Below are 56641 nucleotides of genomic sequence, written 5' to 3'. Positions count from 1 at the left end.
CGGCTCCATGACCAAGGACCTGGCGCTGCTGGTCGGCGACACCCAAGGCTGGCTGACCACCGAGGGCTTCCTGGACAAGGTGGCGATCAATCTGGAAAAGGCGCTCGCGGCCTAGGGCCGCCCGCGCCCGGCTGCGACGGACGGAGAAGGACCATGAGCATCGGCTACGTCACCATCGGCGCCCTCGATTTGGAGGCGGCGCTGCCGTTGTATGACGCCCTGCTGGGCGCTGCGGGCTACAGCCGCGGGCCGGTCGAGGGCGGTTGGGCCTTCTATGGCAAGGTGGGCGCGCCGGGGGTCGGCGTGGGCAAGCCGTTCGACGGCCAGGCGGCGCGTGGCGGCAACGGCATGATGGTGGCCTTCAAGGTCGACAGCCAGGACGTCGTGAGAGCCGTCTATGACACGGCGCTGGCCAGCGGCGCGACCGACGAAGGCGCGCCGGGCTATCGGCCGGCCGAAGCGACCAGCGGCTTCTACGGCGCCTATTTCCGGGACCCGACAGGCAACAAGCTCTGCGTCTGCACCGGGATCTGAGGCCGCGGACACGCTCTCCGAATACGAAAAAGGCCGGGGTCGCCCCCGGCCTTTTCCATTCTTGGTCTTGGTCTTGGTCTTAGGCGACCGTGGCGACCGCGCGGCGGCGACGCAGGGCCGCGCCGGCCAGACCGAAGCCCGAGAGCATCAGCGCCCAGGTGGTCGGTTCCGGCACCGGGTCATGGTCCCAATCGAAGGTCGCCTGGACGACATAGCCGTCCCGCTCCCCACCGCGCGGGCCGAGGAGGCCGGTGTCGAACGAGCCGTTGCTCAGCGAGATGGTCATCAGGCCCGGATCGGGCAGACCGGGCGCGGTCCAGGTGAACTGCGCCGGGCCGCTCCAGCTCACGCTGCCGTTCTGGAAGAAGCCGTGCAGGATCAGGTTGCCCTGGGTCGTGCCGCCAACCTGAGCGGTGCCCGAGTTCGGGGCCGGCGCCGAGAAGTCGAAGTTCACGTCGATGTCCACCGGAACCTGGTCGTCCGAGTTCACGGACGTCTCAGGGGTGTAGATCTTGAAGAGGTCGAGCGTCTCGGACGTCGGGCTGCCGAGGTCGATGTTGAGACCGCCGCCCGGAATCGTCAGCAGGTTCAGGGTGTCAACCGTCAGGCCATGGTTGCTGTCAGCGTTGCCGATGTTGGCGACGACCGAATAGTCCTGAAGAACGAAATCGGTGGCGTGGGCCGAAGCGGCCGCCAGGGCAAGACCCGCCGCGGCGGCGCCTGCCAAAAGGATCTTACGCATGAGTACCCCCCAAAAAGGCATATGGACTGTAGCTAGACCATAGCATCCCCATAATCCCGGCCAACCGCATTCCCCCAGCGGTTGTAAACTTTTTCTTAATCATGGTTACCGGGCGAGCGCCGCCTTGACCGCCGCCAGGCCTTCGTCAGCCTTGGCGCCGTCCGGGGCGCCGCCCTGGGCGAAATCGGGGCGGCCGCCAGCGCCCTGACCGCCCATGGCCGCCACCGCCGCCTTGGCCAGGTCCACGGCGTTGAACCGCGATTGCGCCGCCCCGGTCACCGCCACGGTGACCGCCGCCTTGCCCTCGGCCGAGCCCACCAGGGCGATGACCCCGTCGGGAAGCTGCTTCTTATATTCCTCGGCGATCGGCCGCAGGTCCTTGCCGCCGACGCCTTCCATGACCCGGGCCAGCACCTGGACGCCGCCGATCTCCTCCGGGCCGCTCGCCGCGCCGCCACCGCCGCCGCCGCCCATGGCCAACTGACGCTTGGCTTCGGCCAGGTCTTTCTCCAGCTGGCGCCGCTGGGTCTCCAGCGCCGCCACCCGGACCGGGACCTCGGCCACCGGCACCTTGAACTGGTCGGCCAGGCCCTTGGAGACCGCCGCCTGGTCCAACAGCCAGCGCCGGGCGGCCTCGCCGGTCAGGGCCTCGATGCGGCGCACGCCGGCCGCCACGCCCTGCTCGGAGACCACCTTGAACAGGGCGATGTCGCCGGTCCGCGCCACGTGGGTGCCGCCGCAGAGCTCGACCGAATAGGCGCCCTGGCCGTTCAGCGCATCGCCCAGCGTCAGCACGCGGACGGTTTCGCCGTATTTCTCGCCGAACAGGGCCATGGCGCCGGCCGCCATGGCGTCCTTGGGCGCCATCAGCTCGGTTTCCGCCGGCAGGTTCTGGCGCACCACCGCGTTCACCTCGGCCTCGATGCGGTCGATCTCCTCCGGCGTCACCGGCGCGCCGTGGCTGAAGTCGAAGCGGATGCGCTCGCCATCGACCATCTGGCCCTTCTGGGTCACGTGCGCGCCCAGCACATTGCGCAGGGCCGCGTGCAGCAGGTGGGTCGCCGAGTGGTTGGAGCGGGTGGCGGCGCGGCGCTCGGCGTCGACCGCCAGGCGCGCGCGGACGCCGGACGTCAGCGTCCCCTCGAGGACTTCCAGCTCGTGGACGAAGAGGTCGCCGGCCTGTTTCTGAACGTCGGCGACGCGCGCCCGGCCGGCCTTGCCGCCATCCATGGGCCATTCCACCTCGCCCTGGTCGCCGGCCTGGCCGCCGCTCTCGGCGTAGAAGGGCGTGCGGTCGAACACCGCCTGCACGGTCGACCCGGTCAGGGCGCCGTCGATCTCGCGGCCGCCTTCCACCAGCGCCAGCAGCTCGCCAGTGGCCTCGATCTGCTCGTAGCCCAGGAACTGCGTCGGCCCCAGCCGGTCGCGGATGGCGAACCACTCGGCCGCCGCCGCCACCTGGCCCGAGCCGGTCCAGGCCTCGCGCGCCTGCTCGCGCTGGCGGGCCATGGCCGCATCGAAGCCCTCCAGATCGACGGTCAGCCCCTTGGCGCGGACGGCGTCCTGGGTGAGGTCGAGCGGGAAGCCGTAGGTGTCGTAGAGGCGGAAGGCGGTCTCGCCGGACAGCACCTCGCCCTGCTTCAGGCCCGCGGTCGCCTCGTCCAGCAGGCTCATGCCGCGGCCCAGCGTGCGGCGGAACCGCTCCTCCTCCTGGCGCAGGGTGTCGACGATGGCGGGCTCGGCGCGGCGCAGCTCCGGATAGGCCTCGCCCATCTCGGCCACCAGGGTGGGCGCCAGGCGGTGCATCAAGGGCTCGGCCGCGCCCAGCAGGTGGGCGTGGCGCATGGCCCGGCGCATGATCCGGCGCAGGACATAGCCGCGGCCTTCGTTCGACGGCGTCACCCCATCGGCGATCAGGAAGCTCGACGAGCGCAGGTGGTCGGCGATCACCCGATGCGAGGGGCCGTTGGAGGCCCCACCCTCGCCGCCCACCAGGTCGCGGCTGGCGGCGATGATCGTGCGGAACAGGTCGATGTCGTAGTTGTCATGCACACCCTGCAGCACCGCGGCGACGCGCTCCAGGCCCATGCCGGTGTCGATCGACGGCTTGGGCAGCGGCGTCCGATCGCCGTTCGCGTGCTGCTCGAACTGCATGAAGACCAGGTTCCAGATCTCCACGAAGCGGTCGCCGTCCTCGTCCGGGCTGCCGGGCGGGCCGCCGGGGATGTGGGCGCCGTGGTCGTAGAAGATCTCCGAGCACGGCCCACAGGGGCCGGTGTCGCCCATGGACCAGAAGTTGTCGGCGGTGGCGATGCGGATGATCTTCTCGTCCGGCAGGCCGGCGATCTTCTTCCAGAGGCCGTGCGCCTCGTCGTCCTCGGCGTAGACAGTGACCAGCAGCTTATCGACCGGGAGCTGGAACTCCTTGGTCAGCAGGTCCCAGGCGAGCGTGATCGCCTGGTCCTTGAAATAGTCGCCGAAGGAGAAGTTCCCCAGCATTTCGAAGAAGGTGTGGTGGCGCGCGGTGTAGCCGACATTGTCCAGGTCGTTGTGCTTGCCGCCGGCCCGCACCGACTTCTGCGACGAGGCGGCGCGAGGGAACGGCGGGGTCTCCGCGCCGGTGAAATAGTTCTTGAACGGCACCATGCCGGCATTGACGAACAGCAGCGTCGGATCGTTCTGCGGCACCAGCGGCGCCGAGGCGACGACGGCGTGATCCTTCCTCTGGAAGAAGTCCAGGAAGTGGCTGCGGATCTCGTTGACGCTCGGCATGGAGGCTTTTCTGGAACTCGTGCTGGTCGGAGCCCCTCAAGATGGGGCTGGCCGACCGTTTACGAAACTTGGCCTGAAGCGCAAAGGGAAAGCCCGGCGAATGCGCCGTCCCCCGACGGAAAAGGACGCCCGGGCGAACCCGGACGTCCTGCAAGTCTCCGCTGTCCATGCGCCCGCGCGGGGTGGCGGGCTGGGCCGGTTGGCGGGGAGGCCCGTCGCGGATGCGACGCCTGACCGCGGAAACCTGTCCCTCGAGACCTCTGGAGGCCCCTTCCCGGGCCTAGTCTTCCTGCGGGTCGGGGCCACCCACCAGCAGCTCTTCCTCGATGCTCGCCTTGGCGCCGCGCACCGCGCGCTCGATCTCGCCGGAGATGTCGGGATTGGCCTTCAGGAAGTCGCGGACGTTGTCGCGGCCCTGGCCGATCCGCTGGCTCGAATAGGAGAACCAGGAGCCGGACTTCTCGATCACGCCGGCCTTGACGCCGAGGTCGATGATCTCGCCCAGCTTTGAGATCCCCTCGCCGTACATGATGTCGAACTCGACCTCGCGGAACGGCGGGGCGACCTTGTTCTTGACCACCTTCACGCGGACGTTGTTGCCGATGATCTCGTCGCCGCGCTTCACCGAGCCGGTGCGGCGGATGTCCAGGCGCACCGAGGCGTAGAACTTCAGCGCGTTGCCGCCGGTGGTGGTCTCGGGGCTGCCGTACATCACCCCGATCTTCATGCGGATCTGGTTGATGAAGATCACCAGGGTCTGGGTCTTGCTGATCGAGGCCGTGAGCTTGCGCAGCGCCTGGCTCATCAGCCGCGCCTGCAGGCCCGGCAGGCTGTCGCCCATCTCGCCCTCGATCTCGGCCCGCGGCGTCAGCGCCGCCACCGAGTCGATGACGATCACGTCCACCGCGCCGGAGCGCACCAGGGTGTCGGTGATCTCCAGCGCCTGCTCGCCGGTGTCCGGCTGCGAGACCAGGAGCTCGTCCAGGTCGACGCCCAGCTTGTGGGCGTAGGACGGGTCCAGCGCATGTTCGGCGTCGACGAAGGCCGCCGTGCCGCCCGCCTTCTGGACCTCGGCCACCACATGCAGGGCCAATGTCGTCTTGCCCGAGCTTTCAGGCCCATAGATCTCGATGATGCGGCCCTTGGGCAGGCCGCCGATCCCCAGGGCGATGTCCAGGCCCAGCGAGCCCGTGGAGACGCTCTCGATCTCCACGATCTTGCCCTTGTCGCCCAGCTTCATCACCGAGCCCTTGCCGAAGGCCCGGTCGATCTGGCTCAGCGCCGCTTCCAGAGCGCGCTGCTTGTCACCGTCTTCACGTCCCACGAGTTTCAAAGCCGTCTGCGACATTCCATTCGCCCTCTATTCCACGATTCCGCCAACCGGGCCGTCAATGGCTCTCTCCCGGCCCAGACTCATTCGTACGCGCTTTGTTCTAGGTTGGCAATATGTTCTCGTTCGGCGATGATCGATCCGTGATGGGGCGGCTTTTTGAGACTGTCGCTGGCTAGCGGTCGGAGATTGTCGCCGCCGCACTGCGCGTCGTAAGCGATTTCAGATGGCATTGAGGACCTTGGCACCTCAACGGACAGGTCCTCAATATTGCGCCCACCAAATTCCGCAAAGAATCAAGGCGCGCGACAGAGGGGGTCCTCAATCAAACCGCTGTTTGGGGACCTTATTGGGGACCCGGCGGAGGGACGCTGATTAGCAGGTGGCTCTGGAGCACCTCCCGCTCGGTCTCCAATGAAGCGAGCAAGATCGCAAAATCAGCGTCGCTGTCGCAGGCAACTTTTCCGAGGACGGTGAGGTTCTTCGTAGAAGCGTGCAACATAAGTCGCAGCAACGCCTTCTCGCGAATTATAGCATCTTCTTGCAGATCACCCGTTGACCCGAAGTATGTAGCCGGCAGCAATGCAAGCGCGGCGCGCAGCCAATATCTGTGCCGTGCGTCCCCCAGAACCTCGTCGGCTGCTACCTGTTCAATTACACCAGCGACCTCGGAATCTGCGCGCTGCCGGACCAGAAAGCGGTACCGGCTCGGTACGCCCCGGCTGCGCCAATGGGCGATGGCTGACCGTTGGACGCCAAGCGTCGCCGCCAGCTCCATGTCGGTTCGCGCATCGAGCCTGGCTCTCAGCGCCTCTACGTCACCGTCCCCGGCTTTTCCCATGTTGACAGCTGTCACCATCATCGGTCATACAGTGTGACACGCGTCAACATTTGTGACGGATGTCACCATGCCCCTTATCACAGCGCAGCCCGGAAGCGACGACCTGCTTCGCGAGGTGCGGGCAGATTTCACCCGCCAGGGAAGCTCCCTTCTCGCCTGGTGCCGCACTCACGGGGTTGCGCACGCCCACGCTCATCGGGTGCTTCGCGGGATGACGAACGGCCCCCACGCGCAGGCCCTGAGATCGGAACTGATCTCGGCCAGCCGATCGCGAGCGGCCTAGCTGATGCCTTCGGGGGCATGGGTCAGCACGGCCGAATTTGCGGAGGCGACCGGCCTCGCGCGACGTGTCGCCACAAAGGCTCTAGCGCGCGCTGCTGGAGGGAAGACTTGGCGCGGCCACGGCCTTGAAGTCAGGCAGGTCACAGGTCGCGGCGGCCGTGGTGGGCTCGTATACGAAGTCTCTCTGAGCAGCCTTCAAACGGCGCTTGGGGGCGCTTCAGAGGAGCTTCAGCAGTCGGACTCACCACGGCCTACCGCGCGTCGTGACCAAGGTCCTCGCGTCGCCGAACGCTACCGGGCCATCGCGCCGGCGCTCCACCACCCCCATCGAACAGCCGCCCGCGCTGCTGCCCTCAAGGCTGAAGCTGCTCGCGGGCTCGCGGACCTTCGCACTCTCCAGCGCTGGCTTTACCAATACGAACGTCATGGCCTGTCGGGACTTGCGCGGAAGCGCCCCGCAGACGCCGGCGCCGCCCGAGTAGCGATCTCCTCCGTGTTCGATGCGGCGGCAACCTCCGCCGGGTTGAGTGCGCGGGGCCTCATCGACCTGAAGACCGCACTGGACGGGAAACTCAGATCCATCTGGCAGAGCCGCGCCGAGGAAGGCGGGTGGGCCAACGTGCGGCGGTTCGCCGAGTTCGAGCTGCTGAAGCTATGCGAGGCACAAGGCTTGGCCGTCCCGGCCGCCGCGCTCCGCCTATCCCGGCGCTACGTGGAGAGCTTCCGCGAGGAGCGGATCGTCAACGTCTGGCGGAACAATCGAAAGGTCTTCGACGACGGCAAGCCGAGGGTCAACAGAACCTGGACGGGCTTTGAGCCGATGGCGCGCGTCGTCGCCGACGTTAAGCATCTAGACGTGGTGCTGCACAGGCCGGACGGCTCTGAAGCGTGGCCGAAAGTCATCGGCTTTCAGGACGGGGGGACGGGCCGGGTCTTTTTGTATCCGGTGCTGCTGGCGAAGGGCGAAGGTGTGCGCCAGGAGCATGTGGTCGAGGCGTTCCTGGCCATGGTCGGCGAACCGCTTTGGGGGTTTCCTCAGGGTCTCTATCTCGACAACGGCAGTGAGTTCGCGATCTTCGAGCGCATCCGTCCGGCCTTGGACCTGGTGAGCGCCGAGGCAGGCCGCACCATCATCTACTCCAAGCCGTACAACGCCTCGGCCAAGACGATCGAGAACGCGTTCCGCCGCCTGGACCGCTATCTCTTCTCGATCATGCCTGGCTACGTCGGCGGCGACCGGATGAACAAGAAGGTTCAGACGGTGGGACGACCGCCGGCACCCTATCCCGGCAGTTGGGCGGACTTCTGCGCCACGCTTCGCGGCTTACTGATTAACTTCAACGCCCGGCCGGTGGGCGGCCAGTGGGGCGGCCGCTCAGCCGACGACTGGCTTCGCGAGAAACAGGAGGCGGGTTGGCGGCCGGTCTCGATTGACCCCTTGGTCTTAGACGCTGCGTTCTGCTCGCGCGAGCTGCGCAAGATCGACCGCGGCGCGCTTCGCATCGAGGGCGAGCGATTCTACCACCCAAGCCTGGACGGCCTGCCGCACGGATCGCCTGTCGAGGTCGCCCTACCCTGGCGACGTGGGGCGCCGCCATTGTTCCGACCGGCCGGAGGCGCATGGGCCTACGTCGATCGCGATCATGCCTACCCCGCCGACTGGAAGGACGGCGCTCGCGATGCTGGCCGCCGGCAAAGGGCCTACGCAAAGGCGGTCGCCGCCAGGGCGCGAGCCGTCGAACCGTTCGACCCCGTTGCCGCGGCCCTCGAACAGGCCGCCCGCTACGCACCGCCCACGCCGCTCGGCCGCGCCGATCGCCTCGATGCCGGCGGCGAACTCCGCGCGCTGGCCGATGGGAGCGCCAATGTCCCGCCAAGGGAGAGCGCGCCGTCCAGGGAGGAGGCAGAGCGCCGACGCCGCGAAGCGCAGACGGCTCGAATCCTGAGGAGCCAGAATGTCGCCTGAGGCTCTCGCCCCCGAGCTGATCGCGACGTCGATCAGCCGGACTTTCCTGCCGCGGCTGCGGCGAACGCACGATCGCCGGCGCATATCCGTTTTCGCTGGGCCGCCGGGCGTCGGAAAAAGCACCTCGCTCCGCGTCTTCCGGGCTGAGGCGCCGTGGTGCATCGGCATGGTCTCCGTACCGCCGGGGCCGAGAGGTGGCTTGAAGCCCGCCGCTGTGCTGCATCTGGCGATCGAGGCCCTCATGGACTTGACCAGGCCGAGCACGCTCCGCGACCGCCTTCCCTCCGGTTTCACCGAGCTGCGCCACCGGCTGTTTGGCTTGGTGTGCGAGTGGGCCGGACTGTCGACCTATGACGCCCGACGCGACGGGGTGGAGGTTGGCGAGTTCTCGCCCCTGACCCTGATCTTCGACGAGGCGCAGAACCTCTCGCCCGAGGCGATCGAGACGCTCCGCTTCCTGAACGACGCGGCCGGCGGGTTCTCCCCGCTGCCCTTGGGGCTGATCTTCGTCGGCAACAACGAGTTCGTTCTTAAGTCGGATCGCAGCGGCCATAGCGTCCTTTCATCAGCCGTCGCGGACCGCGCCCTCTACACCGAGACGTACTCCTATAGCGACGTCACCGACGACGACCTGGCGCTGTTCTTCGAGGCACGCGGGATAGTCGATCCCGCCGCGCTGCGTCAGGTGATCCGCTACTTCGGCGGCGGGCGCGCCGATCGGAGCTTCCGTCGCGCCGCCGACCTCGCAGCCGAGCTGCTGGAGGAGGCCGGCGATGGTCAAGTCACCGAGGCCGTGGCTCGCGAAATCCTATCCCTCGTTTAACCCCTGGAGATCAGACCCGATGAAGCCTAAAGCCTCCCAGCCGCCCGTGCATGTTCCCAGCGCCAGCGTCCAGATTCAGGACGCGGCCCTCAACGCCTGGCGCGTCGGCGTGATCGTCGATCTGGCCCGAAGCGAAGCCTGCGATCGCGCGCCCGTCGGCGGCGCCGTCCCCAGTCCGCGGGTCTGCGAGCACGTGGAGAGGATCGACGCCATCCTGGCCGGCGCGGCGGCGCTCCTCCGCGAACTGCACGGCGAGCTGGTCAGGGTCGACGACCGTTTGACGGGACGGACCTGATGATCGCCGCCCGCAAGGTCGCGCTGCTGCACGTGGCCAAGACCAAGCTCGCGCTCTCGGATGAAGCCTACCGGGACGAGCTGCAGCGCCATGGCGGCCGCAGTTCAGCCCGCGAGCTGGATGAGCATGGCTTCGAAGCCGTGCTTCAGCGCTTCCGCCAGTTGGGATTCGAGACCAACCGGCGGCGCGAGGGCTATGGCGAGCGCCTCAGCATGGCCACGGACGGCCAGCTCGCGCTTATCCGATCGCTCTGGTCGGACGTCAGCGGGGGCCTTCCTGAAGCGCGGCTCAACGTCTGGCTTCAGCACTTCGGCGTGTCGGCGCTGAGGTTCGCAACTAAGGACAAAGCTATCAAGGTGATCGCCGGGCTGAGAGCCTGGCAAGCGCGAAGGGCGGCGGATGCGCGACCCCACTGACAATCCGGAGATTCGACGCTTCCTGTGGGCGGATCCACCGCCGGCGACATTCACGGACCTTGCCGCCGCCCTTCGAGCACGCTTCAATCTGGATTTGAGCCCAGCTCAGGCCGCAGAACTTTGGCGGGGCGTAAGGCGACCACGACGCGGACGCGCCTCGGCCTTCGCGCACGATGACGGCTTGATGACCTTCATCGCTGATCACGCCGATCTGGTTTCGACGGACGTACTGCGGGTGAAAATCCGCCACGCCCTCGGTTGGGCCCGAACGCCCAGCCGGTCGCAGCTCTCGCGCCTTGTAAAGAGGGTCCGCGAAGACGACCGCAGGGCATACGCGCAGCTCGATGCCGCGGGCGGGCGACTCGAATAGCATGCCGGAGCGGCTTAAGAGCCGGAGGGGATCATTCCCATGGCGGCGGAGAAGGAGAGCTTCCTTAAGCGGGTCCATGCCTGGGTGATTTGGTTCCGCCTGGTGGGCCACGAGCTTGAGAAAGCGCCAGGGGGCCTGACTACAGAGGAGCTCGCGAAGGCGGCCCTCCTGGCGAAGGGCGCGAACCCAGATGACGGCGCCGCCGTCAGGGAACAGGCCAGCTCGATCGCAGGCCTTCTGCAGGGGTTGTCCCACTGGCGCTTGGTCGGCGCAGCCTTTGTTGAGCGCCCCCAGCGCGAACCGCCGCCGACACCACCGCCTCCGCCAGGGAGCAGAATCGTCCCGCCTCCGAGGATCACTCCTCCGCCAGCCTACGTGGCGATGCTTCGCCCACGCGGCGCCCGGCTCTTGAAGGTTCCGCTCTGGCGGCAACAGCTGTCCTTCGCAGCCCGCCTGATCGGCGATTTCAAGGTTTGGAGGCCTTTGCGAATGGCCATTGGAGTCGCCGGCATTCTCGCCTCCGTCCTAAAGATCGCCCTGCTCTGGCAGAGCAAGCACGTGGCGATAGCCGCCGCTTTCTGCGCCGCCTTCACCTTTCTTGCGGAGTGGCTGAGGGCTCGTGCGCCCTGAGACTGGAGGCACCCGCACATCCAAATGGGCCTTCGAACGCCGTCAAACGGGTCTACAGCCCCGCTAGCCGGCTTCGGGTAGGTTGGACGCCCGAGCGCCGGAGCCGCCCGTCAGCGTCAATTTCTACGGCGGGAGATCGAGGTGGCGGCCGGGGAATGTTCGCCAAAGGAGTGGTCGAGTCCGAAGAACCCGACTAGCGGCGCGCCTCTTCGGCCTCGTTGATCGGTCGGATGATGGGCTGGTCGCGATGCCGGGCGACGATGGGTCGCTCACCCTGCCGGACGTCGACGTGATCGCAGCTCATATGCTCACCGAGGAGTTCGCCCGCTTTGGCGAAGGCTCCCGCATCGTGCGGCAGGTCGTAGGCCTCGAACGAGGCAGATAGTCCACGCTCGTCGCAGAAATGAAACGTGTAGAGGGCCATGGTGACCTTCCGTCGCTGCGCAGCGTGAACGGGAGCACTGCTTCAGGCGTCTCTCTGCCGCTAGCGCCCGAGAGGTACAAGCCAGCGATAATGCCACCTTATACCCATCTTGTCGGGGATGAGTCTCGTTGTCGCGGCGCAGGGACGGAGCGCTCCCCTGACCGCCTTCCAATCGGGGCCGCCCCGGGCTAGCTTGGTCCCCGGCGGCTCAGTCAATCGCGTAGCCGGGCCACGCGGCGCAAGCCGTAGCCCGAACGGGAAGGTAGCGTCCCCGGGGCCGCCACTCTCTGCGAATTTCGATCCTGGGTCCCTGACATCTGTCAGGGGCGAAGGCGGGACAATTGTCCTGCAGCTTAGCCCCGTATGGGGCGAGAACACGACATTCATGACTACGCCGCCAGCAGCTTTCTGGCTGTCGTGGTGAAGCACTGTGGCGCCGACGCCGCCGCTCGACTTTGCGCGGCACACGGCGGTCTGGTCGTCGGCGTTCCGAAATATCCCCGTGCACACCACGCTCTTTGCGAGGTCTTAGGGGTGGACGGCGTCAAGCGCATTGTCGCCGAGTGGGGCTCGGGACGTGTGAGCGTTCTTCTCGGCCGGCGCCTCAGGGCTCAAATCCTTTTCGCGGATGGCAGGTCAGCCTCGGAGGTCGCTCGCGATCTGGGGGTCTCCTATCGCACCGCAAGCCGGTACCGGCGCGCCCTCCGCCCCTCGGACTCTAACCTGTGAAAGACTTGGACACCCATGGATCTGGACCTTTCTCCCGATACGTCGCCAGCGGCCTTTACGTCTCAGGCCCAGATGGTAGTGGCCGCGAGGCGGAACGAGCTTCACGGGATGCCATACGCCACGGGCGCCCCGCTGGTAGAGCTTCAGATGCTGGCCTGGCAGGAGCTTCAGATCACCCTCCTGAAGGCGATCCTGGACGAGTTGGTGAAGGCTCGGAAAGGCATCAGGACCTAACGGTCACGCCGCCCCAAATCCCCCCCAATTCCCGCTCCGGCCGGCCTGGCCAGGGGAGCGACATCAACCGACATTCATGCGCCCTTAGGGCGTCAACGCCGTGGGGGGGCCGCTTAGACTCGGGCGGTCAAAAACGGCGAATGGGCGTCAGCCAGGACACTATCCCCGACGACTTCCGCCGGCTGCGGATCATGGAGATCGCGGCCATGAACGCCTGGAGCCAGGCGGCATGAGCGGGGGCGGCGCGGCCCTCGTCGCCAAGCTGCGCATCGAAGGCGATGTGCAGGACGCGCTTGGCGGGCTCGGCAAGACGGAGAACGCCGTCGGCGACCTCGGCCACGCCGCCGAGGGCGCGAGCCACGGCATGGAGCTGCTCGAGCTGGGCATCGCCGGCCTCGGCCTCGAGGAGCTGGCCAAGGAGGCCACGACTGCGGCGACGGCGATGAACAGCCTGGAGATCGGGCTGGGCGCGGTGGCCGGCGGCGCGGCCGGCGCGCAGCAGTCGATCAGCTCCGTGCGGCAGGAGGCGGTGCGCCTGGGCCTCGACATCCGCCCGGCCATCCAGAGCTTCCAGGACCTGGCTGGCGCGACCCATGGGACTTACCTGGAGGGCGCCGCCACCCGCGACATCTGGGACGCCGTCACCGTCGCCGGCGTCGCCATGGGCCGCTCCAACGCCCAGATCGCCGAGGGCCTGAACGCGGTTACCCACATCGCCTCCACCGGCACGGTCAACATGGAGGAGCTGCGCCGGCAGATGTCGACGGCGATCCCGGGCGCGGTGAACATCGCCGCCGCGGCGCTGGGGGTCACCAACCAGAAGTTCGACGAGATGGTCCAGAAGGGCCAGGTCGTCGCCGACGACTTCCTGCCGAAGTTCGCTGCTCAGCTGAAGACCAATTTCGGGCCCGCCGTCGACCGCTACCTGACCAGCGACGTCGGCAAGGCTAACGTCGCCCTCGGCGATCTGAAGATCACCATCGACGACCTGCAGGTGGAAGCTGGCAAGGCCTTCCTGGGCGGCATCGCCCAAGGCATCGCCGGCGTCGACCAGGCGCTGACAAAGGACCAGGTGACCAACGAGGTCCGGGTCTTCGGCCAGGAGCTCGGCCAGCTGGCGAGCCTTGGCGCGCAGGGCCTGACCGTGCTGGCCAGCAATATCGGCGTCGTCGAGCTCGCCGTGGGCGGCCTGGTGGCCATCAAGGTCGGCGACTGGTTCAACGCCCACGTGGCCGGCGCCGTGAAGGCCGCCGCGGCCGAGGCCTCGCTGGCGAGCGCCACCAAGGCCGCGGCGCTGACCTCGGCCGAAGCCGCCGCCGCGCTCGCCGCCAACGACGCCGAGGTGGCGACCGCGACCCAGGCCTCGCTGGTGGTGGCGCGTGAGGAGGCGATCGCCCAGCTCGCCGCCGCCAACGCCAAGATCTCCGCCGGCCAGGCCGCCACGGCGCTGGCCGCCGAGACCGGAGTCCTGGAAGGCGCGCTGGCGGCCGAGACCACGGCCACCGAGGCGCTCACCGCCGCCGAGCTCGCCCGCTCGGCCGCGCTCACCGAGCTCGCGACCTTGGGCCGCCAGCAGATCGGCGTGCAGGAGGAGCTCGCCGCTGCGACCGTGGCGCAGGCCACGGCGCAAGAAGGCCTGGCCGCGGCGACCGCGCTCGCCGGCGGCGCCATGACCACCATGAAGGGCGTCGGGACCGGGCTGCTGGCCCTGGTCGGCGGACCGTGGGGCGCGGCGTTCCTGGCCGCCGGCGGCGCGGTCGCCTACATGGTCAGCCAAGTCGAGGCCGCGGCGGCCGCCGACGCCAAGGCCGATGAGGCCTCCAGGACCCTCGCTCAGGCAATGGCGGAGGCCGAGACCCTCGGCTTGTCGGCCGCGCAGGTCTACGCGGCGCACAAGGCTGGCGCGCTCGGCCTGGTCGATCCGCTCCGCAACCTGACCGGCGACGTGAGCGGGCTCACCACCCAGATGATCCTCCTCGCGGAGCAGAACAGGAACACCCACCTTACCAATCTCCAGAAGGAGATCGACGACACTGCGAAGAGCCTCGCAGCGCTAGAGAAGCTGGAGGCCCAGCAGTCACTGGCTGTCGCCGCCATGTCGGGCGAGGCCGGCGGGATCGGCGGCGCCACGATCCAGGCTGGAGAGGGCGCGAACCCGAAGATCAAGCAGCTGCAGGCCCAGCTCGCGCAAGCCAACGCCGACAAGGCCGCGCTCCTGGCCCGCTCTACGGCGTCCATCGCGGCCGGGCTCGGCGCGCCGCCAGCCAAGGAACAGCCGAAAGCCGACAAGGGCAAGACCGACCGGGGCGCCAACACCCTAGTCGACCTGCAGGCGCAGCTCGCCTCAGAGAACGCGCTCACGGCGGCCATCCAGTCGGGCGCTGCTGCCACGGATCAGTGGAAGGCGGAGGACTTCGCCCGCCAGGCGCTAGAGAAGTCCGGCCTCACCCACAAGAAGCAGCTGACCGACGCTGAGCAGGCCCTGGCGGACAAGATCACCGCGACGGCAAAGGCAGAGGAGCTGGTGAAGCTCGACAACCAGCGCGATCTAAGCGCCCAGAACATCTCCTTCCAGATGAAACAGGAGACCCAGGCGCTGGTCGACCAGGCCGCAGCGGCAGCGCAAGGTGGCACAGCCTTGGAGGATTGGCAGGTAAAGCAGGCCGGCCTCCAGGTCCTTCAGCAGCAGGGCGTCCGGAGCCTCGATCAACTACGCGACAAAACACTAGCAGACACCGAGGCGGCGATGGCGGATGCGGAGGCGCATGAGCGTCAGGCGATTGCCACTCAGAAGGCGCTGGCCGTCGCCGGTGTCCTGGAGAATCTCGACAAGCAGACCAAGGCGGAACAGGCACGCACCCTGGCCATCCAAGGTGGCATCCAGGCCGAGGCGAACTATACCATAGCCCAAGCGGAACAGCAGGCGATCGACGCTGCAGCCAAGAACCTGACCGACGAACAGATTGCGCAGATCAAGGCCAAGGTCGATGCGCAGATCGCATTGAAGGCCGCCAACGACGCCGCCGACGCGACGAAGCAGGAGCAGAAGGAGCTCGATCTCCTGAAGCTCGGCAACGACCAGCGGCTGATCCAGCAGCGGATCGACAAGGATCTCCTCTCTCAAGGCCTGCAAAAGGTCGCCCTGGCCAACCAGGAAGTCCAGGCCCGGGCGCGCATCACCGCCACCATGGCCCAGGCCGCGGCCGACGACGCCACGGCGATCGGCAACCTGAAGGACAGCCTGGAAAAGGCCTTCGTCGACACCGGCAAGCTCTCCTTCGACGACGTGGGCAAGTACGCCGAGCAGCAGCTGCGCAAGGCGATCTACAACGCCTTCCTGGCCAAGCCGATCGACATGCTGGTGAACCTGGTGGTGAACTCCATGGGGAGCACCGCCCAGCTTTCCGGGATCGGCGGGTCGCCGGCGACCGGCGGCGGCCTCAACCTCGCCGGCCTCACCAACAGCGCGGCGTCCTTCGCGCCGCTGCTGGTCTACGAAGCCGGCAACCTGCTGGGCTCGTCGCTGACCAGCCTGCTCGGCGGCGATTCCAGCCAGTCGAAGGTCGCCGGCCAGGCCGGCGGCATCATCGGCGGCATCCCCGGCGCGATCATCGGGCTGCTTTCCGGAAAGGCCTCCAACGACGCGGCGATCTCCACGCTCTCGGGGACGTCGAGCTTCGCGATCTCCGGCGACAAGAAGACCGACGACACCAGCACGGCCGTGACCACCGCGTCGAACGCGGTGCTGCAGGGCGAGCAGGCGCTGATCGCGGCCGGCGCGACGCTCAACACCACCGTCACCAGCCTCGACCTGGGCACGCGCGACCTGACCCACGTCTTCCTGTCGAGCGGCGAGGAGGTGAGGAGCGCCGTGGGCGACCCGGCGGCCGCCGCCGAGGCCGGCCTGGACGCGGTGCTGCGCGGGGCGACCTTCGTCAACGCCGCCGAGCAGCAGATGGTCAATTCCATGCTCGACGCCGGCAAGGGCTTCGACGACATCGAAACCGCGATCCAGGGCTTCAACGCCGCCCAGACCCTGGGCCAGTCGATCACCGACGCCATCCAGCAGATCACCGACCCCGAAGGCTTCGCGATCGGCCAGCTGAAGACCCAGGAGGCCGCCCGCGCCGCGCAGGTGCAGGCCGCCGCCGACGCCGGCTTCCTGACGGCCCAGCAGCTCAGCGACATCAACGCCCAGCTGACGACCCTGGACGGGCTGGAGCTCGACCAGACCATGAAGCAATTCGGCAACGCGGTCAGCGACGCCACCGACCGGCTGAACCAGGGCCAGGACCTGGAGCAGCAGGTCTCCGACGCGATCCTGCAGATCACCGATCCCAACGGCTACAAGATCCAGCAGATCCAGGAGGCGATCGACCAGCAGCGCGCCCAGGCCGCCGACCTGCTCTCCACCGGCTCGGTCAGCCCGGACATCATGTCCCAGCTCGACACCCTGGAGAACCTGCAGATCGGCCAGGCGCTGGAGGACCTCGCTGGCGGCGTGACCGACGCCTCCAAGGCCTTCGACGACGCGCGGCCGAAGATCCAGCAGTGGCTGGACCAGTTCACCGTCTCCTCGGCCGCCGAGCTGTCGCCGCAGGCCGCCCTCGTCCAGGCCAAGAGCGAGTACGAGCAGCAGCTGGCGCTGGCCCAGGGCGGCGACCCGACGGCGCTGGGCAATATCACCACCTACGCCGACCAGTTGGAGACCGCCGACCGCAGCGCCACCTCCTCGGCCTCGGCGCGCCTGGCGCTGGCCCAGCAGATCGAGGCCGACATGCTCGACCTCACCCGGCGGACCGGCGTCGACGTCACCTCGCCCGCGCAATCGACCACCCAGGCGCTCACGTCGCTGGTGGCGATCAACACCCAGGAGCTGCAGCTCGCCCAGACCCAGGCGGCCAGCGGCGGCCAGCCGGTGGTGCTGACCAACCTGCCAGCGCTCTCCGACCTGTTCAGCCGCGTGCTCACCGACCAGACTAACGCTCTGGTAGTTTCCAACGACCAAGCGCGCGACGCCGTGGTTGCGGCCGTCGATGCGGTCGCAAATGCTGTGGTGGGCCTACAGGACGGCCTTGCGAACGACATGGCCGCAGTCGGCGAGCGGCTCGACGCCGTCGTCGCCACCGGCCAGCAGCAGGTCAGCGCGACAGGCGACCTGGCCGACCAGACCCGCGTGCTGGCCGCCGTGGGAGCCGCGGCATGAGCACGGGACTCCTCGCGGAAATCGCGGTAGCTGGCCGGCGACACCTGCGTCAAATACGTGCTTTGGCGGCGGGCGGCACGAGTTAAACTGCTCGCATCAGCCGGCGGATCTCTTCAGGCTGAACCTTCGTCTTCTTCTGGACACCCTTTCTATACTCGGCGGTGGCGTCCCGCGGAATCCCGGCGAGGCCCGCCTAATCCCGCGATCAACGACAACCTCCGTCGCCAGCGACAATCTCTGTGATCCTCTCTAGTGACCGCCCCTCCGTCCGGCCCCTCCGAACCCATCGGCCCGCGCCACCCGATGCCAGCGCGGCCGGGGGCGCATGTGGCCTATGCACGGGGGCCGGACCTGGTGGTGGAGTGGTACGACTTTGGCGAGGCGGCGCCCTACGAGTCCGCCAACCTGCTGATCTTCGGGGCCGAGGCGCAGGCGGCGTTGGCGCGGCGGCTGGCGCTTGAGCCCCTGCCGTCGACGGACGCCCTGGCCCAGGCGGTCGCCGGGCGCTTCGGCTCCTATTTCGCGGTGCGCGCCTTCGCCGACGCCGAGGGGATCGCCTATCGCCACGCGGTGGACTTTTCGCCCTAGAGCGCGAACCCGCCGTCCTGGTGGGTGGTGATGAAGTCGCGCAGGTCGCGGTAGGCGTGGGCCTCCATGGCGCGCAGGGCGTCGACCTTGGCGGCCAGGTCGCCGGCGTCGAAGGCGGCGCGCGCCGCGGCGATCGCGGCGCGGAACCTGGCGTAGCGGCCGGCGTCGCCGTCCCCGGTCTTGCCGTGCCCCATCTTGTTCTGATCGGGTGGGGCGGTGTCGCCGATCTTGTGGCCGATGTAGACGATCTGGGTCTCGAAGCGCTGGGCGCGCAGCCGGCCCAGCAGCACGTCCAGCTCCGGCGAAGGCGGCGGCGGCGGCGACTGGGTCGCCCAGGCCGGCACGATCCAGACGTCCTGGTCCTCCAGGTCCTTGACCAGGTCGCGGATGCGGGCCGGCAGGTCGCGCGCCAGCGGCAAGGTCTCCAGCGCCTCGGCGCGGACCCGCTTCCAGGCGGAGAAGGCCCGGTCGTCGTTCATGGCCTGGGCGGCGAGGCCCAGGTTGTTGACCAGCACCTGGAAATAGAGGCCCCGGGCGCGCTCGGTCCAAAACCGGCTGCCCAGGGCGTGGGAGGTGCGCCCGCTCGCCCGCATCCGCCAGGCGACGAAGACGCCGATGGCCGCAGCCACGAGGACGCCGAACAGCGCCGGCAGGCGGATACCGCTCGGCAGCAGCAGGGTCAGCGGGGCCAGGACGAGGCCGCCCGCGGCGGGCAGGAACACCAGGCGGCCGCGGCGCCGGCCCGAAGTGGCTTCCTGCGTCGCCGGCGCCTCATAGTTGGCGAACAGGGTGCGCAGCTCCGGCCAGTCGAGCACGCGCAGGGCGCGCGGATGTTCGGCGGCCAGGCGCTCGCGCGCGGGCTTGGTCAAGAGGATGTCGTCGTTGGCCCAGCTGTCCAGCGGGCCGGCGAAGATCGAGAGCCTGGCCTCGCCCTTCCCGCCGGGCGGCGATGCGGCTGAAGGTTTTGCCATCGACCTGGACCCCCGACGACGCGGCGCCGACTCCTGAGCGGCGTCATCGCCAAGGTACAGCAAGCGCCACGGTCGGCCACTGCCTGGGAACCGTCATGACGCCGGCTTGCGCCTAGCCCGCCGCAGCGACCGCGGGCTGCGCCCGGCGCGCCGCCGGCAGATCGGTTCCGTCCGCGCGCCGAGCGTAGATCTGGGCGAGGACGAAGACGGACAGCGTCCCGGTCAGGGAGCCGAGGGTGATGTCGACCAGGCGGTCGGCCAAGGTCCGGTGAAACTGGTGGTGCAGCAGCCAGCCGGCCTGGGCCGAGACCAGGCCCGGCAACGCCAGGACGATCACCGTCAGCACCCAGGTCAGCCAGGCCGGCGCCATCAGCCGCACCGCGCGAACGGGCGACAGCGGCTTGTCCATCAGGACGGAGATCGGCCAAAGCGCCAGGGTCGCGAAGACGAGGTACAGAAAGGCCAGGCCGCCCTGCACGAGGAGGGTCCGCGCCAGGAGCTGCGACACCGGCGTGGTGGTCACCCGATCCAGTCGCAGCAGGGTCGCCTCGCCCACCAGCGTCAGGCGCGTCAGGCCGATCAGCAGCCCGTAGACCAGCAGGCCGAGGTCCAGGCGCAGGGCCTGGCGGCCGGGTCGCAAGAGCCAGCGGATCAGCAGGCCGGAGACGACGATCGTCCCGAGGCCGACCAGCACCGTCCATCGCGAGATTGCGTCGCCATAGGCGAGCCTCACCGGCTCCTGCCGCAACAGAAGCGAGACGGCCTCTAACGCCAGCCGCGCCGCCCAGGCGACGAGGAAGACGGCCGGGGCCGCTCGGATCGCGCGCCCGACGGCGGCGAGCGTCGCGCCAAAGCGCACCTCGGGATCCTGCTGACCTGCCATTGAACACCCCCGCTTGGCACGTGGAGGTTGCGCGGATCGCGACGATCCTGTCCAGCCCGGTCCGGGTCAATGGTGGAGAGGCTCAGCGCGCGGTCGCGTCGTGGACGAAGGCGGTGAAGTCGCGCTGCAGGGAAAGCCGCACGGCGCGATCGGTGTAGACCATGTGGCCGGCGGGGTAGCAGCTGGCCCGGACCCGGGCGCGCAGCGGCGCCGGACTGTCGGCGATCGCCTCGGCCCGTTCGGCGCAGGAGCCGTCATAGAGGCCCTCGACGCTCCAGACGAGCAGCTTCGGCTCGGCGGTCATGGCCGCGGCGAGCGGCGGCGGCTCCGGCGGGCCGGCGGCCGCGCCCGCCCCGCGTCCGCCGTTCAGGGCGGCGTGGTGGTCCCACATGGCCGCCATCCAGTCGTCCTTCAGCACCGGGCCGGTGGGCAGGTAGGGATCGGGGTGGAACGAGCCGCCCCAGGGGCCGCGGTAGAGCAGGTCGCTGTGATAGCCGAGGTCGCCGCGCAGATAGCGGATCAGCGCCGGCGAGGTCCCCTCCATCAGGTCGATCATCGGCAGCAGGCTGGGGTCCTCGCGCGGGCCCCACACCTGGCCCGGCGCGCGGTGCGGGATGGCCAGGCGCGCGTCATAGCGGCCGAGCTCCAGGCCCTTGTCGGCCAGCATGTTGTCCATCACCGCGTCCTTGCCGAGCCGCAGGGTCCTGGCGTCGACGACCTTGGAGTCGACGCCGGAGTAGCGCGCCAGCGCCGCCACTATGGCCGCGCGCTGCTCGGGCGAGAGCTGGTCCGGGTGCGCCAGGGCCGGGGCGTAGTCGCTGCGCGCCCAGGCCGCCGCGCGCGCCACCGCCTGGTCCTGCGGCAGGGCCTGCAAGTCGGCGGGCAGCCGGTGGTGATACCAGGCGGTCGCCGTGTAAAGCGTCACCTCCAGCGCCTGGCGGGTGGCGGCCGGGACCTTCTCGCCCACCTCGTAGGACCCGGAGATCAGGATCACGCCAGAGAGCGGCGTGCGCCGCCGCGCCAGCGCGCCGGCCACCTCCATCGCCCGCGTCGTGCCGTAGCTCTCGCCGCCGATGAACAGCGGCGCGTCGAAGGCGTCGAAACGGGTGCGGTAGACGCGGATCGCCTCGGCCACCGCCTCGGCGTCGCCGTGCTGGGTGTAGAGCCGCTCGCGCCAGGCCTCGCTGGTCGCGCGGCTGTAGCCGGTGCCGACCGGATCGACGAACACCAGGTCGCTGGCGGTGAGCCAGGTCTCCGGCCGGTCGGCCAGCTTGGCCGGCGGCGCCTTCCATTCCGGATAGGTGGCCGGCATGGAAAAGCCCTTGGGCCCGAAGCCCATGAGGTGGATCTGGGACGAACTGGAGCCCGGGCCGCCGTTCCACAGGAAGGTCAGGGGCCTGGGCGCGGCGCCGGGCGCGCGGTCGGCGGTGTAGGCGATGATGAATATCCGCGCGGCCAGCTGGCCGGTGTCATTGTCGTAGATCGGCAGGAGGCCCGCGTGGACGGTATAGCGCAGCGGCCTGCCGTCGACGGCCACCTGGCCGTGGGACACCACCATGTCGCCCTCGGGCGTCACCGGCGGGGCGACCGCCGCCGGCCCTCGGGCGGGCTCCGCGGGCTTCGGCGCGGCGGCGGCCAGCGCCAGGCCCATGGCCAGCGTCGCCACGCCCGCCGCCAGCCGTTTCCACCCCGTCCGCATGCTGCATCCCCCGTCCGTCGCCGACGCACAGATTAGCCGGGTCCGCCTGCATAGATCGCGCAAATCTCGCGCGGCTGGGCCGGGCCCGCGCATTGGCCTTGCGCGGCGGCGTCCTCAGCGTCGGGGCTCACCGGGCCGGCTTCAGGTCCTGGAGCCACCAGAGGAACTCGTCGATCCAGTGGTCGCTGGTCGAGCCCTGGACGTTCATGCCGAAGCCGTGGCCGCCGCGCTCGAAGATGTGCAGCTCGGCCGGGCGGCCCGCCGCCTTCCACTGCTGGAACATCGGCGCGGCGTAGGCGCGGACCAGGATGTCGTCGGCGGCCGTGGCGATGAAGGCCGGCGGGGCGTCCCTGGGCACGGGATTGCGCAGGGCGCCATAGATGATCCCCACGAAGTCCGGCCGCCCGGCAGGGTCGCCGGTGGCGATGTTGGCCGCGGTGATGGCGCCGGCGGAGAAGCCCACGAAGCCCACCCTGTGCGGGTCGACCTTCCAGGCCGCGGCGCGGCCGCGAACCAGCTTCACCGCCGCGGCGGCGTCGGCGGCGGCCAGCCCCTCGGTGGGGAACGGCGGGCCCAGGGGATCGCCGCGGGCGGCGCTGGCCCCCAGCTTGCCCATCTCGCTGCTGAAGTACTTCATGAATTCGGCCGGGTCGTTGGGGGTCGGGCCCAGGCGGTACTTGAGTACGAAGGCCGTGACCCCGGCGTCGGCCAGGCGGCGCGCCACCGCCATGCCCTCCTTGTCCCAGGCCAGCACCAGGAAGCCGCCGCCGGGGGCGATGATCACCGCCTGGCCGTTGGCTTTGCCTGGCGCGGGCAGCACCGGCGTCAAGCTGGGCTGGCTGACATTGTGCAAGAGGCCGTTGTCCATCCGCTCGGGCTGGGTCGCGGCCGGCAGGGCGCCCGGGGCGTAGAGCGGAATGGCCGGTGGATCGGCGGCCAGGGCCGGCGCGGCCGCGACCAAGAGAGCGGCCGCCGCCGCAATTCCGATCCAGTTGCGCATGTTCATCCCTCCCCGAGTCTCAAACGCCGCCCAGACAACCACCTGTCCGGGCCTGCGGCCAGCTTGACGCCACGTCCCCTCTCGCGACCGGCGCGGCGCTCGGCTAGGAAGGCTGCAAGAGCGGGCCTGGGGAACGAGCCGGCAAAAGGGGAAACGCGATGCACTACGCCGAACTGGAGAAGGCCTGGGGCGCGCTGACGGCGGCGGGCTCGGCGTTCGAGATCGCCGAGATCGAGGTGCGCGGCGTCACGCTGAAATCCTTCAAGAACGCGCCGCCCAACGTTCGGGCCCTGTGGCTGTCCACCGCCCAGTTCGCCGAGCGCGACTACCTGGTCTATGGCGACGAGCGGATCACCTATGCGCAAGCCCACCAGCAGGTGGCCGCCATCGCGAACTGGCTGCAGGCGCAGGGGGTCGTGAGCGGCGACCGGGTGGCGATCGCCATGCGCAACTATCCGGAATGGATGCTGATCTACTGGGCCTGCGCCTGCCTGGGCGTGGCCTGCGTGGGCATGAACGCCTGGTGGACGCCGGCGGAGATGGCCTATGGCCTGCAGGACGCCCAGCCCAAGGTGCTGTTCGCCGACGCCGAGCGGATTGGCCGGTTGCGCGAACAGCCGCGGATGCTGGGCGACACCCTGCTGGTGGGGGTGCGCACCGATGCTCTGCCCCCCGGGGCGGTCGCCTGGTCGCAGGTGATCGCCCAGGGCGGCGTCCTGCCCGAGACGACGGTCGATCCCGACGCCGACGTCTGCATCTTCTACACCTCGGGCACCACCGGCTTTCCGAAGGGCGCCCAGCTCACCCACCGGAGTTGCGTCACCAACCTGATGAACATGATGTTCATCGGCCAGGCCCAGGCCCTGGCGATCCAGCAGGCGACGGGCGTGGCGCCGCCGGCCGTCCTGCCGATCCCCTCCACCCTGATCACCACGCCCCTGTTCCACGTCACCGCCAACAACTGTGGCGCCTACGCCACCACCGCGGCGGGCGGGAAGCTGATCCTGATGTACCGCTGGGACGCGGGCGAGGCGCTGAAGCTGATCGAGGCGGAGCGCTGCACCTCAGCCGGCGGGGTGCCGGTGATGGCGCGCGAGCTGATCACCCACCCGGATTTCCACAAGACCGACACCTCCAGCCTGCTGGCGGTGGGCGGCGGCGGGGCGCAGCTGCAGCCCGACCTGGTGGGCAAGATCGACCAGGCGGTGGCCACGGCGCGGCCCAACACCGGCTATGGCATGACCGAGACCTCGGGGATCATCACCTCGGTCAGCGGCGACTTCTTCGTGGACAAGCCGGCGAGCTGCGGCCGCGCGATGCCCACCTTCGACGTCAAGGTTGTGGACGACGACGGCGCGGCCCTGCCGGTCGGCCAGGCGGGCGAGCTGTGGGTGAAGGGCGCGCCGGTGATCAAGGGCTACATCAACCGCCCTGAGGCGACGGCCGAGGCGATCACCGACGGCTGGCTGCACACCGGCGACGTGGCGAGCCTGGACGACGATGGCTTCATCTACATCGTCGACCGCAAGAAGGACATGGTGCTGCGCGGCGGCGAGAACATCTATTGCGCCGAGGTGGAGACCGCCCTGCACGCCCATCCCGGCGTGGCCGAGTGCTCGGTTTTCGGGGTGGCGGACCCACGATTGGGCGAGGAGGTGGGCGTGGCGATCCTGGCGCGCCCCGGCGAGACCCTGGAGGTCGGCGCCCTGCGCGAACACGTGGCCGGACTGATCGCCCGCCACAAGGTCCCGCGCTACATCTGGCTGGTCGACCGCCCCCTGCCGCGCAACGCCAGCGGCAAGTTCCTCAAGCGCGAGTTGCGCGACACGCTCAAGACCGAGGACGCCGTCTGAGGCGGCGCGGGGGCCTCAAATGACGGAATTCCGCTTCTGAGACGGGGCCTTAGGAACCTTGCCGGCGAGGCGGGGTTCCCTCTGCGAGCTTCGCGCCGCGAAGCACACCCCTGAAACCTGCAGAGGAGGCCTCCCCATGGGCGCCGAAAATCAGAACAACCAGAACCAGACCCGTCAGCCCGCGCAGCAGCAGGGCGACATGAACAAGCAGAACCCCTCGCAGCAGCAACAGCAGCAGGGCAAGATGGGCGACAAGTCTGGCCAGCGGATCGACACCGATGGCGACGGCCGCACCCGCGACCCGAACGACAAGCGTCCGAGCGATCAGGGCGGCAAGGCGCCGCCGGTCCAGCGCTAGACGCCCGACCGATCGCAGGATCAACGCCCCCGGCCCAAAGCCGGGGGCGTTTTGCATTCCGGCGAATCTCTTGCCGCGTCGCGCGACGGTCTTAGGACTAAAGTCGTAAGACTAAAGTCGTATACTGCCTAGGACTTTGGTCCTATATTGATTTTTGATTTGAATTGGAATGTATCCTGATAGGCGAATTTCAACATAATCCCGATAATATACTTGATAAATGCTTGAGACATTCCGCGACGTCGTGATAGCGCTGTTCCGCCAGAGGCCGCGCAGGGCGGGCCCGACGAGGCTGAAGAGACGGGGGTTCGGACGTGAACTGGAAGCTTCTCATCGCCGGCGCGGCGGCCGCGGCCGCCCTGGCCTCCCAGGCCCAGGCCCTGGACTTCACCTTCGTCTTCGACAGCGACCTGAACCTGGGCGATGCGACCATCGTGCCGGGCCAGGCGATCGGGACGATCATCGGCCTGCAGGACAACACCTTCGACCAGCAGGCGAGCGACGTGCAGGTGACCTTCGTCTCGCCGGGCGTCCTCGACCTGCCGCCGACGCCGTTCAGCCTGTTCGACTACGCCAGCTTCCTCGCCGTGGACCTCCACCAGCCGGACATCGACGTCCACCAGAACGATTTCGACGTCCAGAACGGCCAGATCGTCGGGGGCGTGTTCCAGATCTTCGGCGGCTATTTCGACCTCAATGTCGGGGGCCACTTCAACAGCATGGTCAGCCCCGACTCGCTGACCCGCATCCAGAACCTGGGCGGCCTGGGCGGGGTCGAGTTCTTCCCGGCGCCGGAGCCGGCGACCTGGAGCCTGATGCTGCTGGGCTTCGGTGGGCTGGGCGCGCTGCTGCGCACCCGCCGCCGCCGGACGGCGCTCGCCGCCTAGGGCCTGGCGTAGGCGGTGCGGGCCGCCTCCAGCATGGCCGGCGTGTCTTCGCGGAGCAGGAAGCCCTCGGCGACCAGCCGATCGAGGCTGGCGGAATAGCGGCGCACATAGGCGTCGGCGTCGGAGAGGCCGTGGGCGGCGCGGGCGGCCCGGTCGAAGGGCTGGAAGCCGCCCAGATTGCCGCAGGTGTTGTCGATGGAGGTGGTGTCCACCGGCGAGACCGATGGCGGGAACGGCCGGCCGAGCGGCGCGTCCGCCTCCGGGAACCGCACCCCGCCCTTGGGCCACCCGTCGGCGTCCAGCACCGGGGTCTTCACCGTCACCCCCGGCAACGGGTTGAACCAGGCGACGCCCTGCGGCGCCGGCCCGAGCGCGAAGACGCGGCTGGGCGGCAACGGGTGGGCGTCCCTGGCCGCGGCGACACCGATCGCCTGCTCCAGCCCCAGCACAAGGGCGCGCATGTAGGGCGCGTAGCGGACGGTGTTGAAGGTGAGCGGCTGGCCGCCGTTGCAGCGACCGGCCCGCTGCGGATTGCCCACCGCGTGCGGGCTGGGGAAGTCGTAGCGGCGGAAGCCCGGGGCCGAATAGTCCGTCGAGGTGAGGCCGGCGCGCAGGCGGTAGAAGTCGGTGAAGTTGGCGATGTCCACATAGACCGGATCGGTGTTCGGCCGCTTCAGCAGCTGCTGGCGGCTGAGCGGGACGCCATGGGGGTCCACATAGGGCCGGGGCTGCGCGCCACGGTCGGCGGCCAGGCGGTTGATCGCCAGCCACTCGCCCACGCCATCCACCGCGATGGCGGCGTCGAACACGCGGGTCTTGGTCGCCGGGTCGACGTTGAAGCCCTCGGCGATCACGTCGTCCACCAGCCAGGCGCTCTGCGAGATGCCGCCCAGGATCAGCTTGCGATAGGGCGCGAGCTTCCAGCCTTCCGCGTCCTTCGGGCCGCTCACCGCCGCGTCGGGCGTCCGCCCCGCCAGCCAGCGGGCGAAGTCGCGCATGACCACCAGGCCGACGCCCTGGGCGGCCGTCGGCACGCCCGGCGAAATCCCCGCCTGCCACTGCACGTGGGCGTAGGAGGTGGCGTGGGCCTGCAGGAAGCCCGAGAGCGCGGAGAGCGACACCGGTGAGCCGCGGTTCTCGGAGTCGACGTAGACCACCTCGTTGGCCGGCTGGCCGGCGGCGGGCGCAATCAGCTCGAAGGCCGAGGACCAGGCGTAGCGCCCGTCCGGCGCCTTCGGCAGGGCGGCCAGGCCGACCACGTCCTCGCCGGGCGCGACGGCGCCGTGGACCACGCCCTTGACGCGCACATAGCTCACGCCCTTGAACGCGCCGGCCGGCGCGACGTCCGAGATTTCGACGGCGGTGATCCGCGATCCGGGCGCGGCGGTCGCGCCGCCTGCGACAGCGACGGTCAGGCTGACGACCAGGCCGGCGAGCGCCGCCAGCGCTCCGCGAAGACCGCGCATGGCCTGCTCCCCGATTCCGTTGCGGCTAGTGGTGGTGGCCGCCCTCGCGGCCGCACATGTGGTGGGCGCCGTCGCCGTTCATCCACATGATCTGCACGCCGGGGCTCCAGGTGAGCGTGCGCTGGCCATCGCTCCAGGTGAGCTGCACCGGCCCGCCGGTCCAGGGCTTGATCGGCAGGGCGTGCGGCGGGCCCAGGCCGTCGTCGACGATGGCCACCAGGCGCGCGCCGCGGCTGTCGAAGCGGGCGATCAGCTCCCCGCCGTCCTGGCATTTGAAGCGGGTGCCGGGCGTCGCCTGGGCGTCGTCGCCCTGCAGCTGGGCGTACGCCAGGCCCGGCGCGGCCAGGCTGGCCACGACGGCGGCCGAAAGGACCATGGCTCGGATCTTCAAGACGCCCTCCATCCAGGCGCGCCTGCGCCTCAAGTCACCGGCTGGTTCGCCGAACAAGGAGATCATGCGCATCGCCGGGCGCTTTCGGCAACGCCGTTGGCGGCGGCGGAGCGTCACGTTAGGAGGAGGCTATGAGCGACCAGCCCCATATCCTCGTCACCGGCTCCACGCGCGGCATCGGCGCCGCCATCGCCGCCACCCTCGGCGACCGCGGCGTCCGCTTCACGGGCCACGGACGCGCCGACGGTCCCGGCGTGCTGGGCGCGGACCTGGCCCAGGCGGGCGCGGCCGACGCGCTGTGGGAGCGGGCGCTGGCGGCGCTGGACGGGCGGATCGACGTGCTGGTCAACAACGCCGGGGTCTTCGAGCCGATCGCCGACGACGCGCCCGCCGACGCCTGGCAGGCCGCCTGGGGGCGGACGATACAGATCAACCTGCAGGCTTCGGCCGACCTTAGCCGCCGCGCGATCCTGCACTGGCGTGAGCGTGGGGTGGGCGGGCGCATCGTCAACGTCGCCAGCCGCGCGGCCTATCGCGGGGATTCGCCGGCCCACTGGCACTATGCGGCGTCGAAGGCCGGCATGGTGGCCATGACCAAGTCCATCGCCCGGGGTTATGCCGGCAAGGGCGTGCTGGCCTTCGCCGTCTGCGCTGGCTTCACCATGACCGGCATGGCCGAGGACTATCTGGCCAGCCGCGGCGGCGACAAGCTGCTGGCCGACATCCCGCTGGGCAAGGTGGCCGACCCGCAGGAGGTGGCCAATGCGGTGGCCTATCTGGCGCTCGAGGCGCCGGCGTCGATGACCGGGGCGGTGATCGACATTAACGGGGCCAGCTTCGTGCGCTGAAGCGCGCAGGGCAAACCGCTGCTATAGGGGCGCGATGGACGCCGCTGCCGATCTCGGACCGTTCCTGACCACGCTCGCGCGCCTGGGCGCAGCCTTCGGGCTGGGCGCGCTCATCGGGCTGGAGCGGCAGGTGCGCCAGCGCACCGCGGGCCTGCGGACCATGGTGCTGGTCTCGGTGGGCACGGCGGCCTTCGTCCACCTGGGCGACCGGCTGACCCAGGCCGGCGGCGAGGCCAACATCGTGGCCTATGTGGTCAGCGGCATCGGCTTCCTGGGCGCGGGCGTGATCATGAAAGAGGGCGCCCAGGTACGCGGCCTCAACACCGCCGCCACCCTGTGGAGCACCGCGGCGGTCGGGGCCTTCGCCGGCGCGGGCTTGCTGGGCGAGGCGACGGCGGTGGCCGCCTTCGTCCTGGCCGGAAACACCCTGTTGCGGCCGCTGGTCGACTACGTGAACCGCCGCCCGATCAAGCCCGGCGAGACCGAGGCCCTCTACCAGGTGCACGTGACCTGCGCGCCGGCCGAGGCGCCCAGCGCCCGCGACCTGCTGCATGAGGCGTTGGAGCGCTACCAGTACCCGGTGCGCGAGGTGGAGGTGGTCTCCGAAGGCGACGAGATCGTCGAACTGGCCGCCACCCTCGTGCCGACCAGCGCCAGGGCCGAAGACCTCGACGCCATCACCACGGCCCTCAAGGCCCACGAGGAGATCGAGGACGCCACCTGGACGGTGAGCACGACGAGCTAGGGCCGGCGTTGACGCCGGGCTAGCCGCGGCGGGGATGGAAGGCCTCCCCTGACGCAAGCCGCGCCACCATCTCGGCGATCTTCGCGGCGCGGCGCTCCGACCCCTTTGCCTGGTGGACGCGATAAAGCACCGCGTAGCGGTTCGCGGCGTCGAGACTGTCGAAGAACCGGCGCGCCTCAGGCTGCGCATCGAGGGCGGCCAGAAGGTCCGGGTCCGGCTTCGCGCGGCCCTGGGGCGCGTAGGCCGCGTCCCAACGTCCGTCGGCCTTGGCGCGCGTCACCTCAGCCAGGCCTTCGGGCTTCATTCGACCATCGGCGATCAGGCGCTCCACGCGCTCCCGGTTCATCTGGGACCAGGCGCTGCGGGTCTTACGCGGCGTGAACCTGACCTTGTAATAGTGCTCGTCCACGCGCCCGAGCTGCCCGTCGATCCAGCCATAGGCGAGCGCGCTGTCGATCGCGTCCGACTTGCTGAGCGTCGCTTGCGGCGCGCCAGGCTTGCCGAACGCCAGCCAAGCGCCGGCGGCTGTTTCCGGCTGATCTGCGAGCCAGGACTCGAAGGCTTCGGCGTCTCCGAACGTAAGAACCGGAAGGTCTGGCGAAGGCACGCGAGCTCCAATTTGCGACCCAGGCCGGCCATTGGTCCATAGCGCGGGAGCTTCGTGCAAGAGCGCTCGGAACGACCGCTTCCCACCCCTTGCCGACGTTCGCCAGGTCGGTTTCCGGGTTGACCGCCCTAGCCGCCGGACCGCTTCAGGAGGTCCGCCAGGTCCTTCTGCCAGAACTTCGCCCAGGTGTGGGTGCCGTGGCCGTGGGTGTCGGGACCGGCGGGGATGACGATGAACTTGCCGAGCTTGATCTTCTTGGCGTCGGCCGCCGCCATCGGCATCTCCGGCGGGTTGATGAAGTCGTCGGCGGAATTGATCCAGGTCACCGGAACCTTGATCTTCGCCAGGTCCGGCTCCGGATCGTAGTTCCGCGAGGATTCAAGCTGGTAGATCAGGTCGTTGGCCTCGGCGTTCTTGAGCCGCTGGGGCAGCTGTTCGGCGTACCAGGCGTCCACCTGCTGGCGGGTGGGCAGTTGGAGCTGCAGCGGCCAGGGCGAGGCGCCGGCCAGGATCAGCATGTTCTCCGCCCCGCGCAGGCCGAGCTGCGGTTCGGCCTTGTACTCGCCGTTCTCCCATGCCGGGTCGGCCTTGATCGAGGTGATGGCGATCTCGCGCCAAAGCCGGTTGCGGCCGGCCAGCGCCATGGCCTGGCAGGCCAGCGGCAGGGCCGCCTTGGCGCCGTCGGGGAACATCTCGACGTACATGAAGCTGTGCATGCAGCCCATGGAGGTGCCCATCACCAGGCGCAGCCGCTCCACCCCCAGGGCCTTTTCGACGATGGCGTGCTCGGCCTCGACCATGTCGGTGTAGTCGTAGTGCGGGAAGCGCATGTGCATCCCGTCCGACGGCTTGGACGAGCCGCCATGGCCGATGTCGTCGGGGAAGATCAGGAAGTACTTCGCCGGGTCCAGCACCCCGCCCGGGACCAGCAGCACGTCGGCGAACTGCGGCGCCAGGAACTGGCGTCCCGAGCCGCCGGTGCCGTGCAGCACCATGACCGCGTTGGTGACATGGCCGGCCGCGTCCTTCGCCGGCTTGCCCAGGGTGTAGTAGTGCAGCTTGAGCTCCGGCAGGGTTTCGCCCGAGCGGAAGTGGAAGTCCTTGATCGTGTAGTCGTGCGGTTGGAAATCGGGCGCGGCCGCGGCGCTCCCGGCCAACGCCAAACCGGCCGCGACACCGGCCAAGAGTCCTCGAATCTTCCGCATGGATCGCTCCCCAAACACAGGCGGTGTGACCCTAGTCGCCCCCGCCGCCAAGCGGAACCTCCGTCCGTCGGCCAACGTTTCCGGCCCCGACACACCGAGGGACTGAGCCCCTCTGCGAGGAGAACATCATGCGTAAGAACATCCTGGCCGCCGGCGTCTGCGCCGTCGTGCTGATCCCGTCCCTGGCCATGGCCCAGGAAACCTGCCAGCAACGCAGCGCCGGCCGCGCCGCGGGCACCATCCTGGGCGCCATCGGCGGCGCCCTGCTTGGCAATGCGGTCGCCAGCCACGGCGGCAAGACCGGCGGCACGATCATCGGCGGCGTCGCCGGCGCGGCCGTGGGCTCGAACCTGGCCAAGGGCCCGCACGACTGCGTCCACGCCTACGGCTATTACGACAACAACGGCAACTGGCACGACAACCACGCCGACCGGGCGGTGGCCTATGGCTACTATGACCGCGAAGGCGCCTGGATCGACGGGCCGCCTCCGGGCGTCTCCGGCTACGCGGCCGACGCGGCCTACACCAGCCGCGCCAACACCATCTCGATCGACGATCGGATCGGGCGCATGCGCGACAGGATCGCCAGCGACCGCGACGCCGGCCGCCTGGACCGCCGCGACGCCCGCATGGCGATGAACACCCTGGACGACATCAAGCGCGAGGAAGGCGACCGCCGCCGTGACGGCCGCCTGAGCGACCGCGACGAGTCGGCTCTGCAGGCCCGCTTGGACACCCTGCGCGACCAGGTCCACATCGACCGCAGCTACTAGCGAAAACGTTCTCCCCACATGGGGAGGGTGGCGAGTGAAACGAGACGGGTGGGGAAGTATGGGCTGGCGTGCTGAATCAGCATCCTGACCCTCGCTTCCCCCCTGAATTGCTGCGCAATCTGTCCCTCCCCGTCAGGGGGGGTGTTTGCTTGGGTGTTCAGTACCGCTGCTCGACCGGCGCCACGCCCCACTTGGGCGGCGGGGGGACGTAGGCGCGGAAGGCGTCCAGGGCCTGGGCCGTGCCGTCGGCGTAGATCAGCATGTCCACGTACTGCTGGGCCAGGAAGCCCTTGTCGGCCATCTGCTGCACCGTGGCGCGCATGGGCTCGTAGTAGCCGTTCACATTGACGAAGCCGCAGGGCTTGGCGTGGAAGCCCAGCAAGGCCCAGGTCCACTGCTCGAAGATCTCCTCGAAGGTGCCAGGCCCGCCCGGCAGGCAAAGGAAGCCATCGGCCAGCTCGGCCATGCCCCGCTTGCGCTCGTGCATGGAATTCACGACCCGCAGCTCGGTCAGGCCCCGGTGGCCGATCTCCTGGTTCACCAGGTCGGCCGGCATGACGCCGATCACCTTGCCGCCGGCCGCCAGGGCCGCGTCGGCCACCGCCCCCATCAGGCCCACCTTGCCGCCGCCGTAGACCAGCGTCAGCCCCGCCCGGGCGATCAAGGTCCCGGCGTTGACGGCCTCGGCATGGAAGGCCGGATCGTTTCCCGGCGCCGAGCCGCAATAGATGCAGATGCTTTTCAACGGGGTGTTCCGGTGGTCTCGTGTGACACTTCGAAGGGGCGCTGAAATAGGCCGATTGCGCGCTTATGTCACGGCGCGGCTGGCCTACCGCGATTTCGCCAGCTACATAGCTTTCACGGTTCGCCAAAATCGGCGCCCGGGCGGTCCAATTCTGGGGCGCGAGACAACTTGATATCGGTTAGGTCAGGCGAATGGCGAGCGGCACGGTCAAGTGGTTTAACACCGCGAAAGGCTTTGGTTTTATTCAACCGGACGACGGCGGAAGCGACGTCTTCGTCCACATTTCAGCGGTCGAGCAGGCAGGCCTTCGCGGCCTGAACGAGGGCGACCTGGTCAGTTTCGAACTCGAGCAGGACCGACGGTCCGGCAAGCTTTCGGCGGGCCAGCTGGTCGTCACCGGTCACGGTGAAGCTCCGGCCCGCAGCGGCGGCGGCGGTGGCGGTTTCGACCGTCCGCGCGGCGGCGGCGGTGGCGGCTTCGACCGTCCGCGCGGTGGCGGCGGTGGTGGCTTCGGCGGCGGCGGTGGTCGTCCGGCGGGCGATCCGGCCGGCTCCGGCACCGGCACGGTGAAGTGGTTCAACCCCACCAAGGGTTTCGGCTTCATCCAGCCGGCGGACGGCGGACAGGACGTGTTCGTGCACATCTCGGCGGTGGAAGCCGCTGGCCTGCGCGGGCTGAACGAAGGCCAGCACGTGGCCTTCGACCTGGAAGCCGATCGTCGCAGCGGCAAGACCTCCGCGACGAACCTTCGCGTCGACGACTAGGACCTGGCGGAGGGGGTTTCGGCTCCCTCCCCTCTCCAGGCGTCAGAACAACCCCGCCGTCAGGTTGATGGTGAGGGCGACGATGATCGTATTGAAGGCGAAGGCGATCAGGCAGTGGACGGTGCTGAGCCGCCGCAGGCCCTTGGACGCGATATTGGCGTCCGCCGTGGCGCAGGCCACCCCGATCACCACCGAGAAATAGAAGAAATCCCAGTAGTCCGGGTCCTCGTGGCCTGGGAACTCGATGCCGCCGGCGTCGCGCGCGCCATCGTCCTCGTCCACCCCGTAGAACTCGTGGGCGTAGTGCAGGGCGAAGATCATCTGCACCATCAGCCAGGACACCACCACCGTCAGGAAGCCCAGCACGATGTGCGCGGCCTTCAGCGCCCCGTGCGCCTCCTTGGCGAGCGACAGCTCCAGGCTGATCGCCCAGACGCTGGCGGCGGCGGCGGCCAGCACCAGGGCCAGGATGACGCCGCGGCCCTCGTCGTCGATCGCCGCCTGCGCGCGGATGTCGGTGGGCGTGTGCCGGACCATGTTGAAGAACATCAGGCCCAGGAAGGTCCCCGAGAGCGCGTCCCAGCCCAGGATCAGCTGGGTGAACGCCTGCATCTGCGGCGCGACCCAGGTCAGGCCCACGCCCACGACCAGGCCCACCAGGATGCCGATGGAAAGCCGCGGCCGCGGCGCGAGCGGCCCGAGCAGCCTGCGCAAACCCAGGGGTTTCGTCTCCGCCATCCGTCACTCCCTCGTCCGACGGAGCATCGTGCGAGTCCCCCCGTGGTCCTAGCGTCCGGGGGGCCCGTCGGGCCGGATCGGGCCAAGCGGCGCCAGAACCTCCGCCGCGCCCCGGCGTTCCTGGGCCTCGTCGTTCCTGGAAGGAGCCCACCATGCGCAGGATACTGGCGAGCGGCCTGGCCGCGATGCTGCTGGCGCCCGCCGCCGCCCTGGCGCAGCCGCCCGCCGCAGCGCCGCCGCCCGTCGACGACCCGGCGCTGGATCAGCCCGCGCCGCCGCGTGACGCGCCGGACCGGCGTCCCGATGAAGCCCAGCGCCCCTCCGAGGACCGCGGACCCCAGCCCGGCGACCCTGCGCCGCCGCCCGCGCCCGCTGCGGACGACCATGGCGACAAGGCGAAGGCCAAGCCGAAGCTGGGTGAAGCCGCCGGCGGCGTAGCCGGCGGCCTCGCCGCCCAGGTGGCAGGCACGGCCGTGGCTGGCCCGGTGGGCGGCATCGCGGCCGGCGCCATCGGCGCGCCGATCGGATCGGCGGTGGTGCGCACCGGCAAGAAGCTGCTCGGCATGGACAAGAAGCCGGAGAAGACCGAACAGGCCGCCGCGGCCCCCGAAAACGCCGCGCCCGCCGCCGCCCGGACCGCCGAACGCGCAGCCCCCGATCGCCAGGCCGCGGATCAAAGGGACACCGACCGCAGGGACGCCGATCGCGACGCGTCCGGGCCCCGCCGCGATGGTCCCGTTCTCGGCGATCCGGTCCCGGGGTCCGCTGGCGCGGCGCGCCCTGACGAGGCCGCGCCGCCACGTGCGTCGCCCGGGCCGCCACCGGAGGATCCCAGGCGCTGAGGGACAGGTCCAAAGGCCGGAGCCGGCGTGCTATGGCTCGGGGCCTGTAAGGAGACCGATCCCGTGACCCCCGACGAACGCAGCATCCTGCAAAGCTTTCTCGCCGACCTCGCCCGCACGCCGAACGTGACCAAGGACGCCGAGGCCGACGGCATGATCCAGCAGACCGTCCGGGCGAACCCCGACGCCGTCTACCTGCTGGTCCAGCACGCCATCCTGGCCGACCAGGCCCTGCACGCCGCCCAGGCCCAGCTCTCCGGCCAGGGCTCGTCCTTCCTGCCGCAGCAGGCCCAACCGCAATATGCCTCGCCGCAGCCGCAGTACGCCTCGCCGTGGGCCGGCCAAGGCGGCGCGCCGGTGCAGTCCAGCCCCTTTGCGGCCAACAGCGGCCTGGGCGGCTTCCTGCGCAACGCCGGCCAGATGGCGGTGGGCGTGGCGGCCGGCGACTTCCTGTTCCAGGGCATCGAGAACATCTTCTCGCCCCGGTGGTGAGCCGCGAAACGGCAAGTTAAGGCCGCCGAGGTAGGATGACCCTTCACGCGAAGGGCCGCCCATTGTCGCTCAAGCCTCACAGGCTTCTGGGATTCGCCTTCGCCAGCGCCGATCTGCTGGTGGAGATCGGGCCCGACGGCGTCATCACCTTCGCCATGGGCGCCAGCGAGGCGCTGTCCGGCGCGGCGGAAACCGCGCTCACCGGCCGCGCCTGGCAGGATTTCATCGAGCCGATCGACCGGCGCATGCTGACCATGCTGCTGGAGGGCCTGGAGCCTGGCCGCCGCGCCGGCCCCGTGCTGGTGCGCCTGGCCGCGCCGGAGCGGGCCGTGACGCTCACCGCGCTCGCCCTGCCGCAGAACGCCGGCGCGGTCTCCTGTGCGCTGGCCCAAGCCCGCTACGAGCCTGCCCTGTTCGAGGGCCGCCTGGCCGACCGCGCCGCCTTCGAGGTCCTGACCCGCGACCTGCTGGGCGTCGCCAACGGCGCCGGCAAGGAGCTGGAGCTCAGCTTCGTCGAACTGACCGGCCTCTCCGCGGCGCGCGACAGCAGCACGCCGGGCGCGCGCGAAGAGCTGGAAAGCCAGCTCACCGCCCTGCTCCGCGCCCAGGCCTGGGGCGGAGCGGCGGCGACGGAGCTGGATCACGACCGTTTCGCCCTGGTCCGCACCAAGGGCGAGACGCCCGACGCCTTCGCCACGCGCCTGGGCCGGCTGATGGGCAAGGTCACCGAGGCGCCGATCGCGCCGGCCGCCAAGGCGATGGGGGTCGGCGGCATCGAGCGACCGCAGCAGGTGTTGCGCGCCCTGCGCTACGCCCTGGACGGCTATTCGCGCGACGGCGCCGACTTCAACATGCCGGCCAGCCTCAGTGAGGCGTTGAACCTGGCCCTGGAGAAGGCGCTCAGCGAGGCCGGCGCCCTGGGCGCGGCGATCAGCGACAAGACCTTCCGCCTGGCCTACCAGCCGGTGGTCGACCTCACGAGCCGCGCGGTGCACCACTTCGAGGTGCTGGTCCGCTTCGGCGAGGACGAGAGCCCCTTCCCGCAGATCCGCATGGCCGAGGAGCTGGACCTGATCGAGGCCCTGGACTTCGCGGTGCTGGAGCGCGCCGTGAACGTGATGGCGCCGCAGCCCGGCCTGAAGCTGGCGGTGAACATCTCCGGCCGCACGATCATCTCACCGGCCTACATCGAACGCGCGATCCGGCTGATCCAGGGCCATCCGGAGATCGAGGGCCGCCTGATGTTCGAGCTGACCGAGAGCGCGGCGATCGACGACCTGCAGCTCGCCGACAGCCACCTGCAGGTGCTGCGCGGGGCCGGCTGCGAGGTGTGTCTGGACGACTTCGGCGCAGGCGCGTCCTCGCTGGCCTATCTGCAGCAGATGCACCTGGACGTGCTGAAGATCGACGGCCGCTACATCCGCGACCTGCAGTTCGGCTCGCGCAACGCCACCTTCATCAAGCACATGGTCGACATGAGCCGCGAGCTGGGCATGAAGACGCTGGCCGAGATGGTCGAGACCTCGACGGTGGAGGATGCGGTGCGCCGCGCCGGCGTCGACTACGCCCAGGGCTGGCTCTACGGCCTGGCCGCCGACGAGCCGGTGGCGCCGGCGCCCAAGAACCAGTGGGCGGCCAAGGCCAGCTAGCTAGGGCGCCACTCGGTACTCAGGCTCCGACACCCAGGTGACCGTCATGTCCGGCCCCATCGGCTTGCCGTTGTCGGTGGCGTGGGCCGTGAAGTGGTCGCCGGCCGAAGTGAAGGTGGTGCAGGCTTCGTGACCGAACATCGGCGCCATCTGCTGGATCAAAACGGCGCGCAGCCGCTGGGCCTCCTCGGGCTTGGCCGGGGCGCCGTTGATCTTGAAGGCGGCGATCTCGATGTCGTGCTGGGTCATCGGCCCGCAGACCGCGCCGCCGGCCTTGAGCCTCACCGGCGTGTGGGTCTCCATCACGATCAGCGGCGACTTGGCGACCAGGACCACGGCCCGGTTGTCGATCGCGCCGTTTGGCCCGCGGGTGTAGCCGCCGATGGAGACGCAGGTCTTCCGGGCGGCGTCGGGCGCGTAGCACTGGACCTTGCCGGACCAGGCCGGGGCCAGGGGATCGGCGGCGTCGCCCGCAGCGAGCGCCAAGGTCAGGGCAAGACCGATCATGGGGAAGGCTCCGTTTGAGGTTCGACCGTTTGCGCCTCAGGCCCAACTGAGGGTCAAGGGCTCATCCGGATATCGCCCCATGGCGACGTCGGCCACAAGGCTCGGCAGCTCCTTGGGGTAGATCACCTCGGTGCAGGCGGCGAGATCCTCCGCCGTCCACCAGCGCAGGTCGTCGACCAGGGCCCGTTCCTGTGCATCCCAGCCGTCGCGGCTGGGCTCGCCGCCGGCGCAGCGGCCGACCAGATAGCGTTCGCGGAACATCATCGTCTCGCCGTCCGCCAGCGTCAGCGGCCCGCCGCGCGTCCAGACCACGGGCCCGAGCGCGACGCCGGCGAAGCCGGTCTCCTCGGCCAGCTCGCGCACCGCGGCCTGCTCCAGGCTCTCGCCGGGCTCCATCCCGCCGCCCACCGCGAACCAGTAGCCGGGGCCATCCGGGCGGCTGGGCAAGCGCCCGCGCATCAGCAGGATCCGCCCGTCGGGATCGAACAGCAGCACCCGCACGGTCGGCCGCTCGCGCAGCGGGCTCACTTGCCGACCAGCGCCAGCCATTCGTCCTCGCTGATCACCTGGACACCCAGCTTGGTGGCGTCGGCCAGCTTGGAGCCCGCGCCGGGGCCGGCGACCACCAGGTCGGTCTTCTTCGACACCGAGCCGGAGACTTTGGCTCCCAAACCTTCGGCCTGAGCCTTGGCCTCGTCGCGGGTCATCTTCTCCAGCGCGCCGGTGAAGACGATGGTCTTGCCGGCCACCGCGGTGTCGGTCTTCGGCCTGGCCGCCGGGATGACGCTGAGCTCGCCCATGAGGTCGTCGACCAGGCCCCGGTTGTGGTCCTCGCCGAAGAATTCCGCGATCATCCGCGCCGCCACCACGCCCACGGCATCCACCGCGGCCACTTCGAGGAAGGCGTCGCCGGGGGTTTCCGCCGCCGCCTGGCGCGCGGCCGCCTCGAAGCGCGCCCAGTCGCCGAAACGCGCCTCAAGCGCCGCGCGGGCCTTGGAATTCAACTTCGGGATCGCGAGCTTCAAGTGGCTGTCCAGCGACAGCTCCGGCGGCGCCAGCACGCCCTGACCGGCGCGGGCGAACTCCAGCACCGCCGACACCGCCGTCGGGCCCAGGCCGTCGAGGTCGGAGAGTTCGGCGTACATCGGCCCAGCCATCTGGGCTGCGGCCAGCTTGGAGGTCTCCACGAACCGCTCGGCGGCCTCGAAGTGCCGGGCCAGCGCCAGCGACGTCGTCTCGCCCACGTGGCGGATGCCGAGGCCATAGATGAAGCGGTCGAGGTCGATCGCTCGCCGGGCCTCGATGCCCGCCAGCAGATTGCTGACGCTGGTCTCGCCGAACCGGTCGGTCTCAAGCAGTTCGTCCCGGTGGTCCTTCAGCCGGAAGATGTCGGCGGGCGAGTTCAGCCAGCCCTTTTCGGTGAAGAGCACGATCTGCTTCTCGCCCAGGCCCTCGATGTCGAAGGCGCGGCGGCTGACGAAATGGCGCAGATGGGCGAGCTTCTGGAACGGGCAGGCGAATTCGCCGGAGCAGCGGCGCACCACCGTCTCTGCGCCGGCCGCGGTGGTCTCGCGCACGATCTCGGTGTGCAGCGGGCACGGGCAGTGGGTCGGGAAGGCGAAGGGCTGGGCGCCTTTCGGCCGCTCGTCCAGCACCACCGAGACGATCTGCGGGATCACGTCGCCGGCCCGCTGCAGGATCACCGTGTCGCCCACGCGCACGTCCAGGCGGGCGATCTCGTCGGCGTTGTGCAGGGTGGCGTTCTCGACCACCACGCCGCCCACGGTGACCGGATGCAGCCGCGCCACCGGCGTCACCGCGCCCGTGCGGCCCACCTGGACGTCGATGGCCTCGAGCATGGTGCGCGCCTGCTGGGCCGGGAACTTGCGCGCGATCGCCCAGCGGGGTGTGCGCGTGATGAAGCCCAGGCGCTGCTGCCAGTCCAGCCGGTCGACCTTGTAGACGACGCCGTCGATGTCGAAGGCCAGATGCGGGCGCACCGCCTCCATCCGCGCGTAGGCGGCGAGCAAGCCGGCGGCGTTCTCCACCCGCTCGCTCTGCGGGGTCGTTGAGAAGCCCCAGGCTTTCAGCTTCTGCAGCGCTTCCCACTGGGTTTCGGCGAACGGCTGGCTGAAGGTCCCCCAGGCGTAGGCGAAGAAGGCCAGCGGCCGGGCGGCGGTGATCTTCGCATCGATCTGGCGCAGCGACCCGGCCGCGGCGTTGCGCGGATTGGCGTAGGTCTTCTGGCCGGCCTCGGCCGCGGCGGCGTTGAGCGCGGCGAAGGCGTCGTGGCTGAGATAGACCTCGCCGCGGACCTCGATCGTATCCGGCCAGCCCGAGCCTTTGAGCTGCTTGGGCACATCGGAAACGGTGCGGACGTTGGCGGTCACGTCCTCGCCCGTGCGCCCGTCGCCGCGCGTCGCGGCCTGGACCAGTTGGCCCCTCTCATAGCGGATCGAGCAGGAAAGGCCGTCGATCTTGGGCTCGGCGGTGTAGCCCACAGGCTCGTCGGCCGACAGGCGCAGGAAGCGGCGGATACGCGCGTCGAACTCGACGGCCTCCTCGTCGGCGAAGGCGTTGTCGAGGCTGAGCATCGGCACGCCGTGGGTCACCGGCGCGAACTGGGCGGCGCGCGCCGCGCCCACCTTCAGCGACGGCGAATCCTCGCGCATCAGCTCGGGGAAACGCGCCTCGATGTCGAGGTTGCGGCGCTTCAGCGCATCATAGTCGCCGTCCGAGATCGTCGGCGCATCCTGCTGGTGGTAACGGATGTCGTGCCCGGCGATCTCCTGCGCCAGCCGCGCCAGCTCCTGGGCGGCCTGATCGGGCGTGAGGTCGGCGACGGGGATGAGATTCAGGGCCATCGAGAGACGTTTAGCGCGCCCTTCCTTTCCCGCGAAGCGGGAGAGGACCTACGCCCCGATCAGCGCCCTCGCCGCGGCGCGGGCGGCGTCGGTGACCTCGGCGCCGGCGAGCATGCGGGCGATCTCTTCCTCGCGGGCGGCGGCGGCGAGCGGCTCGACGGCGGTGCGCAGGCGCTCGCCCTCGCCGGCCTTGGCGATGCGCCAGTGGGCGTGGGCTCGGGCGGCGACCTGGGGCGAATGGGTGACGACCAGCACCTGGGTGTCTTCAGCCAGGCGCTGCAGGCGCAGGCCCACTGCGTCGGCGACCGCACCGCCGACGCCCTGGTCCACCTCATCGAAGATCATCAGCGGCTGGGGTCCCGACCCACGGCCGGCCAGCGCCGCCTTCAGCGCCAGCGCGAAGCGGGCCAGCTCGCCGCCGGAGGCGATGGCGCCCAGGTCGCCGAACGGCTCGCCGGGATTGGTGGCGATCTCGAAGGTCACCTTGTCGAGGCCGGCGGGCCCGGCCTTGTCCTCGGCCATGGCCTCGAGACCGACGCGGAAGCGCGCCTTGTCGAGCTTGAGCGGCGCAAGCTCGCCCAGCACGGCGGCGGCCAGGCGCTCGCCGGCGGCCGCACGGGCGGCGGAAAGCTCGCGCGCCGCGGCCAGATAGGCCTCGCGTGCGGCGGCCAGGGCCGCCTCGGCGGCCTTCAGGGCGTCGGCGGAGCTTTCCACCGCCTGCAGCCGCCCGGCAAAGCGCACGCGCAGGGCCGGCAGCTCCTCGACACTGACGTGCAGCTTGCGGGCGAGGCCGCGCAGGTCGAACAATCGCTCCTCCGCCGTCTCCAGGCGGTCGGGTTCGAAATCGAAGGCCTCAGCGGCGGCGTCCACGGCGGCCTCGGCCTCGGCGGCCTCAATCAGCACCCGGTCCAGGGCGGCGGACGCCTCGGCCAGGCGGCGCACCGCGGTCCCGCCCTCCGCCGCGCCGGCCAGCAGCGCCCGCTCCCGCGCCCGGTCGAGCGCGCGCACCGCGCCCGCCACCCGCGGCGACAGGCCGTCGAACACCTCGCGCGCGCCGGCGATGTCGGTCAGCGCCTTTTCCGCCGCGCCCAGGATGGCGCGCTCCTCGGCCAGCTCCGCCTCCTCGCCCTCGCGCGGGTCGAGCCGGTCGAGTTCAGCCAGGCGCAGGGTGAGCTCCTCGGTCTCGGCGTCGGCGCGGTCGGCCTCGGCGCGCAGGGCGAGCACCGCGTCCTTCGCCTCGCGCCAGGCCCGCCAACGCTCGGCCACCGTGCGGCCGGGCCCGTCCAGCCCGCCGAAGGCGTCGAGCAGCGGGCGGTGGGTCCGCGCGTCCAGCAGGCCCACCGTCTCGTGCTGGCCATGCACTTCCAGCAGCGCCTCGCCGACCTCCTTCAGCACGCCGACGCCGGTCGCCTGGTCGTTGACGAAGGCGCGGCTGCGCCCGTCGGCGCTGAGCGTGCGGCGCAGGACCAGGTCCTCGTCGCGGGCGTAGGAAAGGCCCTTGTCCTCCAGCAGGTCCCAGACCGCATGGTCCGGCGCCGGGGCGAACACCGCCGAGGCCGCCGCCTGGGCCGCGCCGCGGCGCACCAGGCCCGCATCGGCCCGCGCGCCCACCGCCAGACCCAGCGCGTCCAGGATGATCGACTTGCCGGCCCCGGTTTCGCCGGTGAGCACGGTGAGCCCAGGGCCGATGGACAGGTCCAGCGCCTCGATCAGCACCACGTCGCGGATCCAAAGTCCGATCAGCATGATCGCCTTCGCCTCAGCCCTCAGAATCAGCGGGCCCGCCGCTGACCGGCGCGCAGTTGATCATGTTTTGTTCTCGTGGGGAAGACGCGCGCCCGAAGACGCGCGCCCTAGAGTTGGCGGCTAGCCGGGACCGGGCGTCGGCGTGGGCGTCGGGTCCGGGCTCGGCCCTTCGACGGTGGGCTCGCCGCGGTGCATGAAGGGGATGTGGAACCAGCCGCCGCCGGACTTCTTCGGCTTGGCGGTCGTGGTGTCGTTGTCCGACTTTTCGGTGATCGGCGCCTTCACCGGCGTGGTCTTGGCCGCCGCGGCCTGGGCCGTGGTGAGCGGCGGGGCGATGGTGCTCGACTTGTCCTTGGTGAAGGCCGGGTGGAACACGCTGCGCCGGGTGCTGACCGCCGGAATGACGGCCGGCCTCAGGCCCTTGGAGGTGAGCAGGTTGTAAGCGTCGATGTACCACTGGTCGCCGGGGTAATTGTAGCCCAGCACCGAGCCATCCTTCTTCGCCTCGTCCATCAGGCCCAAGGAAAGGTTGGCTTCCACCAAGCGATAGAGCGCCTCGGGCGCGTCGCTGGTGGTCTGGTAGCGGTCGACCACCGTCTTGAACCGGTTGATCGCGGCCAGGGTGTCGTTCTGGCGCAGATACCAGCGGCCGATGTTCATCTCCTTGCCGGCCAGCTGGTCGTTGACCATGTCGATCTTCAGCCGGGCGTCGAGGGCGTATTCGGTGTGCGGATAGCGCGAGACCACCTCGCGCAGGTTCTCCAGCGCCTGGCCGGTCGCGGCCTGGTCGCGGCCCACGTCGACGATCTGCTCGAAGTAGCAGATGGCCTTCAGATAGTGGGCGTAGGCGGCCGCGGTGTTGCCCGGATAGAGCGAGACGAAGCGGTCGGCGTCGGCGATGGCCTCGTCATATTCGTTGGCCTGGTAGTGGGCGAAAGCCTGCATCAGGATCGCCCGGCGGGACCACTCCGAATAGGGGTGCTGGCGCTCCACTTCCTGGAAGTACTCGACGGCCTGGTTCCACAGGTGGTGGTCCATCCGGTCGGCGCCGGTGGAATAGAGCAGCTCCACGGGGCGCTCTTCATAGGCCAGCTTCGGTTTGGGCGCAGGCCTGCGCAGCGTCGAGCAGCCGGCGATGGCCACGCCGCAGAGCAGAACCGTGAGCGTGGGACGGATCCAGGAGCCGCGGACACTCGAATTCGAAGAGAAAGGCACCTTCACCTCAAAAGCCAACGCGCGCCCCCACGCGAAGCATCGCTTCTACACCAGGGGACGGCCGGATCAAACGCGTGGGGAAGTCGCATCCCCCGCCGCGAGTCATGGCCGCGAAAAATGGCTAGACCGCGACGGCGATCTCGTCGGCGAAGGTCACCACGCGCCAGGCGTCCGGCCGCTCTGCGAGCGCGCGGACCAGCTGGTTGTTGACGCTGTGGCCGGCCAGCTCACCCTCGAATCGCCCGAGGATCGGGGCGCCCAGGACGTAGAGGTCGCCGATGGCGTCCAGCGCCTTGTGGCGGACGAACTCGTCGGGGCGGCGCAGGCCCTCCGGGTTGAGGATGCGGTCGCCCTCGATCACCACGGCGTTGTCCATGGAGCCGCCGCGGGCCAGGCCCATGGCGCGCAGGGCCTCGACCTCGTGCAGGAAGCCGAAGGTGCGGCAGTCGGCGAGTTCGCGGCGGAAGGCGGCCTCGTCCATCGCCAGGTCGATCTCCTGGCGGCCGATCACCGCGGTCGGGAACTCGATGGCGAAGGCCACCTCGAACTGCAGGGCGGGCTTCAGCGCCGCGCGTTTGTCGCCGTCGACCACCTCGACGGTGTCGATGATCTCGATGAAGCGGCGCGCCGCCGCCTGCGGCCGACGGCCGGCGCGGTCGAGGATCTTCAGGAACGGCCAGGACGAGCCGTCCATGATCGGCATCTCCGGCCCGTCGAGCTCGACGACCGCATTGTCGATGCCGGACATGACCAGGGCGGCCATCAGGTGTTCGATGGTGGCGACCGTCACGCCCGCGGCGTTCTCGATCACCGTGCCGAGCTGTGTCTTGCAGACCGCCTGCGGGCTGACGGGCACGCGGTTGTCGCGATCGGTAATGTCGACGCGCACGAAGACGATGCCGGCGTCGGTGTCGGCCGGCCGGACGGCCACCTGGGTGAATTCACCGGTATGCACGCCCACGCCGGCGAACATCGCGGGCGTCTTGACGGTGTGCTGGAAGGCGCCGCTCTGGAACCCGTCTGCCACGCTGGAACCTTCCTCGGAACGCGATGGCTCGCCTCACGCGCGAGCCTGACGGTTGCGTTAGGCCGCCTGGTGCGGCGCAACAAGACAATCCCTGTTTCGCTTTGTTTCGGTGTCCGGACGGTTAACGGAAGGTGGCCAACAGACAATTTTCCGGCCGCGGCCGTCTGACGGAAATCAGTTTTGAAACAATGACTTAGACCGGACTTGGATCAGGTGTCGCGCCTGCGCAACACCGCAAATATAGAAACCATACCGCCCGCCCGACCGGTCCGCGTGAAACGCAAAAGGGCCGGGCGAACCCGGCCCTCCGCAGATGTTCGACGCAGCGTCCGCTAGTTGGCGAGCCGGCGCAGGAAGGACGGGATTTCCAGGTCCTCGCCCTGCTGGGCCTGTTCCTCGGGCGCCGCAGCCTCGACCGGCTGGGCTCCGCCACGCACCGGCGCCGGACGCGTCTGGAGCGGGGCCGGCTGGGCGGCGGGCGCGCCGGTATCGTAGCGCGGACGGCCGCCAAAGATGCTGAGGAACCCGCCGCGCGGACGGCGTTCCTCGAAGGCCGGCTCGGCGAACAGCGGCTCGTCCTCGGGTTCCGAGACCGCCGGGTCGACAATGCGCGCGACCGGCTGGGCCACCACCGGTTCGGGCGCCGACGCGGGGGGTGCGACGGCGGCCGCCGGGGCGGCGTACAGATCCTGTTGCTCTTCCTCGACTGCGACAGACGCCGCGACGGGTTCAGCGATCGGCTCGGGCGCAGCGGCGGCGACCGGCGCGGCTTCGGGCAGGCGAAGCGGCGGGGCGGTCATCGCCCGGCGCTCGATCTTGGGCTCGATGGCGGCGATCGAGGCGCCGTCCATGCCGGTGGCGACCACGCTGACGCGGATCATGCCGTCCAGCGACGGGTCGAAGGCCGCGCCGAAGATGATGTTGGCTTCCGGATCGACCTGCTCGGAGATGGCGTTGGCCGCCTCGTCGACCTCCAGCAGGGTCATGTCGAGGCCGCCGGTGACGTTGACCAGCACGGCCTTGGCGCCCTTCAGCGAGACTTCGTCCAGCAGCGGGTTCTGGATGGCGTTCTGGGCGGCCATCAGGGCGCGGTCATCGCCGGAGGCTTCGCCGGTGCCCATCATCGCCTTGCCCATCTCGGTCATCACCGTGCGCACGTCGGCGAAGTCGAGATTGATCAGGCCCGGCAGCACCATCAGGTCGGTGATCGAGCGCACGCCCGAGTGCAGCACCTGGTCGGCCATGCCGAAGGCTTCGGCGAAGGTCGTCCGCTCGTTGGCGACGCGGAACAGGTTCTGGTTCGGGATGACGATCAGGGTGTCGACGTAGCGCTGCAGCTCCTGGATGCCGGCGTCGGCCAGGCGCATCCGGTGGCGGCCCTCGAAGTGGAAGGGCTTGGTGACCACGCCCACCGTCAGGATGCCGCGCTCGCGGGCGCACTTGGCGATGATCGGGGCGGCTCCGGTGCCGGTGCCGCCGCCCATGCCGGCGGTGATGAACACCATGTGGGCGCCGTCGAGATGCTCGCCGATCTCCGGGATGCTCTCCTCGGCGGCGCTCATGCCGATCTCGGGGTGGGCGCCCGCGCCCAGGCCCTGGGTGGCCAGCACGCCGAGCTGTACGCGGCGGTCCGTCTTGGCGAACTGGAGCTGTTGGGCGTCGGTGTTGGCGACGACGAACTCGACGCCCTCAAGACCCGCCTCGATCATGTTGTTGACCGCGTTGCCACCGGCCCCGCCGACGCCGAACACGACGATCCGCGGCTTCAATTCCGTGGCTTGCGGCGCAGAGAGTGCGATAGTCATGGGACCCCTTCCCAAATCGGCCTCGACGCCCCCGCGAAGCGTCGTTCGTAACGATGCGTTAAGTACGCGCTCAGACCCTTAATCGACCGTTAACCGCATATCGTGAGTCGCGGCGGGGTCGAGCGGCGCCGTTCGCGAAAAAATCCCTTGCGTCACAAGGCGTAAGCCGAATCAGCGAAGCGCTGCGACCTTGTGACTCGGCCCGCGGGCGCCGGGAGCGCCCCGCCGGCCCAAAAGCTCTGCGGTTGACAAGCCCACAGCCCAGGTGGCTTGCTACAACTAGAAGTGCAGTAGGCGTGATTGCTCGTTTCATACGCGAGGCGCCGCCCCTTGCGATTCCAGGCGACGCCACGCCGGGCAATCCGTCTATCGATGGAGCCAGCGATGGTCCGGAAACGCAGCGGACTCCCGATTGCAGGCGCCGTGCTGGCGGCCGCGGCCGCGGTGCTGCTGATCGGCCTCGTCGCCTCGTCCAGCCGCGCGAGTGTGCCGGCGCACAGCCCCGGCGCCGTCTGCTACACGCCGCAGTTCTGGTGCTGGGCCAGGCCGCTCGGCCCCCCCGGCTCGCCCTGCATCTGCCCCAGCCCATCGGGCCCGGTCGCGGGCGTTCGCGGCTGAGGCCGCGGGGCCCGCCCTATGGAAGGAGCGGCCAGACATGACGACGGCGCCGCCCGAAAAGCCTCCGGCCGACGAAGCGCTCGACCTGATCCGCGACGCCCGGGCCATGGCGGCCTATGCGGCCCGCGTCGGCAAGCTGAAGGCCAAGTCGCTGCTCACCGCCATCCAGCGGTTGGAAGGCTTGCCGCAGGAGGCGCGGCGCGGCCATCCCGCTTTCGTGGACCTGATGCTGGAGGTCAATGCGCTAGCCAAGGCTATAGCGCCCGTCACCCTGGCCGACCTGAGCGCCGCCTGGCGGCCGTTCCCGGACCACCAGCACGACCGGGTGATGCGCCCGGCGATCGCCGGGATTTCGGCGGTGCTGCTGCTGGTGCTGGGCTATTTCACCTTCATCTACTCGCAGGCGAAGGCCATCCAGGCCGACCTGACCACGGTCCAGCAGCAGGACATCTACGCCAAGGCCGAGGACCTCTATAACCTGTCGTTCCAGGTGAAGTACCTCGGCTTCCCGCCGACTCCGCCGCAGATCCCCGATCCGGACGCGGTGAAATATTTCCAGACCTACGACCACCTGAAGAACCTGCAGGACGAGCTGTTCCGCTCGACCTCCCGCGCCGACAGCCTGATCGCCCAGTCGGAGCTGGCGCCGGTGGTGGTCCTGGTCAGCCAGCTGTTCCCGTCCAAGGCGCAGGACGCGAAGGGCAAGCTGCAGGCCGTGCCCCTTGACCTGACCTCGATCCAGATCTCCAGCCTCTACGACAACAACGCCGCCTACGGTCAGACCCCGCCGGCGGCCACGCCCGCCGCGGCCGCCGCGGATTCGGCGGATGGCACCCGCGGCTACTACAACCGCATGGTCGACTATCTCTACCGGCTGGGCATCACCTCCGCCGACCCGCCCAGCGACTCCACAGTCGAGGGGCTGCTGAGCGAGCGGATCAGCAGGCTGAACAACATCATCTCGATCTATGGCCTGTGGTTGCTGCCGGCGCTCTACGCCCTGTTCGGGGCGATGTTCTTCCAGCTGCGGTCGCTGATGAAGCCGCTGCTGCCCAATCCCAACCTGATCCTGGCGCGGGCGGCGCTGGCCGCGATGGCCGGGGTCAGCATCTCCTGGGTCTTCGCCTCGTTCGTCGACAAGACCGCCCCGGGCGGCATCACCGTGTTCGGCCTGGCCTTCCTGTTCGGCTACAGCATCGACGTCTTCTTCTCGGCGCTGGACCGCCTGACGACGTCGGTCTCCAACACCCTGCTCGGCCGGTCCTGAACCGGGGCTTGGCGCCGGCGGAGAGCCGCCCGAACTTTCCGCTTGAGCCGGAACCAGGGTCCGGCCCCACTGGATCGAGCGTCCAAGGAGACGCATGTGACGACACCGGTCCGTTTCTTCAGTCCCGCCGAAACCTCGCGCCGGCTCGGCGTGAGCGTTCGCGCACTTCGGCTTTACGAGCGGCGCGGCCTGGTCCGCCCGCAGCGCACCGAGGCGGGCTGGCGGGTCTATGGCCCTGCGGAGATGGCGCGGCTGCATCAGGTCCTGGCCTTGAAGTCGCTGGGCTTGCCGCTGGCGCGCATCGCCGAACTGACCAAGGGGCGCGAAACGGACCTCCACGGGGTCCTGGCGCTGCAGGAGAAGGCGTTGCTCACCCGTAAGGCCGAGGTCGAACAGGCCCTGGCCGCCCTGGCCAAGGCCCGCGCCCGGCTCGCCGCCGATCAGACGCTCTCACTGGACGACCTCGCAACCCTGTCCAGAGAGACCACCATGAGACCCCCACTGATCGACGAAGAAACCTGGGAGCGTGACTTCGCCCCGGTCTGGCGCCGCCACCTGACCGACGCCGGCTATGAGAAGTTCTTTCGGATCGAGCCCCAGGCGCTGGCCGCGCTCGGCATGGATGAGACTGAGTTCCGGGCGGCCTGGAAGACGGTGATCGAGGACGCCGAGCGGTTGCGGGCCGCGGGCGATCCCCATGCGCCGGAAGCCGCAGCGGTGGTGGAGCGCTGGACGCGCCTGCAGGAGGTTTATCTGAAGGGCGATCCTGAGCTGATGATGGGCGCGATGCTCGCCCAGTCCGAGGCGCTCGCCGACCCGGCCTTGTCGCAAAAGATGAATGTCAGCCTCGAGCTGCTCACCTTCGTCAACGCCGTGATCCTGATGCAGGCTCAGGACGGCGCCGGGGCGACGAAGGCTTCTGAGACCGCCGATCGCCCGGCCGACCCGAGGACGGAAGGCGTGGTGCGAAGCGCGGTGGCGAACCTGCAGGCGGGCGCGCCGAAGTTCGAGCGAATGACGCCCGAACTGGCCGCCATCGCCCGGCCGCAGACGGCGATGTTCCAGGCCTTGATCCAAAAGCTGGGCCGGCTTCGGGAGATCACCTTCAGGGCGAGCTCAGAGGCGGGCGACAGCTATCGCGTGGCGTTCCAGGACGCCGCGCTGGTCTGCACCCTGCGGCTGACCGCCGACGGGCTGATCGAGAGCCTGATGTGGCAGGCGCCCGGCGCCTAGAGGTTATCCCTCAGCCAGGACGCCGCCTTGGCCACGGCGTTGGCGCGCGGGTCGAGCGGCTCGCGGCGCAGCTTGGCCGACGCGAGCGCCTTGGCGCTGACCGCCTCGCGCGGGCCGAAGGCGGCGCGGTGCAGGATGCCGGCGGCGGCGGTGAAGGCTGGGCCGGAGGCGGCGTCGGCCAGGTGCGGCACGCGGCGCGGACGGCCCAGGCGCACCGGGCGGTCGAAGACGCGCACGGCCACTTCACGCACGCCGGCCAGTTGCGAGGCGCCGCCGGTCAGCACCAGGCCCGCGCCCGGTTCGATGGGGGCGTTGGAAGCCTTCAGCCGGTCGCGCAGCAGCTCCAGCGTCTCTTCCACGCGCGGCGCAATGATGCCCTTCAGCAGGGAGCGCGGGGCCACGACCGGGCCCGCGCCGGGGTCGTCGCCGCGCGGCGGCGCCTCGATCATCTCGCGGTCCTCGTTGGCCGAGGCGATGGCGCTGCCATGCAGGGTCTTGATCCGCTCGGCGCCGGCGATGGAGGTGGAAAGGCCCCGGGCGATGTCCTGGGTCACGTGCTGGCCGCCCACCGGCACGGTCTCGACGTGAACCAGCGAGCCGGCGTTGAACACCGCCGCCGAGGTCGAGCCGCCGCCCATGTCGATGCAGACGCTGCCGAGGTCGAGCTCGTCCTCCTCCAGGGCGGCCAGCGCCGAGACGAAGGGGGCGGCGACCACGCCGTCGAACTGCAGGTGGGCGCGCTCCACGCAGGCGCCCAGGGTCTGGAACACGGCTTCCGAGACCGACACGACCAGCAACTCGACGCCCAACGTGCGGCCGAACATGGCGCGCGGGTCGCGCACCCCGCCCTGCCCGTCCACCGACCAGGAGATCGGCAGGATATGGGCGGCCCGGCGGCCCGGCAGCTTGATCTGGGCCAGGGCGTTGCTGATCGCGCGCACCAGGTCGTTGTCGCTGATCGGCCGCGCGCCGATGGAGACACGGCCCGCCACGCGGTTGGAGGTGAGCTGGCCGCCGGCGGTGGCGACGGTCACGCCTTGGACGTTGACACCAGCCACGTTCTCGGCCCGCTCCACGGCCTGGGCGATGGCCTCGGACGCCTCGTCGAGGTTGACGATCGCGCCGCCGCGGATGCCGCGCGACTGGACGTAGCCGACGCCCGCGGTGGTCAGGGTGCGGTCGCCCTTGCGCACACCGTCGGGCTTCATGATGAAGCAGGTGACCTTGGCCGCGCCGAGGTCCACGGCCGCGACCACCGGCGGGCGCGACAGCGCCGCCTTGAGGCCCTCGCGCCCATCCTTTTTGCCGCCGGCCTGTTGCTCGGCGGCCTTCTTCTCTTCAGGGGCGGCTTCGGGCCGGGTCGCGAACTTCAACATCTAAGCTCTTCCGTCTGACGTCACTGGCCCGCCGCGGCCGGCTGGGCGATGGTCTGGGTCTGCAGGGCCTGGACCTGACCCGGGGCCTGGCGAGGGCGCACCGCGATCACGTCGGGGTTCCGAAGGTCGATACGCTCGAAGCCGAGCTCCAGGATGCGCGAGCGCTGGTCGAGGCGCTCCAGCTGCATCAGGGCGGCGTCGACGTTGTCGGCGGGAAGCTGGATCAGCGAGCCGTCCTTCATCCGCACGTCCCAGCGGCGGTCGTCGACCCGCACCAGGGCGTCCATGGCGCCGATCAGCCGCGGACGCTGGGCGAGCGTCGGCAGGATCTCCGGGGCGTGCTCGGCCGCGCCGTCGCCCACCACCAGCGGCAGGCTGGCGAAGCGGGCCGGATCGGCCTCCCTGATCACCTGGCCGTGGTCGTCGATCACGAACTGGCGGCCGGCGTGTTGCCAGACGGCGAGCTGGCGATGCTCGACCACCGAGATCACCAGGGTGTCGGGCAACAGGCGCACCACATGGGCTTCCTTGACCCAGCCCACCTTCTCGACGCTGGCGCGCATGGCCTTGAGGTCGAGGCCCAGCAGCGGCTGGTCCTTGTAGACCCCGGCGGCCTTGACGATGTCTGCGGTGGCCATGGCCGAGGCGCCCTGCACCTCGATGGTCTTCAGCCGGAAGCCCGCCGCGCCGAAGCGGCCGTCGACGCCCGTTCCGATGGCGCTGACCAGGCGCTCGCCGCGATGGCCGGTGGCGAGCGTGGCGCCCAGGGCCAGGACCAGGATGGCGACGGAGCCGATCAGGGCGAGTTTCGGCGAAAGCCCGCGATGCTCGCGCGCCGGCGCCTTGCGCGCACGCGAAGCGGTCGCCTTGGAGGCCGCCCCGTTGGAGGCCGCCCCTTTGGAGGTCGCTTGGGGTGGTGTCTTGCTGGAGGGTTTCGCCCTAGGCCTTGATACCCCCCGCACCGCCGCGGGCATACGCGTCCTCCGTGATCCAAAGCACCAGCCGGTCGAAATCCACGCCCTGCTGCGCCGCCTGCTCCGGGACGAGCGAAGTGGGCGTCATGCCGGGCTGTGTATTGACCTCAAGGAGGACCAGAACGTCGTTAACATCATCATAACGCAGGTCGGAGCGGGTAACCCCCCGGCAACCAAGCGCCGCATGCGCCATCTCGGATAATTTCAACGCTTTTTCAAAGGCATGAGCCGGGATCGGGGCCGGCACCACGTGCCGGGAGCCGCCGTCGGAGTACTTGGCGTCATAGTCATAAAATCCGGTGCGCGGGATGATGTCGGTCACGGTCATGGCCTTGCCGTCCATGACGCCCACCGAAAGCTCCTTGCCGGCGATGTAGGGCTCGATCATCACCTCTTCGCCGAAGGTCCAGGTCGGGGCGACGATCTCCTGCGGCGGGCGGTTCGCGCCGTCGAACACCAGGAACACGCCCACCGAGGAACCCTCGGCGTTGGGCTTGACCACATAGGGTGGCTTCATGACGTGCTCGGCCGCCGCTTCGAAGCGGTTGAAGAGGCCGCCGCCGGGCACCGTCACGCCGGCCGCCGCCAGCACCGCCTTGGCCTTGGCCTTGTCCATAGCCAGCGCCGAAGCCAGGACGCCGGAGTGGCTATAGGGCAGGTTCAGCGTTTCCAGCACCCCCTGGACGCAGCCGTCCTCGCCCCATTCGCCGTGCAGGGCGTTGAAGCAGACGTCGGGCCTCAGCGCGCTCAACACCTGGGCCAGGTCGCGCCCGGCGTCGACGCGGGTGACCTTGGCGCCCAGCCGCTCCAGGGCGTCGGCGCACTCGCGGCCGGAGACCAAGCTGACTTCCCGCTCGGAGGAGAGCCCGCCCAAGAGGACGGCGACGTGGTGTCCGGAGAGGGGCGCGGCCATGGGAGGTCTCGGCTGGTCGAAAAGCTTCCCACGCCGTGGCCCGCGTCGGGCGCGGGGTCAAGCGTCAGGACAGCGCATGAGCCTAGGGGACGATCAGCTCGTGGCCCTCGCCCTCCAGCACCACCGCGCAGCCGACCCCCAGGCGTTTCCAAAGGGCCATCGGCTCCAGCCCCAGGCGGGGCGCGAGCCACAGGGTGATGACGCGGCCGTGGGCCACCACCACCGCCGTCTGGCCGCCTGGCAGGCCGCGCCGCGCCAGGGCCTCAGCGAAACGGGCGCGGGCGGCGGCGCCAGTCTCCTCGCCCATGACCAGTTCGTCCGGCCGCGCGAACAGCCGGGCGACCTTGGCCTCGAAGCCCGCCTGGCTGTCGAACGGATCCTCATCGGCGCGATGCTCGCCGAAGCCGGGCTCGATGACGTTCGCGAGACCCAAACTTCGGCCCAGGGCGTCGGCGGTCTGGGCCGCCTTGGGCTCCCGGCTGGAGAACAGCTGCGTGGGCGCGAAAGCGGCCAGCCGCCCGGCGAGCCGCTCCGCCTGCTCCTTGCCCGCCTCGGACAGCCACCAGACGGCGCGCGGGAGCGTCGGCTCGATCTCCGGCTGGCCGTGCTTGACCAGGATCAGCCGCCCCCGCGCCAGCCCGGGCATGGCCTCACGCCCGCCCGATGCGCTTGATCTCCCACTCCAGCTCGACGCCGGTCCTGGCGCGGACGTCGGCGCGCACCGCTTCGCCCAGCCCTTCCAGGTCGGCGGCCGTGGCATCGCCGGTGTTGATCAGGAAGTTGGCGTGCAGCGGCGAGAACATCGCCCCACCCCCTCTTCCGCTGACGCTGAACGGCTTTCCCCGCCAGCCGGCCTCGTCGACCAGCTTCCAGGACGAATGGCCGGGCGGGTTCTTGAAGGTCGAGCCGCCGGTCTTCTCGCGGATCGGCTGGGTCTGCTCGCGCCGCGCGGTGATCTCGTCCATGCGTGCGGTGATGGCGTCGGGGTCGTCGGGCCGGCCCTCGAACAGGCCGCCCAAGAAGATCAGCGGCTCGGCCGCCGCCCGTGCCGACTTGCGGTAGCTGTAGGCCAGGTCGGCGTTGGAGAGCGTCAGGCGCTCGCCGCTCCGCGTGAGGGCGTAGGCCTCGACCAGCACGTCCTTGGTCTCCGATCCATAGCAGCCGGCGTTCATCACCAGCGCCCCGCCGATCGCCCCCGGCACGCCGCGGTAGAACTCCAGGCCCGCGATCCCGGCCTTCGCCGCCTCCCGCGCCAGGGTGGCGTCGAGCACGGCGGCGCCGGCGAAGATCCGGCTGTCGCCCTTCGGTTCGACGGTCGCGAAAGCCTTGCCCAGGCGGATCACCACGCCGTCCACGCCGCCGTCGCGCACCAGGGTGTTGGAGCCGACGCCGAGCAGGGTCACGGGCACGGAGGGATCCAGGGCCTTCAGGAACCCCGCGAGGTCCGCCTCGTCCTGCGGCAGGAACAGCACGTCGGCCGGCCCGCCGACCCGGAACCAGGTGAAGGGCCCCAGCGGCTCGTCGCGCAGCAACCGGCCACGGACCGCCGGCAGGGCGTCGCGCCAGTCGCTCATTCCGCGGCGGTCTCGTTGGCCGGATTCGGCGCTGTCAGCTGGTCGGGCAGGGCGTAGGCCCAGCCGGTGATGTCGCCCGCGCCCAGCAGCACGACCAGGTCGCCCGCCTTGGCCTCCTCGCGCACGATGCGCGGCAGGTCGGCGGGGCTTTCCAGCGGCAGCACCCGGCGGTGGCCATAGCGGCGCAGGCCCTCGACCAGGGCGTCGCGGCTGACGCCCTCGATGGGCGCCTCGCCGGCGGCGTAGACGTCGGCCACCACCACCACATCGGCGTCGTTGAAGGCATGGCAGAAGTCGTCGAACAGGTCGTGCAGGCGCGAATAGCGGTGCGGCTGGACCACCGCGATCACCCGGCCCTCGGCGACCGCGCGCGCGGCCTTCAGCACCGAGGCGATCTCCACCGGATGGTGGCCATAGTCGTCGATGACCCGCACGCCGTTCGCCACCCCGGTGGTGGTGAAGCGACGCCGCACGCCGCCGAAGCTCGCCAGCCCCTCGCGGATGGCCTTGAGCGGCACGCCCAGCTCGCGGGCCACGGCGATGGCGGCGAGCGCATTCAGCACATTGTGCTCGCCGGCCATCGGCAGGTGCAGGTCGTCCAGGCTGATGAAGTCGCGCTCCAGCGACTGGATCACCACGCCGAAGCGGGCGCCGTCCGGGCCCATGGAAAGGTTGTGGGCGCGCACCTCCGCCTGCGGGTTGAAGCCGTAGGTGACCAGGCGGCGGTTCTCCACCCGGCTGGCCATGGCCTGGACCTCCGGATGGTCGGTGCAGACCGCGGCGAAGCCGTAGAACGGGATGTTCTCCACGAAGTCGCGGAAGGCCTTCTTCACCGCCTCGAAGTCGCCGTAGTGGTCCAGGTGCTCCGGGTCGATGTTGGTGACGATCGCCACGGTGGACTTCAGCTTCAGGAAGGTGCCGTCGCTCTCGTCGGCCTCGACGACGATCCAGTCGCCCTCGCCCACCTTCGCATTGGTGCCGTAGGCGTTGATGATGCCGCCGTTGACCACGGTGGGGTCCAGGCCGCCGGCGTCCAACAGGCAGGCCACCATGGAGGTGGTGGTGGTCTTGCCATGGGTGCCGCCCACCGCCACGGAAAACTGTAGGCGCATCAGCTCAGCCAGCATCTCGGCGCGGCGGACCAGCGGCAGGCGCCGCTCGCGCCCGGCGACCATCTCGGGATTGTCCGGCTTGACGGCGGTCGAATAGACCACGGCCGAGGCGCCGTCGACGTGGGCCGCGTCGTGGCCGATGAACACCGTGGCGCCCAGCTTCTCCAGCCGCTCGGTGTTGGCGCTGGCCTTGGCGTCGGAGCCCTGCACCGTATAGCCGATGCGCAGCATGATCTCGGCGATGCCGCTCATGCCGATGCCGCCGATGCCGATGAAATGCACAGGGCCGATGTCGAAGGGCACGGGGCGACGGGTCATGCGCAGGTGCTAGCGCGTTTCGAGCTTCGCGGGAACGGCGGCTGCGGCCAGAGGCCGGTCAGCCCCGCGCGGTCTGCTCCACCAGGTCGGCCAGGCGCTCGGCGGCGTCGGGGATCGCCACCGCGCGGGCGGCGGCGGCCATGCGGGCCAGCCGGGCCGGGTTGCCGAACAGGGTCTCCAGCGCCTTCGATAGGCTCTCCACCGTCAGCTGGTTCTCGCGCGCCACCTGCGCCCCGCCGGCGTCGGCCAGCAGCTTGGCGTTCTGGCCCTGGTCGTCGTCCAGCGCGATGGCCAGCGGCACGAGGATGGCCGGCTTGCCGGCCACGGCGAACTCGCACACCGAGCCCGCGCCCGCCCGGCCGATCACCAGGTGGGCGGCGCCGAGGCGGCCGGCCAGGTCACGGAAGAAGGGGGCGATCTCGGCGTCGACCACGGCGTTGCGATAGGTGCGCCGGGCGATCTCCATGGACTCCGCGCGGGTCTGCTGCTGAACCACCAGGCGGCCGCGAAGAACGTCTGGAAGCGCGGCGATGGCCTCGGGCACCAGCTCGGAGAGCAAGCGCGCGCCCTGACTGCCGCCAGTGACCAGAACCCGGATCGGGCCGCCCTCGCTCGGCGGCGTATAGGGCTGGTCGTAAAGCGCCCGGATCGCCGGGCGCACAGGATTGCCGACCACGGTCGCCGCCCCGGCCACCTGCGGCGGGGCCTTCAGCAGGGTGGGGAAGGCGCAGGCGACGCGGGTGACGCGGGACGCCAGCATGCGGTTGGCCCGGCCCATCACCGCGTTCTGCTCGTGGATCAGCGTCGGGCGGCGGTCGAGGATCGCCCCGACGAGCGCCGGCGCGGAGGGATAGCCGCCGAAGCCCACCACGATGTTCGGGCCGATCTCACGGTAGAGGCCGCGCGCCTGCAGGGCGCCACGGGTCACCGCGATGCCGGCGCGCGCCATGCTGAGCGGATTGCCGCGCTCGAAGGTGGCGGCCGACAGCCCGAT

The 56641-nt window shown here is 70.0% G+C and carries 51 protein-coding genes and 2 pseudogenes (1 of these 53 cut by a window edge); 25 read left to right on the top strand and 28 right to left on the bottom strand.

Features of this window, described 5'->3' with window-relative positions:
• On the top strand, positions 1–115 hold the final stretch of the coding sequence (locus VGL85_RS21805) for an NADP-dependent isocitrate dehydrogenase (RefSeq protein ID WP_331591152.1). It extends 1100 nt beyond the left edge of the window; 115 of the gene's 1215 nt are visible here — the last part of the coding sequence; its start codon lies beyond the left edge, outside the window; its stop codon occupies positions 113–115.
• A 38-nt stretch (positions 116–153) separates the two neighbouring features.
• Positions 154–534 carry a VOC family protein gene (locus VGL85_RS21800; RefSeq protein WP_331591151.1) on the top strand — a complete coding sequence of 127 codons (381 nt, stop codon included), beginning with the start codon at positions 154–156 and terminating at the stop codon, positions 532–534.
• A gap of 79 nt (positions 535–613) precedes the next feature.
• Here VGL85_RS21800 and VGL85_RS21795 read toward each other — a convergent pair whose 3' ends face one another.
• The 3 genes from VGL85_RS21795 to recA form a co-directional block, all read right to left on the bottom strand.
• Complete coding sequence (locus VGL85_RS21795; protein WP_331591150.1) at positions 614–1276, bottom strand: PEPxxWA-CTERM sorting domain-containing protein; 663 nt, start codon at positions 1274–1276, stop codon at positions 614–616.
• A gap of 105 nt (positions 1277–1381) precedes the next feature.
• Positions 1382–4048: an alanine--tRNA ligase gene (alaS, locus tag VGL85_RS21790; protein WP_331591149.1), complete on the bottom strand. Its 2667-nt coding sequence runs from the start codon at positions 4046–4048 to the stop codon at positions 1382–1384.
• A 280-nt stretch (positions 4049–4328) separates the two neighbouring features.
• Positions 4329–5396 (bottom strand): recombinase RecA, encoded by a 1068-nt coding sequence (gene recA / locus VGL85_RS21785; RefSeq protein WP_331591148.1) that lies wholly within the window; start codon positions 5394–5396, stop codon positions 4329–4331.
• A gap of 1598 nt (positions 5397–6994) precedes the next feature.
• Between recA and VGL85_RS21780 the strand changes: the two genes are divergently transcribed.
• From VGL85_RS21780 to VGL85_RS21760, 5 genes are all read left to right on the top strand, one after another.
• Positions 6995–8467, top strand: a complete 1473-nt coding sequence (locus tag VGL85_RS21780; protein WP_331591147.1) for a hypothetical protein — start codon at positions 6995–6997, stop codon at positions 8465–8467.
• On the top strand, positions 8457–9290 hold the full coding sequence (locus tag VGL85_RS21775; protein WP_331591146.1) for an ATP-binding protein: 834 nt from the start codon (positions 8457–8459) through the stop codon (positions 9288–9290). Before VGL85_RS21780 ends, VGL85_RS21775 begins: the two co-directional genes overlap by 11 nt.
• A gap of 19 nt (positions 9291–9309) precedes the next feature.
• Entirely contained in the window at positions 9310–9585 is a 276-nt protein-coding gene (locus VGL85_RS21770; RefSeq protein WP_331591144.1) for a hypothetical protein, read from the top strand.
• Positions 9585–10001 (top strand): regulatory protein GemA, encoded by a 417-nt coding sequence (locus tag VGL85_RS21765; RefSeq protein ID WP_331591143.1) that lies wholly within the window; start codon positions 9585–9587, stop codon positions 9999–10001. The genes VGL85_RS21770 and VGL85_RS21765 overlap by 1 nt, the downstream gene beginning before the upstream one ends.
• Before the next feature lie 409 nt (positions 10002–10410).
• A complete protein-coding gene (locus tag VGL85_RS21760; protein WP_331591142.1) occupies positions 10411–11001 on the top strand; it encodes a hypothetical protein in 591 nt (196 codons plus the stop codon).
• 193 nt (positions 11002–11194) lie between these two features.
• On the opposite strand, the gene VGL85_RS21755 is transcribed toward VGL85_RS21760, so the two are convergent.
• Positions 11195–11425 (bottom strand): hypothetical protein, encoded by a 231-nt coding sequence (locus VGL85_RS21755; RefSeq protein ID WP_331591140.1) that lies wholly within the window; start codon positions 11423–11425, stop codon positions 11195–11197.
• Positions 11426–11788: 363 nt separating this feature from the next.
• On the opposite strand from VGL85_RS21755, the gene VGL85_RS22195 reads away from it, so the two are divergent.
• The 4 genes from VGL85_RS22195 (at position 11789) to VGL85_RS21740 (ending at position 18182) form a co-directional block, all read left to right on the top strand.
• Complete coding sequence (locus VGL85_RS22195) at positions 11789–12154, top strand: helix-turn-helix domain-containing protein (protein WP_414695326.1); 366 nt, start codon at positions 11789–11791, stop codon at positions 12152–12154.
• A 108-nt stretch (positions 12155–12262) separates the two neighbouring features.
• A complete protein-coding gene (locus tag VGL85_RS21750; protein ID WP_331591139.1) occupies positions 12263–12388 on the top strand; it encodes a hypothetical protein in 126 nt (41 codons plus the stop codon).
• Positions 12389–12617: 229 nt separating this feature from the next.
• Positions 12618–17594 carry a tape measure protein gene (locus VGL85_RS21745; RefSeq protein WP_331591138.1) on the top strand — a complete coding sequence of 1659 codons (4977 nt, stop codon included), beginning with the start codon at positions 12618–12620 and terminating at the stop codon, positions 17592–17594.
• Between the two features lie 327 nt (positions 17595–17921).
• A complete protein-coding gene (locus VGL85_RS21740; protein ID WP_331591137.1) occupies positions 17922–18182 on the top strand; it encodes a hypothetical protein in 261 nt (86 codons plus the stop codon).
• Here VGL85_RS21740 and VGL85_RS21735 read toward each other — a convergent pair.
• From VGL85_RS21735 to VGL85_RS21720, 4 genes are all read right to left on the bottom strand, one after another.
• The gene (locus VGL85_RS21735) at positions 18179–19153 is read right to left on the bottom strand and encodes a hypothetical protein (RefSeq protein WP_331591136.1); all 975 of its coding nucleotides are present in this window, start codon (positions 19151–19153) and stop codon (positions 18179–18181) included. The two genes, VGL85_RS21740 and VGL85_RS21735, sit on opposite strands and share 4 nt — an antisense overlap.
• Positions 19154–19265: 112 nt before the next feature.
• Positions 19266–20036 carry a hypothetical protein gene (locus tag VGL85_RS21730; protein WP_331591135.1) on the bottom strand — a complete coding sequence of 257 codons (771 nt, stop codon included), beginning with the start codon at positions 20034–20036 and terminating at the stop codon, positions 19266–19268.
• 82 nt (positions 20037–20118) lie between these two features.
• On the bottom strand, positions 20119–21735 hold the full coding sequence (locus VGL85_RS21725) for a S10 family serine carboxypeptidase-like protein (protein WP_331591133.1): 1617 nt from the start codon (positions 21733–21735) through the stop codon (positions 20119–20121).
• Positions 21736–21862: 127 nt separating this feature from the next.
• Positions 21863–22735: an alpha/beta hydrolase gene (locus VGL85_RS21720; RefSeq protein ID WP_331591131.1), complete on the bottom strand. Its 873-nt coding sequence runs from the start codon at positions 22733–22735 to the stop codon at positions 21863–21865.
• A 158-nt stretch (positions 22736–22893) separates the two neighbouring features.
• Here VGL85_RS21720 and VGL85_RS21715 point away from each other — a divergent pair, with 158 nt between their 5' ends.
• The 3 genes from VGL85_RS21715 to VGL85_RS21705 all read left to right on the top strand — a co-directional run bounded on the left by VGL85_RS21715 (position 22894) and on the right by VGL85_RS21705 (position 25833).
• Complete coding sequence (locus VGL85_RS21715) at positions 22894–24588, top strand: class I adenylate-forming enzyme family protein (RefSeq protein WP_331591130.1); 1695 nt, start codon at positions 22894–22896, stop codon at positions 24586–24588.
• Between the two features lie 136 nt (positions 24589–24724).
• On the top strand, positions 24725–24946 hold the full coding sequence (locus VGL85_RS21710; RefSeq protein WP_331591129.1) for a hypothetical protein: 222 nt from the start codon (positions 24725–24727) through the stop codon (positions 24944–24946).
• A gap of 314 nt (positions 24947–25260) precedes the next feature.
• Positions 25261–25833: a PEPxxWA-CTERM sorting domain-containing protein gene (locus VGL85_RS21705; RefSeq protein ID WP_331591128.1), complete on the top strand. Its 573-nt coding sequence runs from the start codon at positions 25261–25263 to the stop codon at positions 25831–25833.
• Here VGL85_RS21705 and VGL85_RS21700 read toward each other — a convergent pair.
• Both VGL85_RS21700 and VGL85_RS21695 read right to left on the bottom strand, forming a co-directional pair.
• Positions 25830–27299, bottom strand: a complete 1470-nt coding sequence (locus tag VGL85_RS21700; RefSeq protein WP_331591127.1) for an alpha/beta hydrolase domain-containing protein — start codon at positions 27297–27299, stop codon at positions 25830–25832. The genes VGL85_RS21705 and VGL85_RS21700 overlap by 4 nt on opposite strands.
• A 25-nt stretch (positions 27300–27324) precedes the next feature.
• On the bottom strand, positions 27325–27675 hold the full coding sequence (locus VGL85_RS21695) for a hypothetical protein (protein ID WP_331591126.1): 351 nt from the start codon (positions 27673–27675) through the stop codon (positions 27325–27327).
• Positions 27676–27821: 146 nt separating this feature from the next.
• On the opposite strand from VGL85_RS21695, the gene VGL85_RS21690 reads away from it, so the two are divergent.
• Positions 27822–28538, top strand: a complete 717-nt coding sequence (locus tag VGL85_RS21690; RefSeq protein ID WP_331591125.1) for an SDR family oxidoreductase — start codon at positions 27822–27824, stop codon at positions 28536–28538.
• Between the two features lie 34 nt (positions 28539–28572).
• The gene (locus tag VGL85_RS21685) at positions 28573–29283 is read left to right on the top strand and encodes an MgtC/SapB family protein (protein WP_331591124.1); all 711 of its coding nucleotides are present in this window, start codon (positions 28573–28575) and stop codon (positions 29281–29283) included.
• 19 nt (positions 29284–29302) lie between these two features.
• On the opposite strand, the gene VGL85_RS21680 is transcribed toward VGL85_RS21685, so the two are convergent.
• Positions 29303–29950, bottom strand: coding sequence for a YdeI/OmpD-associated family protein (locus tag VGL85_RS21680; protein WP_331591123.1), 648 nt, complete (start codon positions 29948–29950; stop codon positions 29303–29305).
• Between the two features lie 68 nt (positions 29951–30018).
• Complete coding sequence (locus VGL85_RS21675) at positions 30019–31095, bottom strand: alpha/beta fold hydrolase (protein ID WP_331591122.1); 1077 nt, start codon at positions 31093–31095, stop codon at positions 30019–30021.
• A 128-nt stretch (positions 31096–31223) separates the two neighbouring features.
• Between VGL85_RS21675 and VGL85_RS21670 the strand changes: the two genes are divergently transcribed.
• Complete coding sequence (locus VGL85_RS21670) at positions 31224–31868, top strand: glycine zipper 2TM domain-containing protein (RefSeq protein ID WP_331591121.1); 645 nt, start codon at positions 31224–31226, stop codon at positions 31866–31868.
• 157 nt (positions 31869–32025) lie between these two features.
• Here the strand turns inward: VGL85_RS21670 and VGL85_RS21665 are convergent, their stop codons facing one another.
• Entirely contained in the window at positions 32026–32613 is a 588-nt protein-coding gene (locus tag VGL85_RS21665; RefSeq protein ID WP_331591120.1) for a TIGR00730 family Rossman fold protein, read from the bottom strand.
• Between the two features lie 191 nt (positions 32614–32804).
• Between VGL85_RS21665 and VGL85_RS21660 the strand changes: the two are divergent.
• Together VGL85_RS21660 and VGL85_RS21655 are read left to right on the top strand one after the other, a co-directional pair.
• A pseudogene (locus VGL85_RS21660) lies at positions 32805–33002 on the top strand (cold-shock protein); the annotation flags it as partial.
• Positions 33003–33179: 177 nt separating this feature from the next.
• Positions 33180–33377 carry a cold-shock protein gene (locus tag VGL85_RS21655; protein ID WP_331591157.1) on the top strand — a complete coding sequence of 66 codons (198 nt, stop codon included), beginning with the start codon at positions 33180–33182 and terminating at the stop codon, positions 33375–33377.
• 42 nt (positions 33378–33419) lie between these two features.
• Here the strand turns inward: VGL85_RS21655 and VGL85_RS21650 are convergent, their stop codons facing one another.
• The gene (locus tag VGL85_RS21650) at positions 33420–34115 is read right to left on the bottom strand and encodes a DUF1345 domain-containing protein (protein WP_331591119.1); all 696 of its coding nucleotides are present in this window, start codon (positions 34113–34115) and stop codon (positions 33420–33422) included.
• 152 nt (positions 34116–34267) lie between these two features.
• Between VGL85_RS21650 and VGL85_RS21645 the strand changes: the two genes are divergently transcribed.
• The 3 genes from VGL85_RS21645 to VGL85_RS21635 all read left to right on the top strand — a co-directional run bounded on the left by VGL85_RS21645 (position 34268) and on the right by VGL85_RS21635 (position 37098).
• Entirely contained in the window at positions 34268–34957 is a 690-nt protein-coding gene (locus tag VGL85_RS21645; protein WP_331591118.1) for a hypothetical protein, read from the top strand.
• 63 nt (positions 34958–35020) lie between these two features.
• Positions 35021–35449 carry a DUF2076 domain-containing protein gene (locus VGL85_RS21640; RefSeq protein ID WP_331591117.1) on the top strand — a complete coding sequence of 143 codons (429 nt, stop codon included), beginning with the start codon at positions 35021–35023 and terminating at the stop codon, positions 35447–35449.
• Between the two features lie 62 nt (positions 35450–35511).
• The gene (locus VGL85_RS21635; protein ID WP_331591116.1) at positions 35512–37098 is read left to right on the top strand and encodes an EAL domain-containing protein; all 1587 of its coding nucleotides are present in this window, start codon (positions 35512–35514) and stop codon (positions 37096–37098) included.
• On the opposite strand, the gene VGL85_RS21630 is transcribed toward VGL85_RS21635, so the two are convergent.
• The 7 genes and pseudogenes from VGL85_RS21630 to ftsZ form a co-directional block, all read right to left on the bottom strand.
• A complete protein-coding gene (locus tag VGL85_RS21630) occupies positions 37099–37605 on the bottom strand; it encodes a hypothetical protein (RefSeq protein ID WP_331591115.1) in 507 nt (168 codons plus the stop codon).
• A gap of 36 nt (positions 37606–37641) precedes the next feature.
• Positions 37642–38133, bottom strand: coding sequence for an NUDIX hydrolase (locus VGL85_RS21625; RefSeq protein WP_331591114.1), 492 nt, complete (start codon positions 38131–38133; stop codon positions 37642–37644).
• Positions 38130–40463: an NAD-dependent DNA ligase LigA gene (gene ligA / locus VGL85_RS21620; protein WP_331591156.1), complete on the bottom strand. Its 2334-nt coding sequence runs from the start codon at positions 40461–40463 to the stop codon at positions 38130–38132. Before ligA ends, VGL85_RS21625 begins: the two co-directional genes overlap by 4 nt.
• 54 nt (positions 40464–40517) lie before the next feature.
• On the bottom strand, positions 40518–42215 hold the full coding sequence (gene recN, locus VGL85_RS21615; RefSeq protein ID WP_331591113.1) for a DNA repair protein RecN: 1698 nt from the start codon (positions 42213–42215) through the stop codon (positions 40518–40520).
• A gap of 324 nt (positions 42216–42539) precedes the next feature.
• A pseudogene (locus tag VGL85_RS21610) lies at positions 42540–43370 on the bottom strand (outer membrane protein assembly factor BamD); the annotation flags it as partial.
• 181 nt (positions 43371–43551) lie between these two features.
• The gene (gene lpxC / locus VGL85_RS21605; protein WP_331591111.1) at positions 43552–44457 is read right to left on the bottom strand and encodes a UDP-3-O-acyl-N-acetylglucosamine deacetylase; all 906 of its coding nucleotides are present in this window, start codon (positions 44455–44457) and stop codon (positions 43552–43554) included.
• Between the two features lie 332 nt (positions 44458–44789).
• Positions 44790–46262, bottom strand: a complete 1473-nt coding sequence (ftsZ, locus tag VGL85_RS21600; protein WP_331591109.1) for a cell division protein FtsZ — start codon at positions 46260–46262, stop codon at positions 44790–44792.
• A 384-nt stretch (positions 46263–46646) separates the two neighbouring features.
• On the opposite strand from ftsZ, the gene VGL85_RS21595 reads away from it, so the two are divergent.
• From VGL85_RS21595 to VGL85_RS21585, 3 genes are all read left to right on the top strand, one after another.
• Positions 46647–46880 carry a hypothetical protein gene (locus tag VGL85_RS21595; RefSeq protein WP_331591108.1) on the top strand — a complete coding sequence of 78 codons (234 nt, stop codon included), beginning with the start codon at positions 46647–46649 and terminating at the stop codon, positions 46878–46880.
• Between the two features lie 37 nt (positions 46881–46917).
• Positions 46918–48147, top strand: a complete 1230-nt coding sequence (locus tag VGL85_RS21590) for a hypothetical protein (protein WP_331591107.1) — start codon at positions 46918–46920, stop codon at positions 48145–48147.
• Positions 48148–48243: 96 nt separating this feature from the next.
• Entirely contained in the window at positions 48244–49380 is a 1137-nt protein-coding gene (locus VGL85_RS21585; RefSeq protein ID WP_331591106.1) for a MerR family transcriptional regulator, read from the top strand.
• Here VGL85_RS21585 and ftsA read toward each other — a convergent pair.
• From ftsA to VGL85_RS21550, 7 genes are all read right to left on the bottom strand, one after another.
• Positions 49377–50756 (bottom strand): cell division protein FtsA, encoded by a 1380-nt coding sequence (gene ftsA / locus VGL85_RS21580; protein WP_331591105.1) that lies wholly within the window; start codon positions 50754–50756, stop codon positions 49377–49379. The genes VGL85_RS21585 and ftsA overlap by 4 nt on opposite strands.
• Positions 50757–50776: 20 nt before the next feature.
• Entirely contained in the window at positions 50777–51730 is a 954-nt protein-coding gene (locus tag VGL85_RS21575; protein WP_331591104.1) for a cell division protein FtsQ/DivIB, read from the bottom strand.
• A complete protein-coding gene (locus tag VGL85_RS21570; protein WP_331591103.1) occupies positions 51696–52643 on the bottom strand; it encodes a D-alanine--D-alanine ligase in 948 nt (315 codons plus the stop codon). The genes VGL85_RS21575 and VGL85_RS21570 overlap by 35 nt, the downstream gene beginning before the upstream one ends.
• Positions 52644–52725: 82 nt before the next feature.
• Positions 52726–53289, bottom strand: coding sequence for a histidine phosphatase family protein (locus VGL85_RS21565; protein ID WP_331591101.1), 564 nt, complete (start codon positions 53287–53289; stop codon positions 52726–52728).
• A gap of 4 nt (positions 53290–53293) precedes the next feature.
• Positions 53294–54217: a UDP-N-acetylmuramate dehydrogenase gene (murB, locus tag VGL85_RS21560; RefSeq protein ID WP_331591100.1), complete on the bottom strand. Its 924-nt coding sequence runs from the start codon at positions 54215–54217 to the stop codon at positions 53294–53296.
• A complete protein-coding gene (gene murC, locus VGL85_RS21555) occupies positions 54214–55647 on the bottom strand; it encodes a UDP-N-acetylmuramate--L-alanine ligase (RefSeq protein ID WP_414695323.1) in 1434 nt (477 codons plus the stop codon). The genes murB and murC overlap by 4 nt, the downstream gene beginning before the upstream one ends.
• 58 nt (positions 55648–55705) lie before the next feature.
• Positions 55706–56641 (bottom strand): UDP-N-acetylglucosamine--N-acetylmuramyl-(pentapeptide) pyrophosphoryl-undecaprenol N-acetylglucosamine transferase (locus VGL85_RS21550; protein WP_331591099.1); only part of this gene is annotated, 936 nt, incomplete at its 5' end.

The sequence above is a fragment of the Phenylobacterium sp. genome, assembly GCF_036501465.1.
In the GTDB taxonomy this organism is placed as follows: domain Bacteria; phylum Pseudomonadota; class Alphaproteobacteria; order Caulobacterales; family Caulobacteraceae; genus Phenylobacterium.
The sequence above is the reverse complement of the archived record's forward strand: the minus strand, read 5'-3'. Positions and strand labels throughout refer to the sequence as shown.

Bases quoted from the DNA above. Each gene is read 5' to 3' on its own strand.
- VGL85_RS21575 (WP_331591104.1), bottom strand. From the start codon at position 51,730: ATGCCCGCGGCGGTGCGGGGGGTATCAAGGCCTAGGGCGAAACCCTCC.
- VGL85_RS21730 (WP_331591135.1), bottom strand. From the start codon at position 20,036: ATGGCAGGTCAGCAGGATCCCGAGGTGCGCTTTGGCGCGACGCTCGCC.
- VGL85_RS21565 (WP_331591101.1), bottom strand. From the start codon at position 53,289: ATGCCCGGGCTGGCGCGGGGGCGGCTGATCCTGGTCAAGCACGGCCAG.
- alaS (WP_331591149.1), bottom strand. From the start codon at position 4,048: ATGCCGAGCGTCAACGAGATCCGCAGCCACTTCCTGGACTTCTTCCAG.
- VGL85_RS21630 (WP_331591115.1), bottom strand. From the start codon at position 37,605: ATGATCGGTCTTGCCCTGACCTTGGCGCTCGCTGCGGGCGACGCCGCC.
- VGL85_RS21650 (WP_331591119.1), bottom strand. From the start codon at position 34,115: ATGGCGGAGACGAAACCCCTGGGTTTGCGCAGGCTGCTCGGGCCGCTC.
- VGL85_RS21685 (WP_331591124.1), top strand. From the start codon at position 28,573: ATGGACGCCGCTGCCGATCTCGGACCGTTCCTGACCACGCTCGCGCGC.
- VGL85_RS21795 (WP_331591150.1), bottom strand. From the start codon at position 1,276: ATGCGTAAGATCCTTTTGGCAGGCGCCGCCGCGGCGGGTCTTGCCCTG.
- VGL85_RS21715 (WP_331591130.1), top strand. From the start codon at position 22,894: ATGCACTACGCCGAACTGGAGAAGGCCTGGGGCGCGCTGACGGCGGCG.
- VGL85_RS21570 (WP_331591103.1), bottom strand. From the start codon at position 52,643: ATGGCCGCGCCCCTCTCCGGACACCACGTCGCCGTCCTCTTGGGCGGG.
- VGL85_RS21700 (WP_331591127.1), bottom strand. From the start codon at position 27,299: ATGCGCGGTCTTCGCGGAGCGCTGGCGGCGCTCGCCGGCCTGGTCGTC.
- VGL85_RS21675 (WP_331591122.1), bottom strand. From the start codon at position 31,095: ATGCGGAAGATTCGAGGACTCTTGGCCGGTGTCGCGGCCGGTTTGGCG.
- recN (WP_331591113.1), bottom strand. From the start codon at position 42,215: ATGCTGATCGGACTTTGGATCCGCGACGTGGTGCTGATCGAGGCGCTG.
- VGL85_RS21670 (WP_331591121.1), top strand. From the start codon at position 31,224: ATGCGTAAGAACATCCTGGCCGCCGGCGTCTGCGCCGTCGTGCTGATC.
- VGL85_RS21725 (WP_331591133.1), bottom strand. From the start codon at position 21,735: ATGCGGACGGGGTGGAAACGGCTGGCGGCGGGCGTGGCGACGCTGGCC.
- VGL85_RS21710 (WP_331591129.1), top strand. From the start codon at position 24,725: ATGGGCGCCGAAAATCAGAACAACCAGAACCAGACCCGTCAGCCCGCG.
- ftsZ (WP_331591109.1), bottom strand. From the start codon at position 46,262: ATGACTATCGCACTCTCTGCGCCGCAAGCCACGGAATTGAAGCCGCGG.
- VGL85_RS21720 (WP_331591131.1), bottom strand. From the start codon at position 22,735: ATGCGCAACTGGATCGGAATTGCGGCGGCGGCCGCTCTCTTGGTCGCG.
- VGL85_RS21750 (WP_331591139.1), top strand. From the start codon at position 12,263: ATGCCATACGCCACGGGCGCCCCGCTGGTAGAGCTTCAGATGCTGGCC.
- VGL85_RS21770 (WP_331591144.1), top strand. From the start codon at position 9,310: ATGAAGCCTAAAGCCTCCCAGCCGCCCGTGCATGTTCCCAGCGCCAGC.
- murB (WP_331591100.1), bottom strand. From the start codon at position 54,217: ATGAGCGACTGGCGCGACGCCCTGCCGGCGGTCCGTGGCCGGTTGCTG.
- VGL85_RS21765 (WP_331591143.1), top strand. From the start codon at position 9,585: ATGATCGCCGCCCGCAAGGTCGCGCTGCTGCACGTGGCCAAGACCAAG.
- VGL85_RS21735 (WP_331591136.1), bottom strand. From the start codon at position 19,153: ATGGCAAAACCTTCAGCCGCATCGCCGCCCGGCGGGAAGGGCGAGGCC.
- ftsA (WP_331591105.1), bottom strand. From the start codon at position 50,756: ATGTTGAAGTTCGCGACCCGGCCCGAAGCCGCCCCTGAAGAGAAGAAG.
- VGL85_RS21690 (WP_331591125.1), top strand. From the start codon at position 27,822: ATGAGCGACCAGCCCCATATCCTCGTCACCGGCTCCACGCGCGGCATC.
- VGL85_RS21800 (WP_331591151.1), top strand. From the start codon at position 154: ATGAGCATCGGCTACGTCACCATCGGCGCCCTCGATTTGGAGGCGGCG.
- VGL85_RS21590 (WP_331591107.1), top strand. From the start codon at position 46,918: ATGACGACGGCGCCGCCCGAAAAGCCTCCGGCCGACGAAGCGCTCGAC.
- VGL85_RS21645 (WP_331591118.1), top strand. From the start codon at position 34,268: ATGCGCAGGATACTGGCGAGCGGCCTGGCCGCGATGCTGCTGGCGCCC.
- VGL85_RS22195 (WP_414695326.1), top strand. From the start codon at position 11,789: ATGGGGCGAGAACACGACATTCATGACTACGCCGCCAGCAGCTTTCTG.
- VGL85_RS21745 (WP_331591138.1), top strand. From the start codon at position 12,618: ATGAGCGGGGGCGGCGCGGCCCTCGTCGCCAAGCTGCGCATCGAAGGC.
- VGL85_RS21695 (WP_331591126.1), bottom strand. From the start codon at position 27,675: ATGGTCCTTTCGGCCGCCGTCGTGGCCAGCCTGGCCGCGCCGGGCCTG.
- VGL85_RS21760 (WP_331591142.1), top strand. From the start codon at position 10,411: ATGGCGGCGGAGAAGGAGAGCTTCCTTAAGCGGGTCCATGCCTGGGTG.
- recA (WP_331591148.1), bottom strand. From the start codon at position 5,396: ATGTCGCAGACGGCTTTGAAACTCGTGGGACGTGAAGACGGTGACAAG.
- VGL85_RS21595 (WP_331591108.1), top strand. From the start codon at position 46,647: ATGGTCCGGAAACGCAGCGGACTCCCGATTGCAGGCGCCGTGCTGGCG.
- murC (WP_414695323.1), bottom strand. From the start codon at position 55,647: ATGACCCGTCGCCCCGTGCCCTTCGACATCGGCCCTGTGCATTTCATC.
- VGL85_RS21775 (WP_331591146.1), top strand. From the start codon at position 8,457: ATGTCGCCTGAGGCTCTCGCCCCCGAGCTGATCGCGACGTCGATCAGC.
- VGL85_RS21755 (WP_331591140.1), bottom strand. From the start codon at position 11,425: ATGGCCCTCTACACGTTTCATTTCTGCGACGAGCGTGGACTATCTGCC.